Origin of the sequence: Bacillus cereus group sp. MYBK95-2 (genome assembly GCF_051915225.1) — a bacterium.
GTDB lineage: Bacteria > Bacillota > Bacilli > Bacillales > Bacillaceae_G > Bacillus_A > Bacillus_A cereus.
This window is the reverse complement of record NZ_JBQAEH010000008.1, coordinates 173015-230685: the sequence shown is the minus strand read 5'-3', so window position 1 is coordinate 230685 and position 57671 is coordinate 173015. Positions and strand designations below refer to the sequence as shown.

Genomic DNA, 57671 nt, shown 5'->3' with positions numbered 1-57671 from the left:
CAATTGTATATGGTGCGACGTCTCTAGTCACAACAGATTTAACTGCAATGATTGCACCATCTCCTATTTTTATTCCGGGCATAATAGTTGTGTCCATACCAATCCAAACGTCATTTCCTATAACTGTATCGCCTTTGTAAGGTAAATCAGACAAACTAGGTGTATACTTCTCCCACCCATTTCCAAAGATATTAAATGGATATGCCGAAAATCCATCCATCCGATGATTCGCTCCGTTCATAATAAAGTTAACTCCAGATGCAATACAACAAAACTTTCCAATAGTAAGGCGATCCCCAAGAAATTCATAATGATGTAATACTCGATTTTCAAATGTTTCTCCATCTTTCGCATCATAATAAGAATAGTCACCAACAAGTATATTAGGTTTTGTTATTATATTTTTTATAAATTGAACGTTTTGATTTCCTTCAATAGGGTATTTAACATTTGGATTAGGATTCATTTTGTACGGCACTTCCTTTACCACTTATTTCACTTTCTACCGCTATTACTGGCTTTAAATTGTATATAGGTAAAATAAACAATAATCCAATTATAAAAAGTAAAGCCGTCCCTTCATACATCATACTTAATGAAAACATCTCTTTTAATGAACCAGCTATACTCATCGTTACTACCATTGAACCGGTAAAAAGCGGACTTAAAATACCATTTACACGACCTATAAAATCGGTATCGCTATTTTGAATAATAAGCGTATTAATACCAATTTGGATACAAGGAAGAGCTAAACCACTAAAAAGCTGCGCCGTAAGTGTCACCCATAAATTTGTAGAATATCCTATAATGCCAATACCAATTGCTTGACCAAGCATACCGATAATTAACATCTTTTGCGGAGCAACATTTTTCGCAAATACCATTGCTAATGCTCCGCCAACAATCATTCCCGCACCATTTACTGTTAGTAGCCACTGTAAACTCTCTTTTGATAATCCTAACTGCTCAGTCACAATAAATATACCTAATGGCTGAATTAATCCTATACCTAGTCCTGCAGCCATAAAACAAAGCCCTAGCAAAGTTAATGTTTTTTTCTTTTTGACATACTTAATACCATCCTTCATCTCCTGCAGCAGAGTGATATCTTTCTTTTCTACGTCGTTTTCAAGATCTTTCGGAAGAAATAACAATACAACTGCCGCAAGTAAAAACGAGATACCTGTTATGATGATTGAAATATAAATTCCAAAACTATGAAAGATAAATGTCCCTAGAATTGGTCCTAATACCATAAATATTGCAAATATCGTTTGATATATAGACATCGCTAATTGAATTTGTTCCGTTGATAAATGTTGTTTAAACAACTTCATTCCAGATGGTTGTGAAAACTGTGAAAGGATTGCAGAGATGAGTGTCACAAAAAACACAATTTTCCACGTTCCAAACATAAGCGTAATTAATACAGCGAATACTGAAATGGAACTTAACGTTTCACACCATATCATTGTCTTCTTTGGCTTCCACCTATCAGCAAAGGTACCGCCAATAAATGAAAAAATAAAAATTGGAGCGAATTCAGCAACTGAAATCATAGAAATAGCAAAAGCATCACCTTTTGTCATTTCCATTACATATAGTAATACCGCAAAGTTTCGAACCCATATTCCTATTTGTAAAAATAATGCTGATGCTAAAATCCCTTGAACAAACCGATTTTTTAATACTTGTGATACCCCATTGTTTTGTTTCGTTACTACATTTGTCGACATAAAAAAGCCTCCTATTTCATGTTCTGAACAGGAGGCAGCACAAATCATATAAAAAGACAATATATTCGCAGAGCGAAATACATCCCTTTTCTATAAATGTACAGACTAACCCTATTCAGAAGAATATTTCGTTTTTTAACGAAGATCTCTTACAAATAGAATTAGTTGATCATTGGGATGTCTTCACCCTTCCGTTTCAAATTTAAATAACACATACATACTCTATGTAAATCATTTTCGATGTATGCATGTCTCCTTTTAACTATTCTAGAAAGTTAAAGGCAATTCCTCTAAAGAACGCATTAAATAGTTACCTTGCCATTTAATTTCTTCACGATTCCCTTTTATTTGTAGTTCAGGCATTCGATTAAACAAAGTAGTAATAGCAATCTTTGCTTCTAACCTCGCAAGTGGAGCTCCTAAGCAGAAATGACTACCATGACCAAAGGCAATGTGACGGTTGTTCTCCCGTGTAATATCAAATATTTCTGGATTTTCAAATACTGTTTCATCACGGTTCGCTGAAGCCAATGCAATAATAACCATATCTCCTTTCTGTATTGTTTGATGGTGAATTTGAAAAGGTTCCGCTGCCCATCTTGCAGTTGTAACCTCAACTGGAGAATAATAACGCAATCCTTCCTCAATAGCCGAATCAATTAGTTTTGGATTATCTTTTAATAACTGTAATTGATTTGGATTTTCAAGAAGTGCTAATACCGTATTTGTAATTAAATTCACTGTCGTCTCATGTCCTGCGACAATTAATAGCATTATCATTGAATATAGTTCCCGAGCGCTAAGTTTATGCCCTTCACTCTCTGCAAGTATTAAAGCACTCACCAAGTCTTCTTTTGGCTCTTTTCTTTTAATATCAACTAAATATTGAAGATATGTAATAAATTCAGATAGTTGTTTTTCAGTCTCTTTTATTTCTTCAGGTGTTTCTGGTGATGCAATAACAGCATGAGACCAAATCCTAAATTTCGCTTGATCTTCTTTTGGAATACCGAGCATCTCGCTTATCACAATAATTGGTAATGGAAATGAATAATCATCCACAAGATTTAATATACCTTTTCGCTCTATATCACTTATCAAATCATCTGCTATTCTCTGAATTCTTCCGTCTAATTGTGCAATCATCTTCGGTGTAAAAGCTTTTTGAACTAAAGATCGTAAACGACTGTGGTTAGGTGGATCTGAATTTAGCATATGTGTTGTTAAGTGGTCACTATTATCAACGGAAAGATACATGTTCTTTATATCTTGAGAAAACACATTTGTCCAATCTTTTTTTAAACGATTATCTTTTAAAAGTGGCAGAGCATCTTCATATCTAGTAATGAGCCATTCTTTACCGATTTCAACTTGGTTTACAAATAATATAGGTTGTTTTTTTCGCGATTCTTTATAAATTTCATACGCATCTTCTTTAAACTGAGCTGAAGCTAAATTAATGCCATCCTCTATGCTTAACCCAACTTTGTTTTTCATTGACATTGTATTCCCTCACTCTCATTTGTTTTTGAAAACCAACCAACATATGCATTATACTCTAATAAAAACGTGAAAATTGTAAATTTTTAATCAAAATCTTACTTCGTATATTGAAAAATAAAAAAGTGAGAGAGTACAATCGTTTTACTCTCCCACCTCTCTTTATGCGAAGCACATAAAATTACTAATTTGTTGATAGCGATAACTTACTTTACGACGACGACCACCTTGCCAAGTGTAACCTGATACTCCGTTTCTTCTCACTTCAGTCGGAAAGAACCATAAATCCCTTCCAAAAGGTCCAGGACGATGTAAACGTAAATAGCCCCATCTTCCTAAACAGTTACACATCCATGATTTCATATTGCCTGGTTGTGCCGGAGAAGCAAATGTAGCCGGTAACGATGGCGCTTGTGACGGTGGTGGTGACGTTGGAGCATCCTCCGCATCATCTGGTCTGTAATCTTCTTGTTCAATATCTCTCACTTCATTTGTAGGTTCATACCCGTAGTTTTGTGGATTATAATACATCGCTTGATCATATGGATAATTTTGTTGGTTATACATATTAACAAATCACCTTCTTTTCATTCATTACCTTTATCATTCATATGTGATATGCCCTCTCTAGGAAGCTTATGTATAGCCCAAATTCAACTTAAAAAGCTCGTATTATTAAAAATACGAGCCTTTCAAAAATAGAATGTGTTTATTATTTCCTTAACTTCACACTATAAAAACGCATTTCATCTAACGAACCTTCAAATTCAAATACTTCTTGTTTAATTAATTGTTTCAAGCGATATTCTAAGAAGGTATCTCCAACCAATTGTTCAACAAGACCAAGTGCTTCACCAATTACTCTAGGAGCTTTGAGGAACTCTCGATCAGCACCCACACTTTTCGCGCATTCAATTATAAATTGATCAAAATAATCTTCTTGTACAAAATGCACTTCATTTTCTTTCCACACTCTTAAACATTCTATGCTTTCCGATAATCTATCCCACTCATGTTCAAACTTCATGCGCTTCTCTTCAGTTAAATAAGGTAACTTTATAAAACTTTTTTGGAATAGAGCTAAACTTTCAGGTGGTAATTCTCCCGTTCCACGAATATCATACTCTTGTTTTAATATTTCTCTACTTGCTTCAGACGTATTAATAACTCGAATGTTTTTCTTATCCTTTAATTGTGCTATTACAAAACTTAGGCCTACATGTTCATGTGCATTATCAGCCTTCCAAATTGTAATAGGTGTTTCAACAGGAATAGTATGTAGTTCTTCTATAGTTGCTATAAATCTTGATAAATATTCTTCTTCAAAATAACTATCATAAGCAGTTAAGTTATTTATTAACCACTCCTGTCTTGCTAGTTGCCCCTCATTCGTATGCAACCTATATATCGGTCCAATTGAAAAAAATTCCGAAAAAGCAACAACACTCTCTTCAAATAATTCTTCTTGACTTAACATATATTTTAAGCAACCAGCCGTTGAATCATCAAAAGCAATATGTACGTGCGTACTGTCTTTTACATTCCTTTTATAAGTAGGATTACTTGTTAATTGTTTCGGAATATCCATCAAATTTTTAATTGTATCTTCACTATAGTTTTCTTCTAATAAGTTTAACTGTATGAGAATACTTTGAAGTAAATCTTTAGCCTCATCTTCGTACATATCCTCTACAGCATTTTTAATTTTATCTATCACACAAATCCCTCTATTCATTTCAAAAATAACGTAGATTATAGTGTATCATTTTAGTATAGTTCTTTAAAGTCAAATCCAGATTACTACAGCAATCTGGATTTTCAACAAAAGCTCTCCTTATATTTTTGAATTGCTAAATATTTTTACTTTGAAAATCCTTGTATCTAAATGTATAATTATATAAAAACAAAAATATAGGAGCTATATTTATGGATAAAGTACTTACAAATTATAAACATTACTTAAAAAATTGGAGATTTATATTTATTTGCATACTACCTGCTATTGCCTTATTCGTTACTTTCGATGTCATCTTTGAACTACTGTTTCATCAAAATTTCTACTTATCTAACTTAATTTCTGCTATCATATTATTTTTAATATTTATTAACGTTAAAGATAAATTTAAAATTAAAGGCTAAAAAACACTATTTCAAAATAGCCCTTTATTATTGCATCCTACTATAAAATAAGGCTCATAGTAGATTTTCATAAAAAATAAGAGCACCCTGCAATTAGCTGCTCTTATGTGATTAGAGGTTTTTTCTGAGTATTAAGTAGGACACGAAGATCTTGTCCTACTACATAATATATGCTTGTGCTTATTATTTCGTGCATGTATTAAGCAACATGTTCAGGTACTTAATATATGCACAGTCATTGCTAAAAAATCTACTCAAAATTTCACTGCACAATTTCATATTTATAAATTAAAAAACATCCTCAATGGATGTTTTTTATCTAAAGATTTTAAGCTTCCATAAACTTAGCCGGTACACCAATTTTTTCAACTACAGAAGATATATTAGTAGGATTAATCATTACATTTTCAATACATACTAATTTATTTTCTAATATCCCATTCTCTGTAGTAATAAGTTCTTCAAACCGATCTAAAGTCATTGAGAATTTATGTTCACTTCCACCATTCATACTAACTTTTACATACTTCATAGTGTCACCGCCTTTCATAATAATTTACATTTCGACAAGAAGGCGCTTACATCCTTTTTATTTACCTCTTAGATTTCTCACGTTTATATATATTTTGAGAACGGAAACTACTATTATTCACTCACAAAATTATTGCTAATAAGAAAGATAAAGATAAAAATGCACAAAGTGGAATATATAAACCGGTATCCATTCTTGCAAAGTGCGTATCTTTTTGTCGTTTAAAGATACCAAAATAGTTAAATTCACCAATTACTCTAATAGAAAAGACGATCATACAAATCCAGGAACCGACTTGAATAATAACATTAGGAACTGCAAAATGAACAATATTTGCTTGTTGCAACAAAATTATTGCTGCCATACTTAATAATAATGCAATGACCAATGTCATTCCGGCACGAGGTGTAAACGCCTTTTCCCCTGCTTTAGTTGGAATAACACTATTTGTCCCCCAATTACCTCCGAAAGCCCAATATACATGTAAAAAACTAACTAAGAATAATATACAAGCAGATATATATGTAATGATAAGCATTTTATCCTCCCCTTATTTCATTTTGGTTCCCACCTATAAAATATGCTGTTCCCCCCACATTAGCAACCTTCATTTCATTACATAAAAAAACCGTAATGATTTATCAATATTAAGATAAGTCATTACGGGGTTATTAAACCTCATTATGCATTATACCTATTTCTTCGGCGTTCCATCCTTGTTTGACCTTGAACTGCATTTTCTTTGTATGGATCTATTTGCTCTGTCATTTCATATGTTGCAACTGGTTCTTCGTACTTATACTCATGGATCTTTTCTGGCATTTTACTTTTAGATTCTTTCCCACCAAACTTAAATAGTTTCATCTTTAATTTCGGCAATCTTGGAAGTCGAATCTTAATTGATAATCTTTTGCGTTTCTTTTTTGGTCCAAGTAGATTTATATTTTCTTGATTATCTTTCTCTTTGCGGTGAATGAACATCGCAAGTAATCCTCCTAATACAAGTCCTCCAATTAATAGTAATATATATACATAATGGCTTGTCATTAAACTCGTTATGCGTTCAAGTATGACTAACGACTGTACTTCTTTTATATCCCATAGTAAAGCGGCCCATAATGAGAATAAGCCCAAAGTAAGTCCATATGTACGAAAACGGAATAAACATGGAATTAACGCGACACATGCAGCAATTTTCGCATTTGCTATGATTGAGCTTGTTGCAATATCTTGATGCCAAATAACTAACAGTAGTGTTATAAATGGCGCATACGCTATCCAACTGCATATACGTGAATACATCTTTTTAGCAAAATAACTACCGAAACTAGTAAAAAATAAAAGCCCTCCAATATATATAGATTGTTCTAGAGGGATTTGCTTTGTAAGTCCTGCAATTGGAAAGAGGCCGCTCAATAGCATTAAGAGCACATCTAATTTCTTCACAATTCCCCATTCCTTTCAAATTTTTTCAATTAATAAAAATCGTTTTTCCATATGAAATAGTTTTTGTATTTCTAAAAAACATATTAATCCTGTCTGCACATAAAGTAAATATGTAAACGAAAAGATACTTGACAAAGGATATCCTTATTTACATAAAAAAATGACAAATCCTGATCGATATAACGAGCAGGATTTGTTTACTAGTATTTAAAGTAGAATAATTGAATCTTTCTTTTCTACTTTTACTACATCTACATCCAATTCATCATCAAATTCTTTAAACTCTCTTGCATCTATGTCAGTAATATAACTCTTTATTACTTTTTCCATATGCATGGAATATGTAATGTGTACATTCTTTTTCGAAAGCATACTAGAATTACAGCACATGTAATGTATCATTTTAGCGATATAATCCCTTTCTACAGGTTTTACACCCAATGGTAAAATTTCAAGTATATATCGCTGAAAAATCCCACTACAATTAAGTGAATATTCACCAGTGCTATAATACATCCCTTTTTGATCTGTATATAAGCCAATGCTATCTAGAGCATCATCAGATTCTATTACACCGTAACTTGGTACATCAAAACCTGTATTTATTCTAATAATATTTAAATTTGGAACCTTTAACACCTCTGGAACAATATCAGGTAAAATATCTGTATTAATTTCTTTATTTTGTAACTCTTTTATCCAATACCTTCTCAAATTTGCATCTACAATGAAATAAACTTGTTCATTTTGTTCTTTTGCATATTGTACAATTTCCATTAATGTTTCGGAAACATATTGTTTAAAAAGAGCTCCCATATCATTTCTCTTTGATGGTTGTGGTAAAAATGCATTATGTTTATTTATATTTAATAATACGTAATCAATCGTTTGCCATTCTGTATTCCCATATAATTTATATAAAATTTCTTTTCCTTTTATTTTTGAAAGAATAGGTAAGAAATCAAATTTCGATATTCGTTCAATTGATAAATTAACATATATACAAGGTAAATTTATCTTATTCCAACTACGCTTCAAAAATCCTTTTTGCTCTAATAAACTAAAAACACTATTTACAATTGTTTTACGAGATACACTTTGGCCTATAAATAAATTAATAAATGTTGAAATACGGTTTGCTCGTGCAAATCCCTCTCTAATGATTTGTTTTGGATCAATTTTTTCTCGTCCATCACAATTTTTCAATGCGATTAATGCTAATGTCGCATCACTGCGCTCGCCCGCGGTAGCATAGACAGCTTTCGTAACATCATCTACAAGATTTGTTTTATATTTTTGGCAATATTGCATTTTATATGGATTTTGTAACACCTTTTCAATATTGTATCTCACAATCTTTAATAACACTGGAAAATCTGTATTCAATACATAAGAATTTTCACCAACTTTAGTCAAAACAATTTGACTCTCAAGTAATGTTTGTTCTATTTCCAGCACTATATCTTCAGACCAAACTTCTAATGTTAATGTCTCTAATCCTTTTGGGGCAAATAAAGGAAATAATTCATTTTTGTTATTTGTAGCTACCTTTTTACATTCTGGAAGTATTGTGAAATAAGAGAATTTACGCTGAAATTCTTTAAATAAATACTCTCTTTCCTTTACTGTTATACCCGGTTCTATTTTAGTACCTTGAACTTTATAAATTCTCTCATTGTATGGAAATAACACCCTTTTATTTTCTCCTACAATATAATCTTTCGGATATTGGAGAATATGGTCTAAATCCACCTCTCCCCCTATTTGAAAATCATCTTTTAAATTTCTAAATATCTTAATCCATTTCATGCCGGTTGTAGCTTGTTGTATTTTTAGTTTTACAAACCGTATTTTTTTATTATTTGACGCAAACTCTGAGGTAGAAATCAATATCATGCCTCGTTTCCGTCTTAAAAGTAAAGGAATATCTGGGTGATTATATTCTTGATATTACGAAGGATTTTATGAGTATTCAGTATTAGTGGTTTCTATATGATTAAGTCTATATTTGAAGGTAACATATCAGCGATATTTTTTATCTATTTCTTATAGGTGTTAGCAAGTTCGTTTGCAAACTTGTTAGCACTTTTTTATATTTCTACTATTCTGTATGCTTTCACAAATATATCAGCTCTTCAAGCTCTTTTTCCTTATAATAGATAATAAAAAAAGGCGGTGTGCGCCGCCTTTTTTTATTGTTTTATAGTTATTTTATATAAACGGATGTTAATTTGAAGAAAATATAATTAACCTTGCCTACTTTCAGATCCTCACATATTTTCTTTCAAGACTTTTAAAGTCAATCGCTGGGAGGTAGTTCTTAATATTATCAAGTAATTCTTTATGCCTATCAAACAACTCTACTTGATTTATAATATCCATAATCTCATCTATCTCTTTATAAGCAGAACCATTTATCTTTATAAAATTATTCTTAAAACATATAATAATCATCTTTATAGAAAGATCAATTTTTTTCTTGCGTAAAATAGAATTATTGTTAAAAATTTCTTTAATAAAATACTCAACAAAATTTAGTTCTATATTTTTATTAGAATTTAATTTACTATTTTCAATTTCAGTAAGTATCTTTTCAATCCTTTTCAATTCTTCATCATTACTCTCTTCACAAATGTTTAGTATAAGTTTTAGTAAAGTAGAGGATAGCTCTGTCGTTGTCAGTATCTCTAGTAGCCAATTATAAATATTTTCATTAAACGGAGTAACTTGAATATAGAATCGAAGCAAGTCAGGAAGCAGTTCATGTAAAATTTCCTGATTAATCTTTGATACATCAATATCACTATTTGGAACAATCTCATACATTATAATAGGAATAATATTACGATTTAAATATGAATCTTTTATTTCACCTAACAAAAGGTCGATAACTGTCTTTTTATAAAAAGACATATCATCTCTACCAATTTCATAATAATGACTCATACCTTGAAAAGAAGTGAAAGTAGATTTAATTACATCATTTGGTGCAAATTCATAAAACATTCCACATACATATTGCTTCAAACAAGAATTCTTTGTTTGATTAATGTACAAATTTAATCTTTCTTTTCCTATATCTTTATTCGGTATACATTCTCTCAACATTTCGTAAAATTTCCCAATATTGGAGTTCAAAAAATAATTTATATCGATAAACTGTTCATTTGGTATTCCCTCAATGAATTGCTGTTCAAGCACAGAATAATCTAGGTACGTAAGAAATTCATAAACTAATTCTGGATTTACTTTTGTTAAACTTTTAAATGTTTTAAATGTCTCATATTTGATATTGTCCTTTTCGACAACTTCAATAAACTTGTAAATCAATCCTTTCTTATCAGGGTGATTTTGTAGAAACACACTAATAGCTTGTGAATACAATTTATTTAGCTTTTCAACTTTTAATAATTCTTCCACTATTTTTTCTCCTTTTTTAGGTTCTATTTCAAAAAAGGATATTAATTCTTCATTCTGCCACTCTACACTGAATGCACATAAGGTTAGAGTGTTAACATTTTTTTGACTTTTACGGCTTACATTTAGTGTTTTAATTATGCTTTCAACCGAGAGCTCTTTTAACTCTTGATTGTTTATAAAAGGTTTCTTCAATACTTGACCTTTTTGAACAGGAGAGGTTCCATCTTTGTATTCATCAAGAGTTTTGTTTCCAATGCGTATATCAGGATGATTTTTCAAAAATAAATTTAGTTCATTCCCAAACGATACATCTGTATAGTCAATTTCCTTTATCACTTTCTCGATAATTCCTGGATACTTAATTTCCTTATTATCTAAATGAACAAATAATTTTTGCACAAATTTAACTTTATATAGCGAGTCATTTGTTAGAGATTCCAAATTTAACTTTCTTTCTTTTAAAAGTAAAAAAAGTAATTGTGCACCCATGTCGTATTTTAAACTATACTCAATTGAGCTAAAACAAGATATACTTTTAAGTAATTGTATTATTTTCGTTTCTAACTCAACATTATTAAAATTAATAATAGGCAATATACTTATGATTAGCTTTTCTCGATAAAGAGCTGGATTATTATTAAGAATAAAAAGTATCCAATATAGATATACTTCATTATCTTGAAATGCATTAATTATTTCCTCATACAAACCCGATGAAAATATAAGTTTTAAAACTGCTAATTTCTCATCGGTGCTACCTACATTTTTTTCTATGTAGTAATACTGATTCACTATGGTAATGAACGCTCTAGTGTTTTGGTTATCATATCTTGTCACTTTATTAATTAATTCTATAACAATCTTTTTTTCTCTACCCTTTAATTCCGAAAAGTTCATTGAAAGAAACGTCCAAAAATCTGAATATTTATGTGCATCCACTATTTCCCCGTTTTTGATCAGCTGTGAATTAAATGAAGCTGTTAAGATTTCTCTTGTTTTCTCTTTTTTATTATTTTCCATAACATGTTTATAGAAACGATTAAGAAAATAATAATTCTCCTTTGCAATATATTTATCAATTATACTATTATCTGCATTATTAAAGAGTTCATTCCAATCATTTTCAGTATCTCTTTTTGTTCCTTTATCTAATTTATCCACAAAATCCTTTATAAAGATTGGAAGTTTTTTGTAATCCTCACCATAACGTACTACATTGATATTTCTCTTTTTAAGGAAGAATTCTTCTTCTACATTTTGAAAAAATTCTCGGTTATTAGGTGGTACATCGCTACGATCCGAAAGCAAAGCGTAATAATTCGCTTTACTGTTTTTCGTCCTATCTAAGAGAGTCAAAACTTCCTCCTCATCCATACTACAACCAATAAAGATAATTGATATATTTTTCTTCTTCCTGAGTAAAGATGTTATACTCTGTAATTTTGATTGATTATCTAGATATAAATGAGAGTAGGAAGAACTTGAATTAATAAAATATATTGGCTCATCAATATCTGGAGTACCGTGGAGATGAATTACAGAAAACACCTTTGGAAATTCTGGTACTTCATCAACTTTTTTATAGATGCTTATATCTTTCCCTTTAAATTCAGAATGTTTTTCAATTTGATTGTCATAATTTGTAGTAATAAATAGGCATTCTAATTTAACTAACTCTTGTAAGACTGGATTAATTCTAATATTCGGCTCCCAATCCATGAATTTATATTTCTCATATTTCAGTACATTGTCTTTAAACCTATCTTTTGATTTCCCCTCAATATCTTCAGGATTAGATCCCTTTTGTCTACAATACTTTTCAATAACTTGATGTACTATATCAATCTTTCTTTTTTTCTCAATTTTTTCATTCATTTTTAAATTTTTCAAAATGTTAATATCTTGTGATTCTACTTTAGAGTAGTATGAATTCCCATCAATTACCTGCCCTAAATTTAACACCCAATAAGAGATTAATTCATCGATATATTCATCCCAACTAGGATAGCCTTGTATCCTTGAGCATCCTGCACCTATAAAGAAAATTAAAGATTCTTCATTGTGAGATTTAATCAAATCAGGTAAAACAGTTTCTAAATTTTTTTCATATTTATTAATACTTAATTCAGCTGTCATTGTTGTCTCCTTTAATGTATTTAATTAATAATATAGAGTTAGTAGCATAACTCATCGTTTTCCTAGGATATAGCACTACTATATGAAAAGAACAAAACCTATTATCCTCTTCTATATAATATTCTTGTGAAATTATACCATATAATTCCACTGCATTAATAATAGAACTACTCTAGCATAAACCGAGTATACTCATACTAAGGCAAACTAAATAATTGAGACATTTTAATACACTAAAAAAGTACACCTCCAATTGTCTTTCGTGTCTAACAATTGGGAGGCACATCAAACAGGACGACTCTTATTTTTGTTCATAAAACTATTCTTTTGTTTTATTTTTTAATGTACTCGTACCACCAGTTTCTTTCATCCATCCAAGCTGTAATCTTATCAAGCTCGCCATTAGGTAGTACTTCAGTTTGTAAGTAAGCTAAACCAGTTAATGGATCAGAGACAACCTTCCCTTTTGTTCCACGCTCATTCATAGCATTTACGACTTCCTGAACCAGTGAAATACCAAATCCACCAGATTTAACGTATTGATAGCCACCATTAGCAACAAATTGTTCTGTTTGTTCCTCTCCTGTAAACCAAGATAATGATTTACTACCAATCAATTGGTTCAAATCACACTTACCGATACCAGGTACATTACCTGTCTCTGTGTATTGCCAAATATCGCATGGATAAGCTGGTTTATTACCTCCATAACGAGGAATCCAAACAAAGTCAGCTTTTACATTTGCCATACCAAACGGAGCATACATATGATGACCAACGTATAAACCAACTTTCTGAGCACCTAATCGGCGTAGTTCATCAATAAATGCTTGTGTGCCCGCTCTCATATCATTCATTGTTTTTACTTCAACATCTGCAACCCAGACTGTCGCGCTCTTGTCTCCACGTTCCCAGAAGTCACGAGCTTCTATTCTTGCATCATTTTCAGAAACGAAACGACAGAATGCATAGTTACCAAAAGGAATACCATGTTGCTTCATGGCTTGTACATATCCTTTATACAATGGATCTACATAATTTGAACCATCTTGTACACGAGCGATGATGAAATCAATGTATTGCTTTGCTATAGGCCAGTTAATGTCACCATTCCATTTTGAAATATCAATAATTTGTCCCATTACTTAACATCTCCTCTTCTATCTTCTTGTTTTTGTTTACCGCCTAAAATCTCAACTGCATTTGTTAAAGCTTGCGGAAGCGGAATACCCATTCGTCCAGCATTTTCTAAAAGTGAAAGTAACTCATTACCCATGAAGAAGAAAATTGTTGCTTCACGAATAGCACTGTTACTTCCTAACGCTGCATCTAATTGAGCTGCCGCTCCAACTAAAAGAAAAAGCACCACCTTTTTGGCGATGCCTTTGAAACCAACTTTACTTTTTAATTCTCCGTTATACCCTGCTGCAATCATGCCAGTTAAATAATCAATAACTGCCATCGTTACTAAGATTTTCAATGTTGCATCCCATCCTCCCAAGAAATACCCACAAAAGCCACCAAATGTAGCAATAAATGCTTTCATTAATACATCAATACGATCCATCTTTCCATCTCCTTATTTATAATAAAAAAAGAGAGACGCTTGTCCCTCTTTTCTCAAAAAACATTCAATTGTATTAATCCAAGTAAGTTTATTTGTCTGTTTTATCAAGATCATCCGATAATTTCTTTAAAATATCACGTGATTCTTTCTTCTCTTCATCTGTTAATTTAGCATTCTTACTCTTTGCTTCCAACGATTTAAGTACTTCCATGTATGTACTATCTTTAGTACATACAGTGTCTGTATAAGAGTCGCCAATAGCTACTAATGAATAATACGTTTCTTTATTCTCCTTAGGCACATGCCCTAGAATATACAAAACTCCATCTTTACCAATGCTTATAGAGTTATTTGAAGTACCACCATGGAAAATAGGAGATGACCACTCGGTCTTCCATTTCAGTGTCCCATCTGGGTTTAATGCATATAATTGTTGAGATGAATGAACATAAATCACACCATTTTTATCGATTACTGGTGAGTTAATAATAACCTGAGTACCTGTTTCATATTTCCATTTCAGTGTATAGTCTGGATTATATGCATATACACCACCGCTTTTAGCTATATAAATGGTTCCATCTTTTGAATATATTGTAGGAGCAGATTTCGAACTAATCTCATCCTGTTCCCATTGTTTCATTATATTTCCATCTTTATCTAAAACGTATATAATAGACCCACCATTTATATATAATTCGCTATTTAAACCTAAAGAAAAACCAGGATTACCTCCATTCCCCTTAATCTTTTTATTCCATAATTCTTTACCGTCTTTGTCATGAGCATATAGATAATAATTTTCACCACTTGAAGATACAGTATAAATAATTCCATCCTTTGACATAAGCATAGAATTAGTTCCCGTTGTCGTTCCTTTAAACAGTTCACTTGATACCCATTTTTTTGATCCATTTGGATTATATGCGTGTATTGTTCTCTTATCATAAGCAGCATAGCGTACATAAAGTGTACCTTCACTATCTAGAACAGGAGTATCAACATAACCATTATCTTTAGTTTGCCATTTTATTGAACCATCTGGATTTAAAGCTGTTAATTTTCCTCCTACAACATAAATAGTTCCGTCTGCCGCTATAACAGGTGAAGTGTAAATATTCGCTATACCATCTTTAACCCATTTAACTGAACCATCTTTATTAAATGCATACAGTTTTTGGTTTGCATTTCCTATATAAATCGTCCCATCACTTCCAATTGCTGGTTGACTGTAAAATGTTTGAATACCACCTTCTTTGTAAAAAACCTTATACTCCCATTTCACTTTAGGTGTTTCTGGTCCAACGTAAGGTGAATTTTTATTCCAATTCTGACCAAAAGAAAACTCAGCTTGTAAATCATACTTCCCTTGTTCAAATTGTTCACCTTGTGCGCTTGATGTTTCTGCTTTTGTCATTGAATTAGGATGCAACCCTACCATCAAAACAAACAACAACATCATTAGCATAAACTTTTTTTTCATAATATACCTCCTAAATGCGATATTAAATTGTATGACAACAAAATCATATTTATTATATATTATAATTAATTATTTAAATACTAAAAAATTGATATAAACAGAAATATAAAAAAAGACCAGCTATTGCTGCTCCTGCATTGATTGCTTTGTATTTTCATTAGTTGGTGGTTGCTGTGATGGATAATTCCCGGTAAGCGATGTATAACATTCTATACAAATATGCTTTTTTGCAAATCCCATATCTAATTCATATAGACGTGCTCCACGTTTACATATTTCGCATCTTGTTGCAATACGGAAATATATCGTTCCATCCGTTTCCCCCCACACCTCTACTTTATTAGCACCATATAAACCGGCATTGTTTAGCATATCAAAAGGAATTCGCACAAATACTCCGTTTTCGTTTCTTTCTGAATCTACTAACCTACCAGCAAACGGAGCACCTTGCCCTGCTTGTAAGGGATAACCTTGTAAATCTTTGTAATCATCCATATATTTTCCTCCTAAACGTTAGGTAGTTTGTACCACTGTCCTCCCATTCCCATAAAATAAAACCCATAGCCTTGACCGCCATCAAAGAAACGAATGGACCCAGCTTGGCCCATTTTATTACGCCCTAAATTTATTCCCTGCGTTAGAATAGGTTGATTTATGAATACATCCTTTTCTGTACTTATATCAAAGGTCTGCCCATGAGCAGCTGGACCTATGTTGTTATTTACGCTGCCTATAGCAATTCTATTAAACGGTTGAAGACCATCGGCCCTTTCTGCTGCTGCACGATCCCAGTTATACATGCAAGCATAGTTACCACTAACCAATGTTATCCCTGAAACACAAACAGCTCTACCCGCAGAAACTTGCGCATTTGCAGCTGTAACTTTAATTACAATCATATGTTCTTGTGGATTGTAATTGTTAGGAACGGTAAATGTGAAATTATACCTTCTAATTTCACCATAAAATGTAGATGGCTCTGGAAAATCTTTATATATTTCGTGCCAAATTTTATAACTCACTTCATCCAATGGCGTAACAAAACATACCTGCAATCGTGGTTTTGCAGTTGTACGCACACCGTTAATCTGTGCGGTTCGATAATGTGCTGACAATGTATAAGAGTTTCCTGGATGAATCCCGTTTTGAACCTTTGTTTCTGGATAATTATACGTGTCGACACGGACTGCATTTACCATTTGTTCATAGTTAAATATAAAAGTGTTATTTTCTATCACTACACCGTTTCCTTGTACTTTCCAAGGTAGACCATATCCAGCACCAAACCCCTGATAATTTGAGTTACCTATGTTCAATTTTGGAACACTAGAAAAATCATGATCGGCTATTAAATTTCGTTTTGGCATAACAGTTGTTTTCGTTCCCCATTCATCTTCAAAAAGGAAGTCTAACATTTTAATAGTAACGCCGTTTTTATCGATGGTAATCTTATCGCCATTAATTTTGATAAGATTCGTATCAATACCCTTTGCGGTTAACCATCGCACCATTGTATCGGCATTAATATCCAGTTTTGCAGCATTGATTGTAATTTTCCCAGGGGACATATTGATCGCAGTGACAATGCCGTCCTTTAAAATCTGCGCTAAAATCCCTTCATCTAACACTTCTAACTTAGATTCCGTTTTCTTTACATAGGCATTATAAGTCTCATTTATAAACGTTTCTTGTTTTCCAGAGATAATTGAAACGCCTTTTTCAGTAGCACTAATACTTCTTTCTAACTCTGTAACTTTCTGATTGTATTTCTCAGTAGCTACTCTATTAGCTATATCTTCTAGCATTTTATCAACATCGGTTTGATCCTTCGGATGTAACCAAAATTCTGTAGCTATAGTGCCGCGTTGTAACATAGGTGCAGCACACCATAAACGCCCATTTCTCGTAACGTAATAACGCCATCTCACAAACGCTGCATTAGCTGGCGCTTTATCTGTACATATAGCACGAACCCATGTATGATTTACAAACTTGATATTAGTTCTAGCTGTTTTAACACGAGTTTTTTTGTCAGCCGTCCACCATTCAATTTCTATAAATGCACCGCCACTATCAATAAGTGTTTTCCCATCCGTATTGAAATAACCTGATGCAACAAAGTCCTCGTTAACCTGACACTCAATGAATTGACTTGTAAGTCCCCACCAACGATCTTGAGTCTGGCCAGTACCGGTAATTACAAATGTATTCATACCTTTGTATTTTAAATTCGTATCAACAGATCCAGTTGCTCCATTACCACTATTCCAAAACCAATATTTCTGCCCTAACTTAAAATCCGCATCACGCAATTCGTTGACAGTACCTAAACCGCCTACATAATCCTCAACGTCTTTCTTTTTCATTGTTAATTTCAATGCTTCAGAATGTTGACCTATTGTTGTAGTAGCCTCACTAAGCGTTTTTCCTTGCTCAGTTTGTGTTTCCTGTAATTTCTTAACACTTGCAGTTGTTCCTTCTGCATTCTTTTCTACAGTGTTAACACGTTCATTAAAAGAGGTTTGTGTTTTTTCTACCGTTTTAATACTTTCTTTAATACCATCCACACTTTTTTCAATCTCGGTTGTTTTCTTAGTGAATTCATCATTCGTTACTTGATTTTCTGGAGCTGGTGTCCAATCCTGTGGCCTATTACCTTTATATAAAGCGACCCATTCTACAACGGATTTTGTAGTGTTACTTGGAAAGTTATATAGACTCAACTTTCTTTCATTTCCACTACTTGCTGCTACAGCTTTAAAAGTGACATAGGTAATTCCATTCGCATAAACACTTGTTGCATATCCAACATTATTTGAACCACCATTCTGCCAAATTCCAAATTTCTGGCCTTGCGGGACACTTCCTTTAATTACAAAAGTATATTCCTCACCTGCAACAAAATTTTCAGTTAGAGAATATGGATTGATTAGATAATCTGTTTTTTCATATTTGACATTTGAATCTAATAACAGATTACGACCTCCAGCTTTATCGTTATTAACTTTCTTTTCTACACTCTCCAACTTCTCACTAATCTGGCCAGCTTTTTCTGTAATTTCAGTTGTTGTTTTCTTTAGATCATTTGTTGTTTGCTGCACCTCAGAGAGGGTCTTTTTCGTAACTTCAGCAGTCTCTACCACTGTATTTAATTTTTCAGTGATTTCACCATCTTTTTTTGCTAACGATTCAATAGATTTAGTAAAACCCTCGTTAGTTTGTTTCATTTCAGAAACAGTTTTATTAATTTCACCTTGGGAGTTCTGTACATTTTTAATAGTTTGCGAAACTTCTTGGAGACTATTTTTAACTTCCTTGAATTGTCCATTGGTTTCACTTTGCGCTTCTTCCACTTTCTTATTTAATTCTTCTTTTGTGAGCTGAATATCTTTATTAACTTGTTTCAGGGTTTCTTCCTTTACTGACTCTACATCAGGAATAAGGAGTTCCCAACCTTTACCGTTCCACACTTTTAAAATACCTGGTTTACCTTTACTAATGTCTCGCCATAATGTCTTACCTACTATAAGATTATCGATTGGTGGATTTTTAGCTTCAATAATATTTACCGTATTATTTTTTAGGTTTTCCTGGACTTTTTCAGCATTCTCTTTAACCAACTTATCTAGCTGATTTAAAATTTCTTGTTTACTACCTAATGAAGCCAGGACTTTATTATAGAGCTTACGTAATTCTTCATTAGCATCCACAATTTCTCGGTAATCACCAAATGCGTATTTATCTTGCGAAGGATCAGTATGTGATTCATCACCAACGATTGCCCTTGCTTCTAAATAAAGCTTTGGTGTAAATCCTGTATCTTTTATTCGGATTGTATCCCCCTCATTAATCAGCTCATGAACTAGTCCAAATACACGACCTATACTTTGTGCTTGAACTTCATATATATAAGATGTATTTATTCGTTTGGCTAGTTCTGTTTTCATAAGAGTTAAAAGACGTTGTGGTGTTATATCTTCTTCTGTTTCTGGTGTATAAAAGCCAAATTTATGTTGGCCTCGCTCATTCCATCGCTGAAACGCATCACTGTCTACAAGATAAGGAACTCCATTATTAATACTAGAGATGGTTATAAAATCTCCACCTTCTTTTTTTACAAACCCTAATAGGGCTGTACAGATGTTTTGGGAATTCTCAATTCGTTTGATACCCATCAAATCTTTACCAAGAGTTACTTCTTTGCCTGTATTACGTCCTCGCTTTCTCACCATATCTACATAACGACCAACAATTTGAGACCCTACAACTTCTGCGCGATATTGAATTTCTAAATCGAACAAGGAAGCAATGTCTTTTAAAAATTTCAGTGGATCTATGAATTCATCAATCGTCATAGTGTGGAAGCCCGCGTATTCTGTTTTTCCTCTTTTCCACTTCGTACCCACAAGAGCTATATCGATAAACTCATTGACTGTTTTACCTACAATCTTCTGTGGATTGATAATGCCAGCTTTCGCGAGTTGAATCCATTCACCAGATGCATAAGCAATGACCGATCTATCATCTGAATCTTTTTCAACTTCAGTAATTACATATGGAACAATGCGACCATCACGAACTTCTTTTAGAACTAAATTTTGCTGCATGAGTGTAGCTGCATGTTCCGTATTATCAAACACTTTAAATTCTAATGTATCTATATTGTTCTTAATTTCCCAATGTCGTTTATCATCCCAATAATCTTTTGTTTGTATATTAGAAACGATTTGACTTGTTTTAAAATCAACAACATGTAATGTTCCGCTTGGTGTTCTCATCTAAATCGCTCCCTATACGTTATTTTGACTATCCCTACATCAGGAGGCATAATCTCAAGTTTGTTCGTTCCTTTTTGAATAATGGGATAATCGCTGAATATATCTTTTAAGTTTATAGCTTTTTTACCATTGATTGATACAAGGCTTCGCTCGGTATCAATAACTACTTTATCTCCAACATCAAAAATATAAGGCGGATTATCTTGGGTATTCATATTGACTTTCCAAATTTTCAAGTCATCGATGCTCATGTCTGTACAGAACATGTTATCCGAAAATTGACTGATGCTTATTTGAACTTGTGCCACTTTGTCCATATTCATATTGTTTTCATCTTCCCACACGACAAAGCGTTCCGAATCATCCTTTTCGGTATTCCATAAAAACTTAGAAATATAAGCTTCCCATCTATTTCCCGTACGTGCTAACCATAATCGACCACGATATTGATTCCATGTAATAGGATGATCTCCAGGTTCATTTATAAGTATTCGCTCGCTGTTTGGTTTCTTTTTGTTACCAAGCTTAGCGAACCCTGTATTCTGTTCTGCTTGCCAATGAACATCATTCATAGAAATACGAGCTACATAGTCGCTATTTTCATCCAATAAACCTATCTCAACACGCCCCATTTGATCGGGGTGAGAGCTTCTTATCCCAACATACGCCTGCATAATAAAATCTTGTAGCGGGCCTTGTGGGATGTTCTTTTTAGCTATGCAACCATGCCATCCTTTTATATTTGTTTCACCTAAATAAACCGGAATTAGGCGTGAGCCTGCATCTACTTTAAAAGCCCCTCCCCCAACCATATCTTCTGCATTCGGAACATCCGTCCAACCTACAGTTGTAGACATCTCATCCCACATTACCCGCTGATTTCTTTCGACAGGTATCTGATTTACGCTAAGCGGCCATCCGATACGAAAATAATTGTCTCCATTCCATACATCAAGAAATGTGGAAGGTTTCGTTACTTCAATTTCAATAATCGGGTTAGATTCGACGCTTCCTTTATTTTGAACATTTGCTATTAACCCACGCCCATCCATTTCAAATTCTACTGTTTTAGTAGGTCCTAACTTATATGGCATCGGACAAACAAAATTCAAAGTACCTTTACCTAAAGTAACAAAATCCTCAGAATCAAAATCTTCATCAATAACCGCCAGGTATGTCCTATCAGGTGTTACATCAAAGACTAATTCAACAGGTTTTTCTGTAATTAACCACTCTGCTATTTCTTCTTTTAATGTTTCTAGATCAGATCCATCAGGAACAATAATTCCGACCGGAACAGGCAAAACTCGCATTTCAGTTTCTGTCGTTAATAATCTTGCACCTGGATAACCTGGCACACTTAGAAATTTCCGTTTTAACGGCGCCCACGCTGGGTTTTTCCATCCTTTTTCGATTTGAATAAAATCCTTACGTATATTGTTAAATGTAAAAGAGCTCATACTGTCACCCCGTTTCTTTATAAAATAAAAGAAACCCAAACTTAAAAGTCTGAGTTTCTTTTTGCTTCTCTTTCTTGATACTCGGTTGTATAGCGATAAGTACCGCGTGCCACGTCTCTTCCTTCTAAATTAACAGGTACTTCAATAACTAAATCTCCACCAGGCATTGAAATGACTCCACCGCCAGATGATCCTGAAGAATAATTAATTACTTGATTTGATACACTATTTGTCATGGCTTGTCTACTGTTTGACATACTTCCATACACACCACTCATGACAGACTTTAATCCGGATAGCTGATTCATAGAACTAGCCATCATACGGCTCATATCACCCATTAATTGATTTATTTCTCCTGATATAGCAAAGTGTTGTCGTGGCATGGCTGCTACGATTCCTGCGCCAATATCTCCGAGTGTCTTTTTATTCAATGGTAAAACCGCTTCTTTTCCTGCTTCTCCTGCACCTTGCAAGTTTCCGCCATTCATTCCGAAGATAGTTGGTTTAGTGAAGATACCACCTTTTGCACGCCAATCTATATTAAGTCCAGAAGGGAATGTAATATCCTTCCCTAAAATATTTTTCGTACTAGTTTGCAAGCTAAAATGTGGAAGAGGTGGCATTTCAGGTTTGGGAATTTTTAACTTCAAGTCACTAAAGAATCCTTTTATTTTCCCAATGAATTCTTCTACTTTCCCAACCGCAGCTTTTATTGGATCAATAATAAATCGTTTAGCTTCTTCAAATTTTTCTTGTGCTGCACTCTTTACGGAATCGAATTTTTCTTTCGCTGAATTATATAAATCAGTAAATTTTTGTTTAGCTGAATTGTAAACTTCAGTTACTGGATCAATCACGTATTTCTTCACTAAATTCCAAGCTGAAAGTGTATAGGATTTTATAGATTCCCAGTTGCTTAATATCCAATTTGCTAATTCACCAAGTTTTTGCTTGGTTGTATTCCACAAGTCTTGAACAGGCTGACTTACATACTGTTTAACCAAATTCCAAGCCATAAGAGTATACGATTTAGCGAGTTCCCACTGTGAGCTTAACCAAGAAATCAAATCACTGAATTTTTCTTTCGTTGTACTCCAAGCTTCCTGAACTGGTTGAATAATATATTGCTTAAGTAATCCCCATGCAACTTGGGCCACAGCTTTTGCAATTTCCCATTGTGTACCAAGCCATGTAACCAATTCACCAATTTGTTTACTCACCCAATTGTAAGCTTCTTGGATTGGTTGAATAATATACTGGCTTATAGCTGCCCATGCAATTTGCACTCCTGCTTGAATAAGTAGCCATCCTGCTTCTAAAACAGTTGCTATGAATGAAATGATTGGATCTAAAACGGTAACAATGGTATTCCAAGTGTCTTGCCAAGCTTGTACGAGTGTTCCCCACAGTTCAGAAGCTGTTGTAACTAAAGAAGTCCACCAAGAAGACGCCGTTTCCACAATACCTGACCACAAACTACTAAAGAATTCACCTATTGGATCAAAGAAACTATGCATCATTTCAGTGAATGAGGCCCAAGCTCCTGAAAAGAATTCAACAATAGAATTCCATGTACTACTACATATCTCACCTATACCTGTCCATAAATCGCCGAAAAATTGACCTATCGGATCAAAAAATGCATGCATTGTTTCTAAAAATGATTTCCATGCTTCACTAGAGGATTGAACAACGCTATCCCAAAGTTCTATTAAATATTCTTTAATAGAATTCCACATATCTATAGTCCACTGTTTTATAGAATCCCAATTTTGATAAACGGCAATTCCTAGAGCCACTATAGCTGCGATAATAATAGGGACAATAGCAACAAGTCCGGCTGCTGCTAAAGCTCCAATTTCAAAGAAGCTCATGACTGTCATGACTATAGGAGCAAGCGCTAAAATTGCACCAGAAATAACCCCAATAGCTACTGCAACAGCAGCTATTGTTGCTGCTAATTTAGGATTATTAGAAATCCATTCTGCTAATTTAGAAATAACATCCGCTATAACTCCAAGAACTGGTTTTAGAGCCATTTGTAAATCACCCATGGCTTTTTGGAACTTTACAGCTGGGTTTGCATCTAATTTTTTAACAGATTCATTTAAGTTATCTTGATTCTTCTGTAAGTCTACAGTTTTTTCTGAAGCCCTTATTAAAGTGTTAGTTAGATTTTGTCCTTGGTCTTCAAACATAGTGGCTAGAACTTTAACCCCAACTTGATTTTTCTTAACCGGGTCTTCTATTCCGTCAATAGCTTTAGCTACTTCTACCATCGCTGCGGCGCCATCTCTTCCGCCTTTAGCGACAGATGCTCCCCATTTTTCTATTTGTTCAGTTGCAATACCAGAACCGTCAAGCGCTTCTTTTAAAGCTTTATCAGCTCCTTGTGCGAATTCGGTTAACTGAATCCTACCTTCTTTAAGCCCATCCAAGAGATTATCAATATTCCAACTACCTGTTTCAACGCCTGCTTCCATAATTGCTTGGACTTCCTCAGCTTTAAAGCCTGCACGGGTTAGTTGACTACCATATTCAGCAATGATGTCTAGCTGTTCTGGTGGAAAGCCCATTTTTAACAACGCATCAACCATACCAAGAGCACTATCTTGCGTTATTCCTAATTCATTTCCTATTTCATATGTTTCTTGAATTAATTCTGTAAAATCTATCCCTTCATAAGAAGCTGAAATGGCGGCCGCTCCCTTAACAATTGCTGCATTGGCTTCATCACTTATATCTTTATTTAAAGCCCATTGCCTACGGACTCCTTCTAAAGACGCTTCTGCATCAACACCATAAGCGGTAACACCTCTAATAGCTTCCTCTACTGATTTTTTAGAGGACTCCGGAACATCAAATGTGATATCGATCTTTGTTTTTAATTTTGACATATCCATCGCTTTTTCAATAGCTGTTGCAATTCCACCACCAGCTGCTAATCCACCAATAACGTTTTCTAATCCTACTTGTAGTCCTTCAAACTTCTTCTCGGTTCTACCAGCTTCTTGTTGTAATTCTCTTAACTCATTTTGTACTTGCCGTATGGAATTTCCAGCATCCACAGATCGAAGGGCTCTTTGTAATTTTTCAATATCAGCTTCTGTACCTAATGCCTCACGACCAATAATTCCAATCGCTTGCTCTAATTGACGACTTGTAGCTGTTCCATTTCGAATTGCATTCACAAGACGATTCCCTAATGCTCCTGCAAAATCATCAACGCTTTTTCCTGTAGCTCTAAACAATGTTTCTAATTGCCTTGTGGAACTTGCTACATTCTCTTGCTCAGCTTTCATGTTTCCTAGTTTATTTTTAAGACCATTAAGTGACCCTTCTGTAAATTCAATCTCACGCCTGAATGCACGATACTGTTCTTCAGAAATTTTACCGTTTTGGAATTGAGCTTGTACTTGTTGCTCCGCTGCTTTCAATTTATCTAGCTTTTGCGTGGTATTTTCAATCTGTTGCGTAAGTAGCTGTTGTTTTTGCGCTAATACTTCCACATTACCAGGGTCAAACTTTAACAAACGCTCGACATCTTTTAGTTCTTTAGCCAAAGCATCACTTTGTTTATTTATATCTTTTAAAGCATTTTGTAACGGCTGAGTATTACCACCAATTTCTATCGTAATCCCTTTAATTCTCCCTGCCATTTTCTCACCCCTTTCTTAGAATGAATCGAAGTCTTTTTGATTTGCTTTTCTAACTTTTTCTTTATCTGGATTCTCTAGCTCAGCAAATTCAGCAATGTAATCAAAGCAATCACCGATTGTCATATCTTCTAAATCCCAGCGTGTTAATTTCGCTTTATAACAAAGAGCAAGGAATAATTCAGTGGTAATTTCTTCATCACTGAATGTCCCTTGCTCTCCATTGTTTTTCTTTATTTTTTTTTTGCTCCCATAGTGACCTGAACTAATTCCATGACTTCTGGCATAATTTCTTCAATTGGGAATTCCTCAAATTCATCTAGCCACGTCATAGGATCAGGAATACTTGAATCAGCTGTTTTAGCGTATAACCAAGTTAAGTCATAAATAAGCTCAAAATCCACATTGCTTAAATCAACATTAGACATATCAAGAGGTTGTTGTGAGCCATCTGGTGAAGTTAACGTACTAATTGCCCCTAAACCCATCAAATCCGCAAATAAATTACGTCTAAATTGAGCCTTATAACGTTTGACTGTTGCTGCTGTAGCTTTTAATCTGACTTGTTTTCCATCTATTGTAATTGTCTTTTCCATTCACTTACGCCCCTTTTGGTAATGCAGGTACTTTTGTATAAACTTTTTTGTACCAATTATCATAGATTTCTTGTTTTGATTTAGTGGTAGTTTTCGTTTTAACCATACGTTTTCCATTAATATCAATAGGGCTTGATACAAATTTAAGCTCGTTTGTATTTGGCTCCGCTGAATTTGTTTTCGTTTTAGATGCAAGTGTTGGACGACTTGCTGAACAGTTAAACATAACGTGTCGAGTCGCTCTTACATCACCATCGAATTCAAACAATAATGCAAATGATTTTCCTTTTGCGTCGGCTAATTCATTTAACACACCATCTTCTTCGTCTAATTCCTCACCTAATGCATCAATTGCAAATTGCTCCGGAATATGAGCGATTGATAAAGTGCCATCATACCCTTGATTATTACTTGCTGCGTAGTAAAGCATGTCATCTGCATAGAACTCAATTAAATCCCCTCGTGGATCAAATGTTAATTCAACCGCACCTGGTAATCGGATCGGTGTACTGAATGTAACTACACCATCTTTAAAGTCATAGAGTGCATAATGGACATTTTTCAGACCAAACGCTACTTTGTTTTCATTCATTTATATCAACCTCGTTTCATATATTTTTTGATACATTTTTTCAGATTCAATAAAAGTCTCATACGAGTCATAAGGAATTTCATGATTGTCTAGGACTTTTTCAAGTTTGGCCTCTGCAACTAAGTCTTTTTTAGTTGTATAAAGCTCAATATTTGCATCGCCTATCTTGTGATACACCTTGTTATCAGCCATTAAATTTGCTGATCCATCCACAAGGAAACATATATAAGGTGGCGCTGGAACTGGCTTGGTCGGCGTTGCTGTGAAATGCGAATAAGCCACAGGATAACCTGTAGCTTCAAGAATTTTTGTTAATTCACCTAATGTCATTGTTGAATCACCCTTTCAATACGTCTTGGCAACTCATCAATGACATACTGTTCAACTGGAAGGATATGAACTTGTGCTGGTACACGGCCACCACTCACTTTTGCATGTCCCTTTTCTAAAAGATGTGTTAATTGACCTTTTGTATTGTGAACGACAAAACCATTACCTTCTTTTTTCTTACGCCACCCTTTACGGTAAGCACCTGTTTTTTTAGGGCTGCCTTGCCTTAATTTTTCTACAGCGACATCAGCTACTTCTTCTTCTGCTATCATTAACTCTTCTTCCACAACATTTGCATATCTTTGCAATTCTCTAGCAAGCTCGCTCGCAAAATCATTCATATTAAACATGCTCCTTTGCGATAATAGTCAATGTTTGATACATTTCATCATCATTCATTGGCGGTTCGATAATGTCAAAGATACGACCTTTCATATTGATTCGCATTAATTCTGTAATACCGGTTGTATAAGGCATCACAAACCGATAAATTCGTGTAGATTGTGATGCTGAAGCTTCAATGTACTCCGAACCTTTTACCGTTTTTATCATTGCCCATGCTTTTTTTACTTCTAGCCAATTACCTGTTTCAACTTCTTGATTTAATTCATCTTTTATTACTTCAGGTTGTTCAATGATAATTCGATTTCTACAATCGCCTGTATTCAGTGGTTTCTTGTACTGAAAAGGACACATATTAATCACCGTCCAATTTAATTTCTTCTAATGCTTTATCGATACCTAAACTATTAATTTGACTTAAAAAATTCTTGTCAAAATACTCTAATGCATCGTTATAAACATAACGAGAACGTTCAAAGACTAATTCTTTGAACTCCTCATCTTTATTTAAATCATAATTCCCACAAACCCTAAGTAATGCCTTGCTAGACGTAGAAAGGATGCGCTTTAGGTTATCATCTTCCTCATCACCTAAATGCATCCTCTCTTTAAACTCCTGTATAGTTACATCTGAAATTACTGTATCCATTCACATCATCCTTGTGTCGGTGGCTTTACTTCTTCAAGTTTCAATGTATAAACTTGTGAAGTGTATTTATCCTTCGGCTTACCTGTAGCGTGTTGTTTGGCAATATAAAGTGTTGCATCTTCTAAAGCGAGTGTTTCATTATACTTTTGGATTGGCTCCGTTCCACCCATCGCTGCAATGTACTCCCCTTTAACAAAGAACACCACTTGTCCTTGAGGTACAAATACAGATTCTGTTGGGATTGGATTAAAAGGTAAGCTCGTTACATATACACCTGCCGCATTTTGAGTTGTAGCATTTGCTTGAATATCAAAAGTATCGAATGGATTTGTTACCATAACTACTTTACCAGCTATATTTTTAGGTCTATCTGCATCTGTTTTACCATCAGGATTTAATTTTTTAGCCAATAATTTAACCACGCCTTTTAATTCATTAATTGTTTTACGACCTGGTTCAAACGTTAAAGTTCCTGCTGGCTTTTTATCTGGATATACTCCATTCACTACACTTCCGCTAGGATCTTTTAATAACCCAATTGGTTCTTCTTTACCTGTCCCTACTACAAAACCACGTTCTAAACCTACTGACATCGCTTCTGTAATCATAGTACGAACATATCGTTCCACCCATACTGGACCAAGCTTCAACATATCATTCGCTAATGGAATAAATGCTGTTAATTTCAGTTGAGTAATTGACTCTTTTCGGAATGTAGCATTTAATTGTCCTTTAATATCACCAAATAACGGTCCCCATACAGCTGCACCCTCTGGATCTCCATAAATAAATTCTGTCACGGCTCCTAAATTCTCTAAGCCGATATGCTCTAGCAACGGATGACCTTGAACTAAATCATCAAAAATTCTCTCTTGTGTTGTTTTAGGTAAAGTCTCAGTAGATTTAAATCCACCCTCTTCAACAACGGCATTAAAGAACTTCATTTCTTCACTTGTTAGTACATTAGCACCACGAGATTGCATAATAGAACGATCTACCATTGATTCATTCACTTGATTTAAAATATCTGAACGAACATCTGTAGCAAGTGCTTCAATCATGGAATTTAACGCTGCTGATTGTTCTTCCGCTGTACCTTCTTGTGTTGCTTTCGCGAAAGCTAGTTTCTTCTCTTCAAAATTATTAAACTTAATAACCATATTTTATTTTCCTCCTAAAGTTAAAAAGAGCGTACTCAAATTCTGTTTTGTATTAACAGGCTTTTGAATAGGCTCTTTTGGATTTGTATTCGTTTGTAAATCATTCAAAATTTCATTTTTCAAACCTGATAATGCTGCATTTAAATCTTCTTTTGTAATCCCTGGGCTTTTGTTCATGGTTCCATTTCTAAAGTCATCGATTACCTTCTGCGGAAGCATGGCAGCAGTAGAAGCTGAAGCTGTCATTTTTACCTGATTATCCATAAACATAATTTCATCCACAAAATTACTTTCTAACGCTTGTTGTGGACCCATCCACGTTTCTTCAGCCATCATATTAAGTAGTTCTTCTTCTGATTTACCGCTTTTAATGACATAGGCGTTTACAATTGCTCGATCTGTTGTTTTTAGCATTTCGGCAGCCTTTGACATATCGCGATGATCTCCACCATTCCACATTGAAGCGTTATGAATCATGATTTGTGCAGTTGGAGAAATTCGGACTTTGTCAGCAGCCATTGCAATAACAGAAGCCGCACTTGCAGCCAAACCAACAATTTGAACTTCCACATGACCAGGATAATTTTTCAACGCTGTGTAAATCTCTGAGCCTTCGTGTACATAACCACCAGGACTATTAATTGATACAACTAAGTCATCGCCATTTGCATCTTCAAGCGCTTTTGAAATCTTACCTGGGCTTGCAGCATCGATTTCAAACCAATCATAAATCCAAACTTCATCATTTGAAACAATCGGTCCTTTAACGTCAATTTTCACCGTCATTTTCTTTCTCACCTCCTTCAGATTCATCTAATTTTGTATAGTTTTTCGTAATATGATGGATATTTAGATTCGGATCATTTGACTCCTCATAATCTACTTCTGAACGAATTTCATTTCCTGTAAATGCACTTGAAGAAATGAGTTTATCAATACTTGTCGCAAGTTCAAATATACTTTGATAGGAAACAGCCTTAACCTCAATTTTTCGTCCTAAAAGATATTCACTCATTTCAAAGAATTTAACGTTCGCTTCATCAGATAGCTTTTTTAATAATGGTCGTACTGTGAAAAGCATATAATTTTTCGTTTGCTTTTCTACATCAGCCATTTCTCCATATATCAGAGCTACAGGAATACCAATTGCCATAGCTACTTGATTCAAGAAACCATTTGTTACTTTATTGATTTCTTCCACACTTGGACCATTTGCAACTCCATTGTATATCTCGTTGTAATTAATACCCTTTTGTTGCGGAACAATAGCAATATCCTTATTACCAAACGCTTGATACATATCATCAATAAACTTTTGTAATTTCGCTAGGTTCTCTTCGGTTTTAGAACCTGTCATTTCCATATCAACTGTTCCACGAACTTGATTTTTCCGTTTTTGAGAGTTTAATATCCTACCAAATAAATCACCATAATCTGCAAATAACCCATCAATAAGTGGAGATAATTTATCATTCCGATACTTTAAATGAATAACTTCGCTTTGTTTAAAACTTCTCTTAAACGTATAATCTTTTACCCTTACATCAGTAAAAGTATCTTCAAATACCGCATACTCATTATGTTGAAATCCTTCTGCGATAAGTAAATCACCATCATCTGCTTGTATGACTAAACACTCATTATCATAAATAAGTTTGCGAACAAACCTTTCCCAAAAGGTACTTGCGGTCATATTCTTGTTCGGTCTTACGTTTAATCGATAATAAAGCTCATCCTTCTTAAATGCTTTACCATTTCTTACTCTAAATTCAGATTGACTAATCGTTCTTCCTAAAAATGAGACACATGTATCAATCGCCAAACGTTTCATATGAAGTCTGTTTGCTGTATCAGTAATTATGTCCAGGTCCAACATGAATTCTAGTTCTTTATTTCTTTTAAATACTGAACCTAACCATCCAATGATTATCACCCCCTTTAAAATTTGATACTATCGAGAATAAACTCAACTTCTTCTTCAAGAATGTTATCCGCTTGCCATAATGCATGGATAAAAGCTTGAAATCCATCTGTTTTTCGTCTGAATTCATCTTTTTTCAAATATTCTTTATTGCCATCTTTTTTAATATGAACATAGACGTTATTTGTGTACCAACGCATTAACGGATTATCGCCAAAGATAATACGGTTGTTCGCAAATAATGTTTCGACCCTTGGCGCTAATAATGAATGAATAGCTTTTGGATTACGAATATACAACAATGTAAATCCTTCTGCTTCAAGTGCTGTTTTAACAAGATCTAAACGGAATGTATCTGCAACAATCGTATTCACACCATACAATTCACGTATTCTTACGAACCAATCCACAATGTGAGAGATATTAATTACAGGTTCATCCACAATTGTTAATAATCCATTTTCAGCCCACTCAAAAATAGGTGCTTTTAATTTCACCTTGTCCAAGAAACCTTTACGTACAAATGAATGACCTTTCCAAATATAATCTTCACCATGTTTAAATAGTAAACCAACAGCCGCGAAGTCCTTAATACTGGCGAAATCGAGTCCTCCCACAGCTAATTTATGTTTTAAATCAGGAATCTTTCTGAGAGTTTCTCCATCTTCTTCAAAACCAGTACGCATTATTTCTTCCCAAGTAGCAACAGACTTTGTTAAATCTACTTCTGGTAAATTCATTCTTTTAGTCATGAAGTTTTCTCTGTTAGATGGATCATTTTCAAGGTTTTTATATTGTCGCATAACCTTTTTGAACAACCCTCTAGCATATTGACTCATAGGCTTACTAAACATTGGATTTGCTTTTTCCCACATCTCTGGATCGTCTACTTCTTCAGCGTTATCAAGCTTACAAATAAAAGGGAACAACCTATCTTCTTTTTCTTTACCTTTCAAGATGTTCATTGCTCGTTCTTTCATCTTGTCAAGGTAACCTTCACGAACAAAACCATCTGTGGTAATAAAAAATTCCCTAGAGTTAGGAACTTTACCTAAACCACTAGAGAATACTTCTACAACATCGCTATTTTCATATCTGTGTATCTCATCATAAATGACACATCCATCTCTTAATGAGTCTTTACTTCCTGCATTTGATGTATGAAATTCAAACGTCGAACGAGTCGCTTTATTCGTTATCAATTGTTTAGTTGATACAAATAGCTCGTCTAATATTTCATGCTTTTTATTCTTTTCATAAACATCTATAAAAGAAGTTTTAGCCTGCCTTTCTGTATTAGCAACTACTGATACATTATAATGCTCAATGCCATGTAATTCGCTAATAAAGAAGTGTGTCAATGCACTAATCAAACCGTTTTTACCAGCACCCCTTGCCATCATCCAAAAATGCTGATCAAAATAAACATCCTCATATTCATCAAACAAAAACACAAATGCTATTAAAAATTTTTGAAAGGAATTTAATTTAAAATGCCACTTTTCTATGAAAGTTACACATGTATGAATTAAATCCACATCAAAATGCAAATCATTACGGGTTAATATATCTTGCTTTAAGTAATTAATAAGCATGATGCGTTCCTTATTTAATATTACTGTTCCCGTTTCATATAATTCTATATATTCACTTACACACTTATGTGAAATCATATTAAATCACTTGCCGAATACTTCTTAATTTCTTTTTTATTACTTCCTTCTGGCAATAAATCTGTTAGTTGTTTAATGACTCTTTGATATGATTGATCGCGGGTATTATATAATCGGGCAACAGGTCGCTCTCTTTCATACGGCTCTGTTTTATCAGATTGTGAGAACATTTCATAGTCACCATTCTCAGATATATCTATCCACATCTCATTTAATAAAACTCGTAGTCTTGCTGCCTGAATAATTAACCCCTCAACCACTTTCAACTTACTAGGTGGGATGTCTTTAAATAATCTTTTTAAACGATTTTTTTCTTTGTTAACTAGCACCTCACGTTCATCTATGTCCGCCATAATATCACCTCGATTCAATCATATTTTTATGTTGGGTAGGGGTCCTATGCGATACTGCTCAAAAATCTGGAAAAACGACCCCCTCCTCCGGTGCCCCTTAGAGCAATTTTTATTGAAATTATTTAAGGGGGGGATTATTTTTAATTTCTCAGCAATCATTTTAGTTGTTTCATATAAACCATCCGTTTTATTACCCATCATCATCCAAGAAGCATATAACTCATTCGAATACTTTGACCAAATATCTTCAGCCTGTTCATTTGTAATGACATAACCTTCAAGTCTATAAGCTTTAACTAATAGAGCTACATCTTGTTCATAAGTATCCAACGTTACCACCTCTCATCGTCTTGCCATTTGTTTACCTTCTTAAAGAACACTCTTCCGTGTTCTTTATTATGGCAATCCACACAGACTGTTTCTAAGTTATCTATTTCTAATGCAAGTTCTGGATGATGTTCTAGTTCTTTTATATGATGGACAACGAGCTGAATCTTCTTACGCTTTGCACTCTCACTGTATTCATTGGTGTCGACACGAACACTACCATTGCGCTTACACTCTTGGCATTCATAATTGTCTCGCTTCTTTACTTGCTCACGTATACTCTTCCACTCACCACTGTCATAGAACTTACGCTTCTGTTGTTTGGTTTTATATTCGTTCATTGTTTCTCATCTTCATTACTCCATTTACACGCAAAAGGATATCGCTCAATTGATACCGCACCAACGTCTCCTTCTTCTGTTAACGCTAGTTCTAACTTCCTTATACCTTCTCTTCTTTGCCACTCTTTATCTATTTGTATATCATCAATACTATTGAACTTAATCATCTATCCTCACCTCTCAACCCTGATCTATCAATCACCCATGTATTACCGATCTTCTTTGATACAATCTTCCCTTTAGCGCATAAGTTCTTAATATGTCCTGGTGATACATTAAGAATAGATGCAGCTTCATTTACTCCAATTACATTGCGTAAGTTGCTATCCATCCTCTTACTCCTTGTCTTTCTTTTTAAGTACTCTTTCCACATCACACGAGCAGATGTCCATGTCCTTCTTGTAATAGTTATAGATCATGAATTCCAATATGCCTATTTGTTCTTTCGTTAATGGCTTACCGTTACATTGCGTTCTTCCGCTAAGTTGCATGTACTTTCCTAACTTAAACACATCTACAAACGCACCATTACATTTCGGACAAACAGTTACTTCTTGATATTCATCTTCTGGTGCTTGATATGTTTTAATTTGATAGTCACAAGCTAAACAGCATCTAGAAACATTACCCATCTATCCTCACTCCTTATCACAAACCATATTTTCAGTTGTACTCACAATTACTTGATTGTTTATTATTTGAGTTGTTGTCGTATATTCTCCTGTGCCGACCATCTTACCACCCTTATCATGACATTCCTTCACAGTTATAAAGAAACCGACACACGCAAGAATAATTAATATAAAGCATATAACTATAAGCGAGTTAAGTAATCTTTCCATCTACTCACCCCTTACACTTAAATCCTTTCTCCATTTATCTTTTTCCAATAATTCTTTTATTGATGTTTGTTCTAGGTATTCCACAGAATAAAACATAGGCTTCTCGCCATATAGCTTATAATACTTAACATCTATTCCGGATTTTTTGTGCGCTTTTTCAAGTGGTTTAAGGTATTTGATATATGCTTTCTTATTGATAAGCATAAGACCAAGTGCAGCAATCTTACCGTTTAAAACGCTATCCAATTATCCTCACCTCTTTTACAATAATATTCCAATTATATATTTACCAAATAAATACAAGTTGTTATAATAAAGTTAACATTGCCATCAGGAAAAGTGATTCGCACCCCAAAGCGAGTTGCTTTTCCTTTTTTATGTTTATTGTTTTAAAAATTCATCTATCGCCTTATCCAGTACACTAATAAGCGATTCTCTTGTTTGTTTTGGTGTCATATTATCATTGATCTCATTATGTAAAGCCACAGCCTTTTCTAACTTCCGTGGATCAATGTGTTGCTTGACTAATTCCAACCCAATAACATTGTTAATTAAATGACCGACAACTACTGTTTGTTCTGGTTTAGTTAATTTCATTTATTTCACTCCTTTTAATTACACGACCTTGTATTGAATCAGCTGTATGTTCAGCTATAGATTTCACTAATATTTTTCTATCTACTACAATGCTAACCTTCACATCTTTTAGTTCACCCTTATTAGTAAACCTACCCATAACCTTTTCTAACTTCTCGAACGCAGCCACACATTCGTTAGCAGCTTCAGTTACTTCTTTAATTCTTTCTAATGCTTCATTTTTTTCAACATTACTTTTCTGTTTGTACATTATGTTCGCCTTAAGACCTTCCTCGTAACCAAACCTGTAACCTTTCGTGCAGCCATTATTGTATCCTCTTTCTTCAGCTTTCCACACAAGAGATTCAAATTGCTTATCATTAATATTTTCAATCTTCATTCCTCCAAAATAAAAAGCACCCAAATGGATGCTTTTTATTAATTTCGTAAACAACTATTTTTATGCATAATAATCTATAATATTACTTAATTCATTAGCTAATTGTTCAACTTGACTTGCATGCTTTATAAAACTAGGCCCATCTCTTTTTAGTACAATACTTTCTAGAAGTGATATGTACTCTCGAGCAGCTTTAATATATTTATCATAAGTAGCTATTTCAAATATTACTTTTAACTGTTTTTCAATTTTATGTAAATTAATTTGAAAAATAGGCTCTTCTTTATCGACAATTTTTCTCAATCTTTGCATTTCATTCTTCATCTCTGCTGCTAGAGCTTCATTTTTTTCTCCATCTTCATTGTAAATATTACCAATAAAATCGGTTTCTCCTGTGTTACTTTCAAAACCATTTCTTAATTGTTCCAATAATTTTTGTTCCAATAATTTTTTCGACTTTGTTATACCTTCTTTAATCTCCTGATTTAAATCATCTTTGATTTCTTGTTCCACAACTCTATTAGAAAATAAAGTTATAAATTGTAGAGGAGTTAAAATTTTAAAAGTATACCCCTTATAGTTTTCCCTTGAATAAAACTCTTCAACTAGTTCTCTACGGGCTCCCATAACTTCATCATTGGCAGTATGTACCCAATCACCTTTAACATCGGTTGTTACAAAAATAACATCATTACTTATTTGACGTATATGATCCCAAACAATTAAATCGCCATATTGATTTTCTTTTTTTGCTTTATCCATATATCCAGGAGGAATCTTATTTTCCACTCTATGCTGCCATTCTTCTTTTAATCTTTCTTTATCCATTAATCCTTCAGGAGCAAAATAACTCTTTTCTATAATCTCTTTATAACTCGATAAAATTAAATCATGATCTATATAATCACTTAATTTTTGCTGTAATTGTTTTAAACCATTTATATATTCTTTTCTTGCCGCATTCAACTCTTGAATACGTTTATTATAGTTTTCTTCTAAAATAATGATGTCATTATGATACCCTTCAACAATTGATAATGCAGGTATTACTTCTTCTAAAGATTTCCCAACATTTGATCCTTTCTCTAAAGTGCTCATGACTGTATGTATTTGCTTAGACATTTCTGTAATTTTTCCAGGTCTATTTTTAGCAAATTCTCTAATAACATGCGCTGGGATTTTTAAACGTTCCTCATTTGATAATTGTTTTAAAACTTCCAACACGCTTTCGAAAGTAATATTTTTCCATTGATAACCCAACAATAATACATTAGTATCTATTATCACTGTTGCATTTTTTTTGATTTGTTCCAAAGTTTTAACATTGATAAATAAATTAGAATATAAATCTCCCATTCGCTCACCCTCTGTAAATTAATAAATTAAGTGTATTCATTTTAAAAATTATTTTCAATAAAATATCTAAATAAATCCCCATCACTTTTTCACCATACAAAAAGGATTTAAAGTAAAAAAGCAGAATCGATGCTCTGTTATCAATTATTTTTTATAATTCTGGTAAATGAAGTTTTATCCTTCTTCTAATAACCTTATGATTTTACATTCTTCTTTACTGACATTAATAAGTAACTAGAAGAAGAGCAAAAACTCTTCTTAATAACGGCATCATTCAATTAGTACCATCTGCTGGTTTCGGATTTTATGTGCCGTCATAATAAAGCCGTTTAGAAAAAATATTGTACAAAGGAATTTTATGAGTTGTGTTTTCCGCCACTACTCACAATACAAATATATCATGTTAATTCCAAAACAACCGGCAAATTTACTGCCAAAAAGCGGTCTCGAATCTGCCACATAAATAACACTGTACTATTAATACAAAATATCACAAAAATACATTCATATTTTTATCGTATAACAATAATCTTTCGTCATTACCTGCTGAAATAGTTTTAGCATAATATTTATGAATTTTTGATTGCATTTTGTTACTTAATTTATTCCATCTTATTGGTGAAACAGCCCAGTTCTCAAAGTATGCTACTATTAAGTTCGAGATTATAACCTTTTGCATTTTAATACTTTGACTAAGAATTTGCTCCCTTATAAATTTATATTTTCTTTTATTTCTTTCAAAATAACTTAATAAAATATAGGTTTTTCCACCCTGTGGAAATATTGTAACGAACAACGGCACCAATTGTGCATTAAGATCCTTTAACTCATTTACCACTTTATCATTCAAATCTCTTTCAATATAAGCAATAGAAGAGACCGCTATATGATATTCTTCATCCAGTTCTATTACATCTGTAACAATCTTACTAAAGTTAGAATTATCTACAGCTTTATTCATCCTTTCCCTAAAAATTTGCAATCTAGCTTCTGACTCCTCATGTCCTATCAAAGTTCCAGTAATATATTCAGCTATTAATTTAATCTTTTCTATATCCGGCTTGTTATTTTCATCGAATGTATTACTTAATTGATGATACTCTCCAGCTTTGGTGTACTGCTTCATTTTTCTAGTCATATCTCCTGTAGTCATCTTAGTATGGTACTCTTTTGCCAAAGCTCTATATGCAAACAGAAATTCTTGTTCCTTATTCCCTATTTGATAATCTTTATCCTCGATAGGTGCAAACAAATTCTTATCATGCCCACCACAAAAACCTGTAAAAGTTGTTGCTATTTTTCTTCCTTTTCGTTGCATTGATGTCTTAAAAAATATGGAATTATCATTTCCATCGTCAATCATTAGCACTTCTCCATTTTCGGATATTTTGTTTAAAATTTTATTATTTTGTATAGAGTGTGCTTTTATTATTCTATCACTACAATTTTCATCTTGATGGAAGCATTCCTTTAAAAAGCATTCTTTCTTAAGTCTATCAAAATCCGCAAAATTATTATCCTTTTTCTTCATCCTTATCCCTCCATAACTATATTTAATTATAACATTGTATAAACTACTTACCCATATCTTATATTGTGTGTAACTGACTGGAATACCGAATCCCTTGTTGCGCTTAATTTTATTAATTCTTTTATTTCAAGTTACACAACACATAAAAAACGGTTAATTGTAAAATAAAAAAGGGTATTTATAAATACCCTTTTTTATTCAGTAAAATATTTTATTATGAAATTCATTTCCCAGATAGAAAGTACTTTATATTTGTAATTTTACTTACATAATTAATTCCGATAAATTTCAACTCTATTTTATTTACTTACATTCAGGATCCAAAGGATCCCACTCACACCACTCCGGCTTTACAGGCGGTGGATTATATCCATATTTTTTTAATCCAACCATATCAGTATAATGTACTTGTATTGTATCAAATTTACCACCAGGCTTTAATATATTTAATGTTACCATACCACTTGGAGCATCTACATACAACAACTGTGCGATGACTTCTTTTCCATTTATCGTTGTTCCAATATATTGGGGACCTCCATCATCTAAAATTTTTTGCAAAACTTGACTCGGTAACGTATGTGGATGATGTGCCCTAAAAAATATAGGATTATAATAATAATAATAATACATCTACGTTCTTACCTCCTTCTATTTTTAAAGTTATAGAATTATATATGCAAAATCCTGTGCAATTTCTTAGGCTACATAAAACATTTCAATCCGTTTTTAATTACAGGCTTATCTCCCCGATTCATAATCAAGCCTTCCCCCATATAATTTAGGAGAAAAGGAAAAATTAGGAGGAGATGAGAATATGTATTATAATCCTTATGCTAAAGCAAAACATTTAAATTACACTTTACAACCTGTAGGACCAGCTGAAGTAGACAGATTTCGTGAACAATGGGTAGATTTAATTTTTGCAGATGCCAGCGGAACTTATAATCTAACAGCTTTTATAATACGATTTACAGATTCTAACAACGTACTTGTTCTACTATGTCCAAATCTATCCGTTACCAATATAGACATCAGTAAGGTATTCGGTATTGGACCTACACAAACGCAACCTAAATGCTAACTATAAAAAATATATAATAAATACTCGAATATTTTCAGTAAGTATATTAATGAGTTAGGTACTGTAAAACAATTAATTTTCCAGCACCTAACTCATAAAACTAATATAGCATTGATTATATCTTAAACTTAGTCATTGCTTTATCCATCACATCTTGATTTATACCTATATATCTTAACGTTACCCTTTCAGATGAATGATTGAATATCTCCATTAGCAAAGCTATATTCTTTGTCTGCAGGTACATATGATATCCGAAGGTCTTACGTAATGTATGCGTACCAATCTCGTCTAGTCCAAACTTTGCTGCTGAGCTACTAAGTATTTTATACGCCATGCTTCTTCCAATTGGTCAATTCTTTCCTTGCCTGCTCTTGATTAGATACTCATAATCTTCCATTTCTTCGATGTACCATTTCAACTCTCTCCTTAATGCTGCAGTAATCTGAATACGTTTCTGTTTACCGGTCTTCATTTCACGCATTGAGATATGACTTCCCTTTAAATCTCCAACTTTTAGCTTTAGAATGTCACTAATACGTAAACCTGTATTGATTCCCATTACAAACAAGATATAATTACGATCACTCTTTTCTTTTAAATACTCTTTAATTTGTTGTATTTGCTCCGGATCACGTATAGGTTGAACAAAATTCATTATCCGTTACCTCCCGTTCCTTCTGTCTCGTAAACTTCTAATCCAAGTGCAAAAGCAAGTTTATAAAACGCTTTAGACTTCCAACGTCGATAAGTACGCTCCGACATCCCTATTTCGTTATAAACCATGTAATCACATACGTCCTCTTCTTCTAAATAACGTTTATAAATAATATCTCTTTGAATACTTCCTGCACGTCCGTTCCCTAATCGATTTAGAAACTGATCAATACGTAATGACATTTTCTCAAGCCACTCTTCTCGTTCACTCTGTAGAATATTTGCTATGGCAACATCTTCTAATGGTTTTCCAACTGCATGTGTGGGACCATGCTCACGTATTTCATAAGAAGGAGTGACTTTCATTTCTTTACGCATCATCCCAAATTGTCTATGTATACGTACGCTTTCCAACACACCTTCTAATTCTTCTTGCGTTGCTGCTCTGTCAATTTTTGGTAAGAAAGATAATTGTTTAGTCATGTAAGACCACTCCTTTTTATTTTCAAATTACTTTTGTCTTATTGTTCCACGTCTTCGTTCGTAACAAGGTCTATGCACCCCCATTAAATCCTCAATTTCACGAGTACTTAATTTCTCTTTTGGTTTTGTCTTATTTTTCTTCTTTCCTTGCTTGGATTGATTTTTCCATTCATGTAACTGATTCTTTAACATCCTCATTTCCCCATCTCCCTTTTCAAAATAAAAAGGACACCTATTCCTAAAGCAGCTTTAATTGCTACTTTAAAGAATTGGTGTCCTCTAGTTTTCTAGCCGGACGATATTTATAAAAACTCCTAAAAGACCCTTATATGAATATAATAATTATATAAAATTAATATATATTATTTTAGTTAAAAGCAAATAAAAAGATAAGATTAAAAATTTAATTTTATAGTATATTTTTATTTTATATGGTAATAAATACCATTGTGTACACAAAATACAACTATGGTTAGGAGCGTTTATTTATGGAACAAGATAAATTTAAACCCGTCATGTTTGCAAAAAGAATTAAAGTTCCAAAAGACAAATTTGGCTCAGATTTTCTAGAATTAGGTGGATTAAAAATTATAAGTGTTGCTTTTAAAGTAGACGAAGGAAATGAAAAAAAGTTTTTTGTACTAGAGCCTATCCAAACAGTGATTTAACAAGTTGGGATATGGAATTCTATAATGCAGATGCGAGTGACCTCAATGTAACTGTGGAAGGTGTAACAGTTAGATAAGAAAAAACAAATTCTTCCTTCTACCCCCAAACCAGGTTTGACTTTGGGAAGAGTTCAATTACCAATACCCTTAGGAAGATTATTATGAAAGACACAAAACAAAACCAAGAAGATGTAATGACAATCCCCGTAGTAACAGATCATTCATTAGTGCAAAAATATCAAGCTGTTTGTAATGGTCATGCATCGGAAGGAGAATATATTTATGAGCAAAGAATCTCAAGAGAACTTAAGATCGAATTCGGGCTTCAAACCTGTTCACATTTCATTTGACGAGGGAATTGAACGAATAAAAAAAGCATTAGCTGAGACTGATATCGAATTAGGCTCACGTATTTTAACATCTCGTGACGCTGACGTGGTAAAAGCATGTAATCTACTCGCTGTTGACCAAGCACCAAAAGGTTTCATCAAATGGCAGTTACCCTTTTTTCTTGAGGGTGGTCAATTTTTCATAACGTCTGCTAATCCTGGTGCTAATATCGGGGAACATACACACCCTGATGAAGGAGTACGTTTTATCATATCAGGATCAATTGAATATGACGGCATTGAACTCAATGCTGGTGATTGGATGTTCATTCCCAAAGATAAAAGCTACAGTTTCAAAGTTGGCCCTCATGGAGCATCTATGTTTTATTGTTATCCTTGTTGTTGCGCAAGTTTTGACTTGAGTAGGCAAGAGGTCATTAATCCAGCTACTTATACACGTAATAGACACTCGATTTAGTTAGGTTGTCATTAATCTAATTATACTAGTAGCAACAAACTAAAAATATTTAACTAGCTGCTTATCCACAATTGGACGTTCTTTTTATGGGAACGTCCTTTTTATTATATTTATATAAGTTTTTAAATTTAATATTCTTACTAGGCCTAAAATTTATCAATAGGCGTGTCATTTTCTATAATTTTTTAATAAAATTCAAATTTTATACCATTTAATTGACTAACATTGAATTTTTTGGGATTATATGATAATATTTATATATAAAATCATTACCCTTATAAAAAGAGCTATGAGCCTTTCCACTCATGGCTCTTTTTTATTACAATTTTCATTTCATATCTACACGATTTTGACTAGCTTCTCGGCTAAATCCGTCTGGGTATCTTGTTGCCAATTTAGATATATTCATTTGAGCAATATCTTCTAGGGTATATCCCATTTCATGAGACATGATTGAAATGTAGTACAAGATGTCCCCTAGCTCTAAAGCGATTTTATGTGTATTTCCTTCTTCTTCTCCTGGACAATGAGCTGGATCAAATCCATGAACATGAAAAATTGCTTTTTTTACAACATCAGCAACCTCACCAGCTTCTCCCGTAAGACCTAATGCTTCATTTAAAACACGTCCACCGAAATCGTTATTTGTATTCCATGTACGTAATGCCGCTTCTTGATATTGATCTAATTCACAAATATGATTGATATTCATTACAGCTTGTCCTTCCTTTAATTCACTAACTAATTTAGTTATTTCATATACACCGTTTTCCATAACGTTCATTTTATTTTCCCCTTCCTATTTAGCAAATTCCTAATCCTAACGGACGATTTTCAATTAAATACTTATCAGCCTGATCTATTACAAGGAGTGCAACTTCCGCTTGATGCCTTCTTAACGTTTTTGCCATCTTTGGCAAGCTCATGCCCTGACTCCACATTTCACGAAAACGAATTACATCTCTTTCATCCCAAATGAAGTTAGCTTCTTCTAAAGCGATGTATACCTTCAACCGTGATTCCTTCATCGCTTCATGATTTCTTGCTACACTCATAAGCGAACCTACTTTCTAAAAATAATTATTTTATCTTTTCAGTAAACTTAGTATCCACACGATCAACTTTACCGTTTACCCAAACCGCAACTTGCTCACCAAATCCGCTCATTGGTGGATTTACCGCTGTGACATTTCCGTCCTTCACTATTAAAAGTTTGTTACTACTAACATCAATTTCTATTTTTTTCATACGTCCCTCTCCCTTTTACTACCGCATGTACTCGACAACATCAGGTTTAAAGCCACTTCCTAAATAAACCCGTACCGGAATTATTTCTTTTTTATCCCTTGCTACCTTACACAATTCTTCAGCTGTATCCCAATTGAAAAACTTATCTACAGCTCTTTGAAATCTCCAGATTGCCATTACATATTGTTCAAAGATGTCATAGCGATCATCTTGTTTAGTGGTGCGTGGTAATTCATCCGTACACTTTGCATTCGCTGGAACTTGGACGCGTACGTCAGCGTATGTAGTGCGTCCAGTACCTCTTTTCACATTTGCCTTCATTACATCGAACTCACAAATTGCTGGCTCTACATCGAAAATGTTTAGTTGCTTAGGCATATGCCATCCCACTCTTCTGAATAAGATCCAGTAATTCAATTGCCCCTTCCTTGCTTAAAAACATTCGGCCACCTAGCAACTCTATGTTGGTTTCAGAAACTTCACCCGTTACAAAGCATGACTTTTCATTTTTTCTTAAAACAATGTTTTCACCATCGATATGAAAATCTAGTGCCGTTCCTTCGGCAATCCCTAAAGTTCTGCGTAACTCTATCGGAATTATTACGCGACCTAGCTCATCGACTTTTCTTGCAACACCTGTGTTTTTCATACCTTATTCCCCTTTAGTATTTTTATATTTATTTAGAATCTCATCCAAACGTTTCTTATTATCCTCGAGATCCTCGTTTGAAGCTTGCTGTGGCTGCTGTATTGGCTCTTGTTCTTCTTGTTCTTCTTGTTTGCGTAACCAATCCGGTACAACTTCCGTTCGTTTGGAATAACCTTTACCAGTACGTTTGTTGTTTTTCTTACTCATTTCAAATCGAGTATCTAAAGCAGCAACATCATTTAATGTTTTTACTTTTTCCTTTTCCCAACTACTTAAAATACTGCGAATATATCTCCACTTTGGTACATTTTCATCAATTGCTTTATTAACAGCGTGAATAACTAATTCATTACCAAATCTATCGCAAAACTCACCTAATTCTTGAATTGCAATTTCACTCAACGGAATCCCCTTTTCAAGTAAAAAGTTGTAACTAGTTTTAAATTCTTGATCAATTAATTTCTGAGATGAAGTAGCATCATCATTTATATTTGTAGTAATCTCTGTAGTACTATTTGTAGTAATCTCTGTATTTGTCTTACGTTCTAGTGTAAGAGACTCTTTCGTTTTATCGTAGGAGGGTATTGCTTTAGAATGTAAGACCCTCTTGCTTTCTAAAGTAATAGGGCTATTACTTTTCAGTGTAGGAGGGTTACCATTTCCCCAATACATAATAGATATTTTCTGAATCATTTCAGGTACAGGTTCAACATACATAACGTTATTACACCTAGTTCCGTTAACAAGAATCGTCCTAAATTCAATTTTTATAAGTCCACGTTCTTTCAGAAAGTCACATGCTTCTTTTACTTGTCTTTTTGTAAATCCAAATGAATCCGCTAATTGTTGATAACTCTTTTGAAGCGTGTCTGCCTTAAACTTTTGTTTATATTGAACTTGACTAGATTCTTCACTTCTTACTTCAGTAGGTTTATACCAATAAACAATTTCTCCTAAGATAGTAATTGCAACAATATTAGGTTTACCATTATCTAATGTAAGTGTTTTAAACCATCCATGATCTATAACATTGCCACGAAAATTTATTTGCCCTATTTGTAATACCTTGTTGTTCATAGCTTTCACTCCTTTTCATACAACCAATGTGCTATTTCCCTACTTTCCGTGGTATACTTATAACAACTTATTTTTTGAAAAGGACCCACTGCCATGGGTCTTTTTACTTTGCTTCACATCACTCCAAGCCCATTGCTTTATCGGCTCATAAGTTATGTAAAACAAACATGAACCACATGCAATTAATATCGCTAATATAGCTAATGATGTTGTATCTTCCACTAAATCACCCCCTTTTGTGCTTCAAGCCAAGCCTCTAAATCCTTTTGCAAGAAAAGTAATTTACGTCCTTCTCTAATCACTGGAAAATGTGGGTGATTTGCTAATTCATACATTCTACAAACTGCTATATTGAGGTATGCAGCTGCTTCTTTCACCCTCATTACCTTGTTTGGTTGTGATTGTTGTTGGAATGAAGCTAAAGCTGCTTGAATTTCTTCACGAACAACTTCGCGGATTGACTCTTTAATGATTTGATCTAATCCCATTTTGTTTTGCTCCTTTCTAATTTACTTAACTAAACATAACTTAACTTAAGGTTAAGTCACGGACAAAAAATTTTAATTGCATCTAACTTCACTTTAAAAAACTCAGCAATTTTCACAATTAAATCATAATAAGGTCGACGCTTCCCGTTTTCTATATACCAATAATAAACTTCAGTAATACCTACGGCTTCAGCTACTTCCCTACATGTATATCCCTGTTCTACACGTAGCTGCTTTAGAGTTTTCATAAACAACTCCTCTCTTCCGTTTTTGTTGTTAATTACATAATAACTTAACCTAAAGTTAAGTTCAAGTGTTTCCCAAAACTTTTTTCAAAAAAATTACCTTTCCACTTAACTGATAGTTAATATATAATGACAGTGTGACACCATAATAGTAATTAAGAAAAAATAATTTCATATAAAATAAACTTGGGGTGTTTTTTATTATGTTTAGTCATGAAAGATTGAAATCATTAATTGAAAAGAAGAGCATCACCCAACAACAGTTAGCTGATGCAATCGGTGTTAGTCATGTTTCTGTTTATAATTATGTCGAGGGAAAAAAAGCACCCGGTACACGTACACTTCAGAAGATAGCAAATTATTTAAAAGTAACAACAGATTATTTGTTAGGTTTATCTGATTCACCAGATTTAACAGCGGGCGAAGACTTACAGTTAACAAAAGAAGCACACGAAATTCTTCAGATCATTAATGAATTACCTGAAGAACAACGAAAAAAAGCATTAGAGCAATTAGAGATGTTTGTGAACTACGAAAAATCTAAAGGAAATATGTAGTGTAAAAAGACTATCCAAAAAGTTAGATAGTCTTTTTTACATAACTTTTTCTTTTTTGGATTCACTCAAACAGATAGAAAATAATTTCTCTTTCGGATCATCCTCTTCTTGTAAAAGTAATAAAGCTTGTTTAATTAGATTAACTTCCCCTTCTTTACTCTTCATCTTCTACTATCTCCCTCTTTGTATTTTTTTTACAAAAGTTTCTTTTTTCTTCTTTCAGCAAAAAAAGAAACTTCTCCTAAAACCACAAATGACACCGTCAATTAAGACGATGTCATTTGTAATATATATAAACCTTTATTATGTATTTTACCAACCGCCACCAGGGTCAACCATCATGTGTTGAACCGTAGGTTTTGAATCATTTGTACTAGGTTTTTCTTTCATAGAATCAGTGTTAATGAATAATGTAGCAGCTATTAATAGTGCAGGAATGATTGTAATTATTTTTTTCATTATTTCACCTCTTTCCAAAGACAATTATACCAATTATTCAAATTAAACCCAAGTGAATTTTTGGTAAATTCGAATAAAATATATTCCCTGATTTTTGACACATCAAAAGAGAACGTTTCATTAACTCTTCTTTTTTAGTACCTTCATATGTTAAACCTAAATATGCAGTCTGTATGTCTGTTAATCTTCCATTCTTCTCTTTTAATTGATTCAATAGTTTTCTCGCTTCTATCCTGTTACCTTGTTTAATCCTTAAATATGCTAGTTCACCTGAATGAACTACATCTAAGCTACTAATTTCTTTATCATGATGAATCTTTAGAAATGATAATGTATGTTGCACCATTTTTCTTTTTCTCTCAATTCCATTAGTTTTACTATCTCCTATTACTTCTAGAGTCTTTTCCAAATAAGATTTTGCCCTTTCATATTCATTCGCTGAAAAAATATACGATTCACCTAATTTTAAATATGCATTTACTTTTGGAAAAGAAAAAAAGTTATCCCATTCAAGATCATCTAAAAGTTCCTTACTAACATTTCTTGCTTCAATGACCTCACCACCCTGCAACGAAGTAACGGCAATGGCTTCTTTATATCGTAATTTATAACATTCTCGAATGTACCTATTACTTATTGTATTTATTTTTATTTCAAGAGATCTTAATCGCTCATTTAAAGAAGTAAAGTTACCCGATTGATATTGCGCTTGGCATAATAAGATTTCAATTAACACTTCCATCTCTGATGTTCTTATTGATTTACTTACCAAGCTTAATGCCTTATAGTACTGTGCAGCATCAATTTCACCTATATATCGTCTATATATAATTCGATACACATTAGCGAATTCTCTATTTTCTGCTACCTTTGATTGTGATTCACTATTTATAATATTAATTAATAGCTTAAACTTTCCTCTTAAAGCTAAATCCTCCATTGCCTCACGTAAGTTTTCTGATTTTGGTTTCGTTATATATATATAATCTGTTAATAAATTTTCTTGAACCTGTATGCCCTTGTTTAATAGGATGACCGTCTTGGAAAGAAAGCCAAAACTCATGTCTGTGTTACCTTTAAAAATTTTTGTAACAGTACTAGGCTTAACTCCCCAATAATCTGCTAGTTTATTTTTCCTTATTCCAGCTGCACATAACTCTTTTTCAATTTGATTTAGAGCTTTCCACATGTTTTGTCCCCCTTATTGGAACAAGACACACTTCCCTATCATGAAAACGCACCTTATGATGAATTACATCCAAAAGCTGTGTTATACTAGCCATATATGTTACATCTGATTGTAACGTATACGACTCATGGCAAATGTTTTCCCTACTCCTATTAGGGTTAAACAGTGTAAAAGTGTTACCAGCACAATTACACACGCTATGGGTCTTTTTTGTTCCGTTTGATTTATTAAAATCAGTTTATCACAAGATTTGGAATTTTAAGTGAAACGATTGAATAACAAGGTTGAGAAATATTTTCTCAACCTCCTGGTATAAATTATATCAAAAATAATAAAAATGGTATTTTTCCTAACATATATAGTTAAATAAATTGAATGCAAATAAAATTTATACATTGATACTTTAGTTATTTTCTCAAACACGCTGAAAAGATTACGTGGGGAACGAGGATTGCACCAACAAGATGTTGCTGATGATCTTGTAATGACGCGTGAACGGTTAAGTAGTTATGAAAATAACCATTCTTCACCAAATCAGCATGCTCTTGCACAGTTTGCTAAATATTACGAAGTTTTTTCTGATTACTTACACCGCTCGCTACTTGATATCTTATCAGTAATGAAATGCTAAAAAGTTTAATGCGTTATACCGGTTTCCTCAAAAACGATGTAAAAGACTTTAAATAAGATGAGGTCTTTTTACTTTCCTATATTTCAATATAAATAGGTATATTAGTTCTTGTCGTTTTCAAAAATTTATTAGAAGTTATATCTAAAATAAAGTACAAAAAAGCGCACCAAATGGTGCGCCTTTTTGTGTATTCTTAATAATAAATTCTTTCACAAAATCAGCCTACATCTTTCTTCAATTTTAAATTGGCAACTCCGCAAAACTTTTTATAATCAACCGAATCCGCTAGCAAAAATCTACTTGGGTGTTCATAAGAACCTATTTCAACCGTATTACTTATAAACTTATTTTCATTACAATTAAAATGTTCTATTTCAATTGTAGCCCGTGGAAATTCCCCCTCTAAATAAATTAAAGGTATACAATAATTTTCTTTGGGTGGTAAGTAATTAATTTTTATTTCCTTTTCATGTGACACAAAAACTTCTGGATAATCTTCTTTAATATCAGCAGAATCTATCCCATAAATAATTTTAGTATAATAAATATTAATTCTAAATTTTAGTTTTACATTAGTCGCTGGAACATCACCTGTATTTTTTATATAAATATTCCATTTTTCTTTATTATGATGAAAATCTTCATGTGGAAACCCTTCTCCTTCAAAATTTAAACCGCGAAATGATTCATAATTATTTAAATAATATCTACTATCATATACTTGCTCTTCTTCGCTCTCAATCTTTGAAATAACATAGAGTCTCGTATCTAGTGTTTTTTTATAAACTTTATATGTAAGATAAACAAATACAGCAGAAACAATAGTTCCTAACGCTGAAATAAGAGCAATTAATTGTTCTGTATTCATAATTACAAATCTCCTCTTCCCCATTATACAAATAAATGTTTCTATTTAATTCCTTTATTATAATATAATTCCACCAAATGTACTACAATATTATAATCTGAATTTGCTCATATATGATAAAATATATCCATCGCTGATATGTCCAACTATGTAATTTTCATAGCAGCAAAATTACAACTAGACTTATACAACATGATTCAAAACAAATGAAGGAGTGTTTTAAGTGAAAGGACATATTCGAAAAAGAGGAAATAAGTATTGTATTGTTATTGATATCGGACCTGATCCAGAGACAGGAAAAAGAAGACAAAAGTGGTTTTCTGGGTATAAGACAAAAAAAGAAGCACAGGCCGATGTAGCAAAAAAGATTACAGAGTTGAATGAAGGAACTTTTATAGAACCATCTAAAGTTACGTTAAAGAATTATCTAAATCATTGGCTAGAAATTAAAAGTATGAGCATTGAAAAGAGTACCTTTGCTGTCTATAAGGCAGTTATCAACCAACATGTTATACCTAGTATAGGAATGGTTGCGCTCCATAAATTAAATGTTATACACATTCAAAAATGTTATAAGACTGCGATAGATAAAGGGATTGCAAACAATTCTATTCTGCTTATGCATAGAATTTTAAAGAGCGCTTTAAACCTAGCCGTAAAACAAAATATTATTTCTCGAAATCCAGCAGAGTTTGCTGAGATACCTAAAAAAGAAAAAACCCCTATCCAAACTTGGACAGAGGAAGAAGTAAAAAAGTTTTTAGCTCATTCACAAGAATCACGATATCACATTGGGTATCTACTTGCAATAACTACAGGTATGCGTCTGGGAGAAGTTCTAGGTTTACGATGGCAGGACATTGATTTTGAAAAACATACTGTTACAATAAATCAAACATCTGGTCATGATAATAAAATCAAAAAAACTGCAAAAACAAATTCATCAAAACGCACAATTCCTGTACCTAATGAAACAATAGCAGCCTTAAAAAAACATAAAATTTTAATCAATAAAGAGAAATTAAGGTTTGGTTCTGCTTATCTAGATCAAGATTTAATAAATTGTAATGAGTTTGGAAGAATCATAAAAAGAGCACATTTCAGAAAAAGTTTCATTAGGATGACACACAAAGTAGGTATAAAAGAAATTAAATTCCATGATTTAAGACATACACACGCAACTCTACTATTGAAACAAGGAGTTAACCCTAAAATCATCAGTGAGCGATTAGGTCATACAGATATTTCAATGACATTAAGTGTCTATTCTCATGTTTTACCGAATATGCAGGAAGAAGCAGTTAAAAACTTCGGTAAAAGTATCTTTGGATAACCTATGTTTGCAAAATGTTTGCATTTCATCAAAAAAAGTCAAACAAACGTTGTCATATCAAGGTTTGTTTGACCTATCATCTTATATTCTTGATAAAATCTCCGAATCCCTATTGAAATATTTAATAATGGAGCGTTCTCACCACCGCGGGTTATGCATTCGAATCGATATACATAGGAGAAAAAATCTTGTGTTTTTTCATCTTTTATCGGCCCTGACATCGCCTCACAAATATTTTGTGATCTAAGAGGGGAAAAATAGATTTCTTCTTCATTTGTATTTTTTAAATATATAGGACGCTCACAAAAAATATGTGAGATTAAAGCGGGCACCCACTTAGAATACGTTTCATTATCATGTAGTACTGGCAAATTAGAAATCAAATCGGATTGCCATTCATATTTTGGTGGTTCTACTAATCTATTTGGTTTCCAATCATGAATAATCTCATACCAACTTTGAAAAATATAATCGAGCTGCTCTTGTCTAATAGGTTCTTTCGATACAATCCATGGTGTATTTTCATTTAATACGTATGGGTTATGCTGAATAAACAATATATCCGAAAACATATCATACAATTTTTCATTCAAACGTTTCAACTTACTCGTTAATAAAAATGTCTTATAATGTATCTCTACCATGTCCAGCCATTCAATAGGAAAGTATATAAATGATACCTTTTCATTTAAAAGGGGTTCTACTATATTTTCAAATGTTAGCAGCCTTAATTTTTTCATAAAATGATTCCTTCCTTTCTTCAGTTGTCTTGATTATCAAAAAGCTAGAACAATAGTTACTTAATCTAATCCATTTAAACCAAGTATTTAAAAGAAACGTAAAAACTGTTTATCTATATAAATTATTATCAAACCAACTCTTTTAAAAATTCAAAGTAATTATCATGTATAACACCTCTACTATATTTGAATTTTGATACATTCGAATTATACATTACACTTAATGCATTGTACTTATCATTTACAATATCTTTACAAAAAAACCAAAAAAGAACACCTTAATTCGGTGCCCTTTTTACAAATATCAACCTTTATGTAATTGAACATATAGATAACAGTAATCCCCAAAATGAAATTGCTCCTAGTAAACCTACTACAACTCCTGTTAAACAAATACAATCAGCAAGACAAATAGAAGACTGCGATAATGGAACAAATGACCTACTTGTACTCGAACCATATTGTTTTATTTTCTCATAATTCACATCTAACATTAGATGTAAACATGTTACACCATCCTCAATAGTATGTAGAGGTTCTTTTTCTAATCGCTCCAATAATTTACTATCAAAAGCAACTGCTAGAGGGTACTGCTTATCCGATTTCATATTTTGATAAATTAGTTGCAAACGAGATAATATATTATTTTTCTTCTTTTCAGATGTTACTGTACATTTCATTTTATTAAATTCATTTAATAACAGTGTCAATTCATCTCTTTTTCCGTATAAATCTTTAGCTATTTTTCTCTTTAGTTTATACGAATGGATAATAGATTTTAGTTCAATCATATTCATACACTTCCTAATTACATAGTATTTACCCGATTATTTTATAGATAAACAGTACTTTTTAATCTTATTTAAATTACACTCAAGCATCTTCATTTACTATCGATTAACATTACATTAACCTTACAAATTTGTAATAAATTCGTTAGCTAGAAGGAAGCAATGCCTAAACTAGACAGATATTTAATGACAAAACCATAAGAAAAAAACAATGATTAGATTTTAAATCTAGTCATTGCTTTATCCATCACATCTTGATTACATCTATATATCTTATTGTTACTCTTTCACTTGAATGATTGAATATATCCATTAAAAATGGCTATATTCTTTGTCGGCACGTACATATAACTAATGTTTTTTTATTGATAAAGTGAAACTTTAATCAGCTCTCACCAATCGGGCTTTTATGGGCAGTCCGCCACCTAACTTCTCTTTGCTCTCGCTGAATTTTTTGGGGGATGTTACTGCCCGCAACTAGCAAGATAGATGTTATCAATATTCATACGTTACAATAGTACCGGTAGTATCAGTAAAACCATCAAAACAGTTAGAGCAACCACCACAGCCGCCACAACCGCCACAGCCTCCGCAACCAAAACAACCGAAGCAACCAATACAACGGAAGCCGCCACAACGACCTCCACCACAACCGCCACAACGACCACAACCGCCACAGCGACGAGCAGCATCTTCAATATAGTAATATGGATATTGGTTTTGCTGGTCCCAATAGACAATATTTCCAGACCGGTAATCATTAAGGCTTAACGCTTGTAGTTCTTGTTGAAACTGATTCATTTTCATAACCTCCGTTTATAAAATACAACCTCATCGATACTTCCCTATATTCCTGTTCGTTACATCTAAGTAGAAATAGCGCTATAAACTAAGTTCAATACGTACACCAACAAAGTATGACTTATCACTAGATGATGCACCTTGTTCATATACCTATTTTTACTATGGGCTCATTTTTATAAAGTGAAACTTTAATCAGTGGGGTTTTGTTCATCCCCTACCTAACTTCTTTGCTTCCGCTGAATTTTGAGGTGGGGGGCTTACTGCCCGGCAAATAGCGGGATAAATAAAAATTAAAAAATATGAATTCTAGCGTCATATCTTCATACTTACTAAGTTCAATTAATTTCTCAATAATTATGATGCCATGTCCTATATATTTCCGTCTGCTGCTTAGATTTTTCTGTACTGTAAATGGCTTTCGCTATAACACCTCCAAGTGACCGGTTTCTATGACAGATAAGAAATTCCTACAAAGAAAAAAGCCCTTATTAGGGCTTTTCATTCTATTTCTCCAGCAAAACTCTCTATGAAATTCCTAATAGAAAAAAGACACACTTAGATTGATGCGTCTTTTTGTGATGCCTCTTTTGTGAAATCATATAAAGCAATTGCGCCTAAAAGAACAAGTATACCTTGAGGAACATCTAGCAAAATAGTTTTCCAAATTTCTGGAATTACCCATTTAATATCTGCTGCTGTTTCAAGATATGTTTGGAAATAGCTGATTGTAAAATTAATTATCCCTAAAAATACAAACAACGATAAACCAAATCGAATTAATTTCTTATTTGTAAACATATAACACCTCTCAAAATTCATTGGATATTCCTGCTTTTGCTTCTTTATATTTCCATATCTTTATATCTAATTTTAACACATAAAGAACTCAAAAAAATACGATATGCATATTTGCATATCGTATTAACAACACTCCATGATAATTTAGGAATTCCTGCGAAGAAAAAACAACTCCGTTACAGCTAATAGCTCGGGTTTCTTTTCTTATTTAACTTCATACCACCAACATTTACGTTCTTTAATTGTAAAATAAATGTGACAGAAGTTTATCCAGTTAATGCGTAGACAAGTAAATGAGCTAAATTATCGATATTCTATTTCGCCATATCCGTAGCACTAATGACTTTACGCAAATTTGACAAGAAAAAATATATAGATAGGTATGATCCAGACCTATCTATAACATTACTTCTATTCTTTATCCAATTACGTCTTTTACGTCTGTATCCACTGGCCACTTTTCTAATGTATAAGCCATTTCCCAAAATGAATATTCATATTGACTGCTAATAATAAAATGCTGTTTCATACGTTTGCGGTCTGCCTCTGTTACTTTTTCAGCGATAGTATCTAAACGTGTAATTTGTTCTTCAACTAGCGTACGGAACCAATCAGATCCATAAGCAGAAATCCATTCGTTATAAATTGGCTCTTCCGGCTGGCACTCTTTTAAGCGTTCGCCAATTTCATAATACAACCAATAGCAAGGTAAAATTGCTGCAATGGTATCTCCTAAATGCCCTTCATACGCAGCACGATACATATGTGAAGTATACGCATATGCAGTTGGCGCAGGAATAAAATTATCTTTTTCTTCTTTCGTTATCCCTAGTTTTTTAGCAAAATTCTCATGTAAAGATAACTCGGCCTCATATGTATTTTGAGCATGATGTGCCATACGAGCTGTCGTCTCTAATTCAAGAGCTTTTGCAGCTCCTAAAGTTTGTACTCTAGCAAAATGACTCAAATAATATGAATCTTGAAGCACATAATAGCGAAAACTAGCTAAATCTAATGTTCCTTCACCAAGTTTTTTTACAAAAGGATGGTTAAAACTCGCTTCCCAAATTGAATCTACTTCTTTACGTAATGATTGTGAAAAAGTCATTTAAATCCCTCCAATAATGTATAAAATATAAGTATTTATCCACAATTATTAAAGCTGTAAAATAAAAAAACTTTCTTTACAGGCGTAAAGAAAGTGAAATCGACAGTATTTATTTACTCATTAAATAGCAACGTCTTTCCCACTTCCCTACGCTGGCATTAACCAGATCAGGTACTAAGAGTCTCAAAATCACATTTGATCTCAGCCTATAAAAGGCCCCCCTAGTGGATAAATATTTTGTTTTTATAATGTATTCATCATAGCATACTTCGTGAAACTGTCAAAAGAATTAGTTATATAATCTCCTTAAAACCCTTCTTCATTTCTAACTTTTAATGATGTTTCAATAATCATATCTAATAGTTTGCTATAACTAATCCCCGCTGCTTCTGCACTTTTTGGCAATAAACTTGATTGTGTCATCCCTGGTAATGTATTAATTTCCATTACATATGGAATTCCGTCCTTCACCATCATATCAACTCTTGCATAAACACTACATTTTAATGCTTTATAACAAGCAAGTGACGCTTTATTTACACGTTCCTTAATTTCTGCTGGAAGTTCGATAACTTCCTCAACTGTACTAGTATCATCATATTTTGCATTGTAGTCAAAGAACTCGGCTGCATGTCGAATTGAAACTATAGGTAACTGTTTTCCATCCAGAATTGAACATGTAATTTCATCACCTTTTATATACTTCTCAATTACTACTTCAGAATCCCATTCGAATACAGTTTCTAGCATTGAGATCAATTCATTTTTATTATAAACGATTTTCACTCCGACACTCGATCCGCCAGAGTTTGGCTTTACTACTAATGGAAATCCTAACTTATCTAACTCATCAAGATTTAGATCCTCCATTTTTGTAAGTTCAATCCAATCTGGTGTTTCTACACCTTCATAACGTAAAATCTTTTTCGAAATATTTTTATCCATACATATACTGCTAGATAACATATTACTTCCGCTATAAGGAATCCCTAAACTCTCCAGTGTTCCTTGAACTGTCCCATCTTCTCCGTATTTTCCGTGTAATGCGAGCAACGCAAAGTCAATGTCTTTCGCTTTTTCAACTAAATCTATTTTTTCATTTAATGTAATTGGAACTATTTCATACTTATTTTTATCTAAATGAGCAATCATTTCATTCCCCGTCATAATTGAAACTTGTTTTTCAGACGATACCCCGCCCATAATAACACCGATTTTCATTTTCTCAACTCCAAATTTCATTTTTTAATGTATCACCAATTATTTTAATTCCCCGAACTATTTCTTCTTCTTTCAAGCGCGAAAAACCTAATCGGAAAGTGTTCGCTCCTTCTCCATCAGAGTAAAAAACATCTCCAGGTGAAAACGTAACGCCTTTCTCATAACACTTTTGTAAAAGTGTGCGGGCATTCATATGCTCTTCTAGCTCTATAAATAAATGCAGCCCACCATCTCCAGTCATTCTTTTAAAAGGAATGTACTGGTTACATGCCCCGACAGCTAACTCATATTTTTTCTTATAAACAGATCTTGCCTTTTTTAAATATTTTTCAAAATATCCCTCATGTAAATATTGAAACAGAACAGCTTGATCTAGCGTAGATGTGTGAATCGTTCTTGCTCTTTTTACGCTTTCTAAATAATGAATCAGCTCTTTATCTGCAATAATCCAGCCTACACGTAAACCAGGGAAAAGCACCTTTGAAAAGCTACTAATATAAATCACATTATTGCCAGCTCCCGCAAAAGTTAATAATGGAGCTAAATGTGAACCTGAATAACGTAATTCTTCATTAAATCCGTCCTCTATAATAGGAACGTTGTATTTTGAAAATAACCTCATCAATTCCGTTCTTTTCTCTGAACTCGTAACAATACCGGTTGGATTATGATAAGAAGGAATTAAATAAGCAAAATCAAAATCTTTTTCACGCAAACTTTTTTCAACTTCATTCGTATCAATACCATCCTCATGCATATCAATCCCATGAACTTCAAGTCCATGTAAACGGAAAAGCTTAAGTGCAGCATGGTGAGTTGGATTCTCACAAATGACACGACCGGATTTTTTTGATAAAGAAGAGAGTACAATATCCAATCCTTCTGTAAATCCATTTGTAATTAGAATATCTTTATTCG

At 33.2% G+C, this 57671-nt stretch carries 69 protein-coding genes, 2 pseudogenes and 1 riboswitch (2 of these 72 running past the window's edge); of the genes and pseudogenes, 7 read left to right on the top strand and 64 right to left on the bottom strand.

The genetic code is table 11. The features are described from left to right. The 5 genes from ACTFN4_RS23775 to ACTFN4_RS23755 form a co-directional block, all read right to left on the bottom strand. Positions 1-466, bottom strand: partial view of a Vat family streptogramin A O-acetyltransferase gene (locus ACTFN4_RS23775; protein ID WP_439962913.1) — the 5' portion only. It extends 167 nt beyond the left edge of the window; 466 of the gene's 633 nt are visible here — the first part of the coding sequence; its start codon is at positions 464-466; its stop codon lies off the left edge, out of view. Further along, positions 456-1739: an MFS transporter gene (locus ACTFN4_RS23770; RefSeq protein ID WP_000106401.1), complete on the bottom strand. Its 1284-nt coding sequence runs from the start codon at positions 1737-1739 to the stop codon at positions 456-458. Before ACTFN4_RS23770 ends, ACTFN4_RS23775 begins: the two co-directional genes overlap by 11 nt. A gap of 267 nt (positions 1740-2006) precedes the next feature. Continuing rightward, positions 2007-3242 carry a cytochrome P450 family protein gene (locus tag ACTFN4_RS23765; RefSeq protein ID WP_086404447.1) on the bottom strand — a complete coding sequence of 412 codons (1236 nt, stop codon included), beginning with the start codon at positions 3240-3242 and terminating at the stop codon, positions 2007-2009. A 159-nt stretch (positions 3243-3401) separates the two neighbouring features. Next, positions 3402-3806 (bottom strand): hypothetical protein, encoded by a 405-nt coding sequence (locus ACTFN4_RS23760; protein WP_439962908.1) that lies wholly within the window; start codon positions 3804-3806, stop codon positions 3402-3404. 145 nt (positions 3807-3951) lie between these two features. Then, positions 3952-4956: a DUF1835 domain-containing protein gene (locus ACTFN4_RS23755; protein WP_000565681.1), complete on the bottom strand. Its 1005-nt coding sequence runs from the start codon at positions 4954-4956 to the stop codon at positions 3952-3954. A 209-nt stretch (positions 4957-5165) separates the two neighbouring features. On the opposite strand from ACTFN4_RS23755, the gene ACTFN4_RS23750 reads away from it, so the two are divergent. Further along, positions 5166-5378, top strand: coding sequence for a hypothetical protein (locus ACTFN4_RS23750; protein WP_000362067.1), 213 nt, complete (start codon positions 5166-5168; stop codon positions 5376-5378). A 328-nt stretch (positions 5379-5706) separates the two neighbouring features. Here the strand turns inward: ACTFN4_RS23750 and ACTFN4_RS23745 are convergent, their stop codons facing one another. The 35 genes from ACTFN4_RS23745 to ACTFN4_RS23575 all read right to left on the bottom strand — a co-directional run bounded on the left by ACTFN4_RS23745 (position 5707) and on the right by ACTFN4_RS23575 (position 39481). Further along, entirely contained in the window at positions 5707-5910 is a 204-nt protein-coding gene (locus ACTFN4_RS23745) for a hypothetical protein (RefSeq protein WP_000878369.1), read from the bottom strand. 121 nt (positions 5911-6031) lie between these two features. Continuing rightward, positions 6032-6448 (bottom strand): DUF3995 domain-containing protein, encoded by a 417-nt coding sequence (locus ACTFN4_RS23740; protein ID WP_000905568.1) that lies wholly within the window; start codon positions 6446-6448, stop codon positions 6032-6034. Between the two features lie 143 nt (positions 6449-6591). After that, entirely contained in the window at positions 6592-7356 is a 765-nt protein-coding gene (locus ACTFN4_RS23735) for a DUF3959 family protein (RefSeq protein ID WP_000732180.1), read from the bottom strand. 207 nt (positions 7357-7563) lie between these two features. After that, entirely contained in the window at positions 7564-9246 is a 1683-nt protein-coding gene (locus ACTFN4_RS23730) for an RNaseH domain-containing protein (RefSeq protein ID WP_140158321.1), read from the bottom strand. 372 nt (positions 9247-9618) lie between these two features. Next, positions 9619-12912, bottom strand: a complete 3294-nt coding sequence (locus tag ACTFN4_RS23725) for an SIR2 family protein (RefSeq protein WP_439962907.1) — start codon at positions 12910-12912, stop codon at positions 9619-9621. A gap of 332 nt (positions 12913-13244) precedes the next feature. Beyond that, on the bottom strand, positions 13245-14054 hold the full coding sequence (locus ACTFN4_RS23720) for a GH25 family lysozyme (RefSeq protein WP_439962905.1): 810 nt from the start codon (positions 14052-14054) through the stop codon (positions 13245-13247). Continuing rightward, positions 14054-14479 (bottom strand): phage holin family protein, encoded by a 426-nt coding sequence (locus ACTFN4_RS23715; protein WP_070179436.1) that lies wholly within the window; start codon positions 14477-14479, stop codon positions 14054-14056. The genes ACTFN4_RS23720 and ACTFN4_RS23715 overlap by 1 nt, the downstream gene beginning before the upstream one ends. 88 nt (positions 14480-14567) lie before the next feature. Further along, positions 14568-15962: an outer membrane protein assembly factor BamB family protein gene (locus ACTFN4_RS23710; RefSeq protein WP_439962904.1), complete on the bottom strand. Its 1395-nt coding sequence runs from the start codon at positions 15960-15962 to the stop codon at positions 14568-14570. A gap of 120 nt (positions 15963-16082) precedes the next feature. Beyond that, on the bottom strand, positions 16083-16457 hold the full coding sequence (locus tag ACTFN4_RS23705) for a hypothetical protein (protein WP_439962903.1): 375 nt from the start codon (positions 16455-16457) through the stop codon (positions 16083-16085). 11 nt (positions 16458-16468) lie between these two features. Further along, positions 16469-20740 (bottom strand): phage tail spike protein, encoded by a 4272-nt coding sequence (locus ACTFN4_RS23700; protein ID WP_439962902.1) that lies wholly within the window; start codon positions 20738-20740, stop codon positions 16469-16471. Further along, positions 20737-22200 carry a distal tail protein Dit gene (locus ACTFN4_RS23695; protein WP_439962900.1) on the bottom strand — a complete coding sequence of 488 codons (1464 nt, stop codon included), beginning with the start codon at positions 22198-22200 and terminating at the stop codon, positions 20737-20739. The genes ACTFN4_RS23700 and ACTFN4_RS23695 overlap by 4 nt, the downstream gene beginning before the upstream one ends. Positions 22201-22241: 41 nt before the next feature. Further along, positions 22242-25862, bottom strand: a complete 3621-nt coding sequence (locus ACTFN4_RS23690) for a DUF2207 domain-containing protein (RefSeq protein WP_439962899.1) — start codon at positions 25860-25862, stop codon at positions 22242-22244. Positions 25863-26092: 230 nt separating this feature from the next. Then, positions 26093-26455, bottom strand: coding sequence for a hypothetical protein (locus ACTFN4_RS23685; protein WP_025710292.1), 363 nt, complete (start codon positions 26453-26455; stop codon positions 26093-26095). A gap of 4 nt (positions 26456-26459) precedes the next feature. Next, the gene (locus ACTFN4_RS23680; protein WP_439962898.1) at positions 26460-27047 is read right to left on the bottom strand and encodes a major tail protein; all 588 of its coding nucleotides are present in this window, start codon (positions 27045-27047) and stop codon (positions 26460-26462) included. Continuing rightward, a complete protein-coding gene (locus ACTFN4_RS23675; protein WP_439962897.1) occupies positions 27048-27377 on the bottom strand; it encodes a hypothetical protein in 330 nt (109 codons plus the stop codon). It abuts the gene before it with no gap. Then, positions 27374-27718 carry an HK97 gp10 family phage protein gene (locus tag ACTFN4_RS23670; RefSeq protein ID WP_439962896.1) on the bottom strand — a complete coding sequence of 115 codons (345 nt, stop codon included), beginning with the start codon at positions 27716-27718 and terminating at the stop codon, positions 27374-27376. Before ACTFN4_RS23670 ends, ACTFN4_RS23675 begins: the two co-directional genes overlap by 4 nt. 1 nt (position 27719) lies before the next feature. After that, on the bottom strand, positions 27720-28073 hold the full coding sequence (locus tag ACTFN4_RS23665; RefSeq protein ID WP_439962895.1) for a phage head closure protein: 354 nt from the start codon (positions 28071-28073) through the stop codon (positions 27720-27722). A 1-nt stretch (position 28074) separates the two neighbouring features. Further along, entirely contained in the window at positions 28075-28368 is a 294-nt protein-coding gene (locus ACTFN4_RS23660) for a hypothetical protein (protein WP_439962894.1), read from the bottom strand. 5 nt (positions 28369-28373) lie between these two features. Further along, a complete protein-coding gene (locus tag ACTFN4_RS23655; RefSeq protein WP_377826339.1) occupies positions 28374-29528 on the bottom strand; it encodes a phage major capsid protein in 1155 nt (384 codons plus the stop codon). Between the two features lie 3 nt (positions 29529-29531). Beyond that, on the bottom strand, positions 29532-30314 hold the full coding sequence (locus ACTFN4_RS23650) for a head maturation protease, ClpP-related (protein ID WP_439962892.1): 783 nt from the start codon (positions 30312-30314) through the stop codon (positions 29532-29534). After that, positions 30298-31461: a phage portal protein gene (locus ACTFN4_RS23645; RefSeq protein WP_439962891.1), complete on the bottom strand. Its 1164-nt coding sequence runs from the start codon at positions 31459-31461 to the stop codon at positions 30298-30300. Before ACTFN4_RS23645 ends, ACTFN4_RS23650 begins: the two co-directional genes overlap by 17 nt. 5 nt (positions 31462-31466) lie before the next feature. Further along, positions 31467-33122, bottom strand: coding sequence for a terminase TerL endonuclease subunit (locus tag ACTFN4_RS23640; protein WP_439962890.1), 1656 nt, complete (start codon positions 33120-33122; stop codon positions 31467-31469). Further along, positions 33119-33475: a hypothetical protein gene (locus ACTFN4_RS23635; protein WP_000763335.1), complete on the bottom strand. Its 357-nt coding sequence runs from the start codon at positions 33473-33475 to the stop codon at positions 33119-33121. Before ACTFN4_RS23635 ends, ACTFN4_RS23640 begins: the two co-directional genes overlap by 4 nt. Before the next feature lie 18 nt (positions 33476-33493). Further along, a complete protein-coding gene (locus tag ACTFN4_RS23630) occupies positions 33494-33805 on the bottom strand; it encodes a hypothetical protein (protein ID WP_439962889.1) in 312 nt (103 codons plus the stop codon). 2 nt (positions 33806-33807) lie between these two features. Beyond that, the gene (locus ACTFN4_RS23625) at positions 33808-34143 is read right to left on the bottom strand and encodes an HNH endonuclease (RefSeq protein ID WP_439962888.1); all 336 of its coding nucleotides are present in this window, start codon (positions 34141-34143) and stop codon (positions 33808-33810) included. Further along, positions 34140-34310, bottom strand: coding sequence for a hypothetical protein (locus tag ACTFN4_RS23620; RefSeq protein WP_439962887.1), 171 nt, complete (start codon positions 34308-34310; stop codon positions 34140-34142). Before ACTFN4_RS23620 ends, ACTFN4_RS23625 begins: the two co-directional genes overlap by 4 nt. After that, on the bottom strand, positions 34307-34474 hold the full coding sequence (locus ACTFN4_RS23615) for a helix-turn-helix domain-containing protein (protein ID WP_439962886.1): 168 nt from the start codon (positions 34472-34474) through the stop codon (positions 34307-34309). Before ACTFN4_RS23615 ends, ACTFN4_RS23620 begins: the two co-directional genes overlap by 4 nt. Positions 34475-34478: 4 nt before the next feature. Then, positions 34479-34775, bottom strand: a complete 297-nt coding sequence (locus ACTFN4_RS23610) for a hypothetical protein (RefSeq protein WP_439962915.1) — start codon at positions 34773-34775, stop codon at positions 34479-34481. 6 nt (positions 34776-34781) lie between these two features. Beyond that, on the bottom strand, positions 34782-34985 hold the full coding sequence (locus ACTFN4_RS23605; protein WP_439962885.1) for a hypothetical protein: 204 nt from the start codon (positions 34983-34985) through the stop codon (positions 34782-34784). Next, a complete protein-coding gene (locus ACTFN4_RS23600; protein ID WP_439962884.1) occupies positions 34986-35231 on the bottom strand; it encodes a hydrolase in 246 nt (81 codons plus the stop codon). A gap of 135 nt (positions 35232-35366) precedes the next feature. Beyond that, entirely contained in the window at positions 35367-35582 is a 216-nt protein-coding gene (locus tag ACTFN4_RS23595) for a hypothetical protein (protein WP_439962883.1), read from the bottom strand. Beyond that, positions 35569-35832, bottom strand: a complete 264-nt coding sequence (locus tag ACTFN4_RS23590; protein WP_098505446.1) for a hypothetical protein — start codon at positions 35830-35832, stop codon at positions 35569-35571. Before ACTFN4_RS23590 ends, ACTFN4_RS23595 begins: the two co-directional genes overlap by 14 nt. Positions 35833-36021: 189 nt before the next feature. Next, positions 36022-37317: a PIN-like domain-containing protein gene (locus tag ACTFN4_RS23585; RefSeq protein ID WP_439962882.1), complete on the bottom strand. Its 1296-nt coding sequence runs from the start codon at positions 37315-37317 to the stop codon at positions 36022-36024. A gap of 490 nt (positions 37318-37807) precedes the next feature. Further along, positions 37808-38848: a hypothetical protein gene (locus tag ACTFN4_RS23580; RefSeq protein WP_439962881.1), complete on the bottom strand. Its 1041-nt coding sequence runs from the start codon at positions 38846-38848 to the stop codon at positions 37808-37810. Positions 38849-39151: 303 nt separating this feature from the next. Next, positions 39152-39481, bottom strand: a complete 330-nt coding sequence (locus tag ACTFN4_RS23575) for a hypothetical protein (protein ID WP_439962880.1) — start codon at positions 39479-39481, stop codon at positions 39152-39154. 184 nt (positions 39482-39665) lie between these two features. Here ACTFN4_RS23575 and ACTFN4_RS23570 point away from each other — a divergent pair, with 184 nt between their 5' ends. Beyond that, a complete protein-coding gene (locus ACTFN4_RS23570; RefSeq protein ID WP_439962879.1) occupies positions 39666-39932 on the top strand; it encodes a hypothetical protein in 267 nt (88 codons plus the stop codon). Between the two features lie 115 nt (positions 39933-40047). On the opposite strand, the pseudogene ACTFN4_RS23565 reads toward ACTFN4_RS23570, so the two are convergent. The 3 genes and pseudogenes from ACTFN4_RS23565 to ACTFN4_RS23555 all read right to left on the bottom strand — a co-directional run bounded on the left by ACTFN4_RS23565 (position 40048) and on the right by ACTFN4_RS23555 (position 41270). Further along, positions 40048-40590, bottom strand: a pseudogene (locus ACTFN4_RS23565) (site-specific integrase). Next, on the bottom strand, positions 40590-41072 hold the full coding sequence (locus ACTFN4_RS23560; RefSeq protein ID WP_439962878.1) for an ArpU family phage packaging/lysis transcriptional regulator: 483 nt from the start codon (positions 41070-41072) through the stop codon (positions 40590-40592). Before ACTFN4_RS23560 ends, ACTFN4_RS23565 begins: the two are co-directional and overlap by 1 nt. 27 nt (positions 41073-41099) lie before the next feature. Further along, positions 41100-41270 carry a hypothetical protein gene (locus ACTFN4_RS23555; protein WP_439962876.1) on the bottom strand — a complete coding sequence of 57 codons (171 nt, stop codon included), beginning with the start codon at positions 41268-41270 and terminating at the stop codon, positions 41100-41102. 290 nt (positions 41271-41560) lie between these two features. On the opposite strand from ACTFN4_RS23555, the gene ACTFN4_RS23550 reads away from it, so the two are divergent. Beyond that, entirely contained in the window at positions 41561-41740 is a 180-nt protein-coding gene (locus ACTFN4_RS23550; protein WP_439962875.1) for a hypothetical protein, read from the top strand. A 282-nt stretch (positions 41741-42022) separates the two neighbouring features. Next, positions 42023-42547, top strand: coding sequence for a cupin domain-containing protein (locus tag ACTFN4_RS23545; RefSeq protein WP_439962873.1), 525 nt, complete (start codon positions 42023-42025; stop codon positions 42545-42547). Positions 42548-42875: 328 nt separating this feature from the next. On the opposite strand, the gene ACTFN4_RS23540 is transcribed toward ACTFN4_RS23545, so the two are convergent. The 9 genes from ACTFN4_RS23540 to ACTFN4_RS23500 are packed head-to-tail and all read right to left on the bottom strand — an operon-like array spanning position 42876 to position 46257. Continuing rightward, the gene (locus ACTFN4_RS23540; protein WP_439962872.1) at positions 42876-43331 is read right to left on the bottom strand and encodes a nucleoside triphosphate pyrophosphohydrolase family protein; all 456 of its coding nucleotides are present in this window, start codon (positions 43329-43331) and stop codon (positions 42876-42878) included. Positions 43332-43350: 19 nt separating this feature from the next. After that, the gene (locus ACTFN4_RS23535; protein WP_375827046.1) at positions 43351-43602 is read right to left on the bottom strand and encodes a helix-turn-helix domain containing protein; all 252 of its coding nucleotides are present in this window, start codon (positions 43600-43602) and stop codon (positions 43351-43353) included. Positions 43603-43627: 25 nt separating this feature from the next. Then, positions 43628-43795, bottom strand: a complete 168-nt coding sequence (locus ACTFN4_RS23530; RefSeq protein WP_000717826.1) for a DUF3954 domain-containing protein — start codon at positions 43793-43795, stop codon at positions 43628-43630. A gap of 18 nt (positions 43796-43813) precedes the next feature. Beyond that, the gene (locus tag ACTFN4_RS23525) at positions 43814-44173 is read right to left on the bottom strand and encodes a cell division protein SepF (protein WP_439962871.1); all 360 of its coding nucleotides are present in this window, start codon (positions 44171-44173) and stop codon (positions 43814-43816) included. Beyond that, on the bottom strand, positions 44166-44444 hold the full coding sequence (locus ACTFN4_RS23520) for an AbrB/MazE/SpoVT family DNA-binding domain-containing protein (protein WP_439962869.1): 279 nt from the start codon (positions 44442-44444) through the stop codon (positions 44166-44168). The genes ACTFN4_RS23525 and ACTFN4_RS23520 overlap by 8 nt, the downstream gene beginning before the upstream one ends. A gap of 3 nt (positions 44445-44447) precedes the next feature. After that, a complete protein-coding gene (locus ACTFN4_RS23515) occupies positions 44448-45521 on the bottom strand; it encodes a DnaD domain-containing protein (protein ID WP_439962868.1) in 1074 nt (357 codons plus the stop codon). Positions 45522-45578: 57 nt separating this feature from the next. Continuing rightward, a complete protein-coding gene (locus ACTFN4_RS23510) occupies positions 45579-45743 on the bottom strand; it encodes a hypothetical protein (RefSeq protein ID WP_086398373.1) in 165 nt (54 codons plus the stop codon). Beyond that, on the bottom strand, positions 45743-46009 hold the full coding sequence (locus tag ACTFN4_RS23505; protein WP_097961631.1) for a helix-turn-helix domain-containing protein: 267 nt from the start codon (positions 46007-46009) through the stop codon (positions 45743-45745). The genes ACTFN4_RS23510 and ACTFN4_RS23505 overlap by 1 nt, the downstream gene beginning before the upstream one ends. A 56-nt stretch (positions 46010-46065) precedes the next feature. Continuing rightward, positions 46066-46257: a helix-turn-helix domain-containing protein gene (locus ACTFN4_RS23500; RefSeq protein WP_000854271.1), complete on the bottom strand. Its 192-nt coding sequence runs from the start codon at positions 46255-46257 to the stop codon at positions 46066-46068. 200 nt (positions 46258-46457) lie between these two features. Here ACTFN4_RS23500 and ACTFN4_RS23495 point away from each other — a divergent pair, with 200 nt between their 5' ends. Continuing rightward, complete coding sequence (locus ACTFN4_RS23495) at positions 46458-46811, top strand: helix-turn-helix domain-containing protein (protein WP_097961632.1); 354 nt, start codon at positions 46458-46460, stop codon at positions 46809-46811. A gap of 36 nt (positions 46812-46847) precedes the next feature. Here ACTFN4_RS23495 and ACTFN4_RS23490 read toward each other — a convergent pair whose 3' ends face one another. From ACTFN4_RS23490 to ACTFN4_RS23480, 3 genes are all read right to left on the bottom strand, one after another. Further along, positions 46848-46976 (bottom strand): hypothetical protein, encoded by a 129-nt coding sequence (locus tag ACTFN4_RS23490; RefSeq protein WP_255287712.1) that lies wholly within the window; start codon positions 46974-46976, stop codon positions 46848-46850. 147 nt (positions 46977-47123) lie between these two features. Next, positions 47124-47270 carry a complement C1q protein gene (locus tag ACTFN4_RS23485; RefSeq protein ID WP_097961633.1) on the bottom strand — a complete coding sequence of 49 codons (147 nt, stop codon included), beginning with the start codon at positions 47268-47270 and terminating at the stop codon, positions 47124-47126. 37 nt (positions 47271-47307) lie between these two features. After that, positions 47308-48459, bottom strand: a complete 1152-nt coding sequence (locus ACTFN4_RS23480; RefSeq protein WP_439962867.1) for an AimR family lysis-lysogeny pheromone receptor — start codon at positions 48457-48459, stop codon at positions 47308-47310. A gap of 394 nt (positions 48460-48853) precedes the next feature. Here ACTFN4_RS23480 and ACTFN4_RS23475 point away from each other — a divergent pair, with 394 nt between their 5' ends. After that, complete coding sequence (locus ACTFN4_RS23475; protein WP_439962912.1) at positions 48854-49090, top strand: helix-turn-helix domain-containing protein; 237 nt, start codon at positions 48854-48856, stop codon at positions 49088-49090. A gap of 217 nt (positions 49091-49307) precedes the next feature. Here the strand turns inward: ACTFN4_RS23475 and ACTFN4_RS23470 are convergent, their stop codons facing one another. Beyond that, positions 49308-49958, bottom strand: coding sequence for a hypothetical protein (locus tag ACTFN4_RS23470; protein ID WP_439962866.1), 651 nt, complete (start codon positions 49956-49958; stop codon positions 49308-49310). A gap of 223 nt (positions 49959-50181) precedes the next feature. On the opposite strand from ACTFN4_RS23470, the gene ACTFN4_RS23465 reads away from it, so the two are divergent. Beyond that, positions 50182-51291, top strand: a complete 1110-nt coding sequence (locus tag ACTFN4_RS23465) for a tyrosine-type recombinase/integrase (RefSeq protein WP_439962865.1) — start codon at positions 50182-50184, stop codon at positions 51289-51291. 38 nt (positions 51292-51329) lie between these two features. Here ACTFN4_RS23465 and ACTFN4_RS23460 read toward each other — a convergent pair whose 3' ends face one another. From ACTFN4_RS23460 to pdxR, 8 genes and pseudogenes are all read right to left on the bottom strand, one after another. After that, complete coding sequence (locus ACTFN4_RS23460) at positions 51330-52031, bottom strand: pPIWI_RE module domain-containing protein (RefSeq protein WP_439962864.1); 702 nt, start codon at positions 52029-52031, stop codon at positions 51330-51332. A gap of 311 nt (positions 52032-52342) precedes the next feature. Beyond that, positions 52343-52828, bottom strand: coding sequence for a homoserine dehydrogenase (locus ACTFN4_RS23455; RefSeq protein ID WP_439962863.1), 486 nt, complete (start codon positions 52826-52828; stop codon positions 52343-52345). Between the two features lie 209 nt (positions 52829-53037). After that, positions 53038-53172 (bottom strand): annotated as a pseudogene (locus tag ACTFN4_RS23450) (site-specific integrase); the annotation flags it as partial. 145 nt (positions 53173-53317) lie between these two features. Beyond that, a complete protein-coding gene (locus ACTFN4_RS23445; RefSeq protein WP_033698545.1) occupies positions 53318-53623 on the bottom strand; it encodes a heterocycloanthracin/sonorensin family bacteriocin in 306 nt (101 codons plus the stop codon). 558 nt (positions 53624-54181) lie between these two features. Next, on the bottom strand, positions 54182-54445 hold the full coding sequence (locus tag ACTFN4_RS23440) for a DUF3937 domain-containing protein (protein ID WP_002082716.1): 264 nt from the start codon (positions 54443-54445) through the stop codon (positions 54182-54184). Between the two features lie 397 nt (positions 54446-54842). Beyond that, complete coding sequence (tenA, locus tag ACTFN4_RS23435; RefSeq protein WP_000144518.1) at positions 54843-55532, bottom strand: thiaminase II; 690 nt, start codon at positions 55530-55532, stop codon at positions 54843-54845. A gap of 127 nt (positions 55533-55659) precedes the next feature. Next, positions 55660-55765, bottom strand: a riboswitch (TPP riboswitch). A gap of 73 nt (positions 55766-55838) precedes the next feature. Continuing rightward, a complete protein-coding gene (locus ACTFN4_RS23430) occupies positions 55839-56753 on the bottom strand; it encodes a D-alanine--D-alanine ligase (protein ID WP_071740577.1) in 915 nt (304 codons plus the stop codon). Between the two features lie 4 nt (positions 56754-56757). After that, positions 56758-57671, bottom strand: partial view of a MocR-like pyridoxine biosynthesis transcription factor PdxR gene (gene pdxR / locus ACTFN4_RS23425; protein WP_000471644.1) — the 3' portion only. 535 nt of this gene lie beyond the right edge of the window; 914 of the gene's 1449 nt are visible here — the last part of the coding sequence; its start codon lies off the right edge, out of view; its stop codon occupies positions 56758-56760.

Excerpts from the sequence above, each read along its gene's own strand:
- ACTFN4_RS23770 (WP_000106401.1), bottom strand. The coding sequence starts at position 1,739 with ATGTCGACAAATGTAGTAACGAAACAAAACAATGGGGTATCACAAGTA.
- ACTFN4_RS23765 (WP_086404447.1), bottom strand. The coding sequence starts at position 3,242 with ATGTCAATGAAAAACAAAGTTGGGTTAAGCATAGAGGATGGCATTAAT.
- ACTFN4_RS23760 (WP_439962908.1), bottom strand. The coding sequence starts at position 3,806 with ATGTATAACCAACAAAATTATCCATATGATCAAGCGATGTATTATAAT.
- ACTFN4_RS23750 (WP_000362067.1), top strand. The coding sequence starts at position 5,166 with ATGGATAAAGTACTTACAAATTATAAACATTACTTAAAAAATTGGAGA.
- ACTFN4_RS23745 (WP_000878369.1), bottom strand. The coding sequence starts at position 5,910 with ATGAAGTATGTAAAAGTTAGTATGAATGGTGGAAGTGAACATAAATTC.
- ACTFN4_RS23740 (WP_000905568.1), bottom strand. The coding sequence starts at position 6,448 with ATGCTTATCATTACATATATATCTGCTTGTATATTATTCTTAGTTAGT.
- ACTFN4_RS23725 (WP_439962907.1), bottom strand. The coding sequence starts at position 12,912 with ATGACAGCTGAATTAAGTATTAATAAATATGAAAAAAATTTAGAAACT.
- ACTFN4_RS23720 (WP_439962905.1), bottom strand. The coding sequence starts at position 14,054 with ATGGGACAAATTATTGATATTTCAAAATGGAATGGTGACATTAACTGG.
- ACTFN4_RS23715 (WP_070179436.1), bottom strand. The coding sequence starts at position 14,479 with ATGGATCGTATTGATGTATTAATGAAAGCATTTATTGCTACATTTGGT.
- ACTFN4_RS23710 (WP_439962904.1), bottom strand. The coding sequence starts at position 15,962 with ATGAAAAAAAAGTTTATGCTAATGATGTTGTTGTTTGTTTTGATGGTA.
- ACTFN4_RS23705 (WP_439962903.1), bottom strand. The coding sequence starts at position 16,457 with ATGGATGATTACAAAGATTTACAAGGTTATCCCTTACAAGCAGGGCAA.
- ACTFN4_RS23700 (WP_439962902.1), bottom strand. The coding sequence starts at position 20,740 with ATGAGAACACCAAGCGGAACATTACATGTTGTTGATTTTAAAACAAGT.
- ACTFN4_RS23695 (WP_439962900.1), bottom strand. The coding sequence starts at position 22,200 with ATGAGCTCTTTTACATTTAACAATATACGTAAGGATTTTATTCAAATC.
- ACTFN4_RS23690 (WP_439962899.1), bottom strand. The coding sequence starts at position 25,862 with ATGGCAGGGAGAATTAAAGGGATTACGATAGAAATTGGTGGTAATACT.
- ACTFN4_RS23685 (WP_025710292.1), bottom strand. The coding sequence starts at position 26,455 with ATGGAAAAGACAATTACAATAGATGGAAAACAAGTCAGATTAAAAGCT.
- ACTFN4_RS23680 (WP_439962898.1), bottom strand. The coding sequence starts at position 27,047 with ATGAATGAAAACAAAGTAGCGTTTGGTCTGAAAAATGTCCATTATGCA.
- ACTFN4_RS23675 (WP_439962897.1), bottom strand. The coding sequence starts at position 27,377 with ATGACATTAGGTGAATTAACAAAAATTCTTGAAGCTACAGGTTATCCT.
- ACTFN4_RS23670 (WP_439962896.1), bottom strand. The coding sequence starts at position 27,718 with ATGAATGATTTTGCGAGCGAGCTTGCTAGAGAATTGCAAAGATATGCA.
- ACTFN4_RS23665 (WP_439962895.1), bottom strand. The coding sequence starts at position 28,073 with ATGTGTCCTTTTCAGTACAAGAAACCACTGAATACAGGCGATTGTAGA.
- ACTFN4_RS23660 (WP_439962894.1), bottom strand. The coding sequence starts at position 28,368 with ATGGATACAGTAATTTCAGATGTAACTATACAGGAGTTTAAAGAGAGG.
- ACTFN4_RS23655 (WP_377826339.1), bottom strand. The coding sequence starts at position 29,528 with ATGGTTATTAAGTTTAATAATTTTGAAGAGAAGAAACTAGCTTTCGCG.
- ACTFN4_RS23650 (WP_439962892.1), bottom strand. The coding sequence starts at position 30,314 with ATGACGGTGAAAATTGACGTTAAAGGACCGATTGTTTCAAATGATGAA.
- ACTFN4_RS23640 (WP_439962890.1), bottom strand. The coding sequence starts at position 33,122 with ATGATTTCACATAAGTGTGTAAGTGAATATATAGAATTATATGAAACG.
- ACTFN4_RS23635 (WP_000763335.1), bottom strand. The coding sequence starts at position 33,475 with ATGGCGGACATAGATGAACGTGAGGTGCTAGTTAACAAAGAAAAAAAT.
- ACTFN4_RS23625 (WP_439962888.1), bottom strand. The coding sequence starts at position 34,143 with ATGAACGAATATAAAACCAAACAACAGAAGCGTAAGTTCTATGACAGT.
- ACTFN4_RS23620 (WP_439962887.1), bottom strand. The coding sequence starts at position 34,310 with ATGATTAAGTTCAATAGTATTGATGATATACAAATAGATAAAGAGTGG.
- ACTFN4_RS23615 (WP_439962886.1), bottom strand. The coding sequence starts at position 34,474 with ATGGATAGCAACTTACGCAATGTAATTGGAGTAAATGAAGCTGCATCT.
- ACTFN4_RS23610 (WP_439962915.1), bottom strand. The coding sequence starts at position 34,775 with ATGGGTAATGTTTCTAGATGCTGTTTAGCTTGTGACTATCAAATTAAA.
- ACTFN4_RS23605 (WP_439962885.1), bottom strand. The coding sequence starts at position 34,985 with ATGGAAAGATTACTTAACTCGCTTATAGTTATATGCTTTATATTAATT.
- ACTFN4_RS23595 (WP_439962883.1), bottom strand. The coding sequence starts at position 35,582 with ATGAAATTAACTAAACCAGAACAAACAGTAGTTGTCGGTCATTTAATT.
- ACTFN4_RS23590 (WP_098505446.1), bottom strand. The coding sequence starts at position 35,832 with ATGTACAAACAGAAAAGTAATGTTGAAAAAAATGAAGCATTAGAAAGA.
- ACTFN4_RS23585 (WP_439962882.1), bottom strand. The coding sequence starts at position 37,317 with ATGGGAGATTTATATTCTAATTTATTTATCAATGTTAAAACTTTGGAA.
- ACTFN4_RS23580 (WP_439962881.1), bottom strand. The coding sequence starts at position 38,848 with ATGAAGAAAAAGGATAATAATTTTGCGGATTTTGATAGACTTAAGAAA.
- ACTFN4_RS23575 (WP_439962880.1), bottom strand. The coding sequence starts at position 39,481 with ATGTATTATTATTATTATTATAATCCTATATTTTTTAGGGCACATCAT.
- ACTFN4_RS23570 (WP_439962879.1), top strand. The coding sequence starts at position 39,666 with ATGTATTATAATCCTTATGCTAAAGCAAAACATTTAAATTACACTTTA.
- ACTFN4_RS23560 (WP_439962878.1), bottom strand. The coding sequence starts at position 41,072 with ATGACTAAACAATTATCTTTCTTACCAAAAATTGACAGAGCAGCAACG.
- ACTFN4_RS23555 (WP_439962876.1), bottom strand. The coding sequence starts at position 41,270 with ATGAGGATGTTAAAGAATCAGTTACATGAATGGAAAAATCAATCCAAG.
- ACTFN4_RS23550 (WP_439962875.1), top strand. The coding sequence starts at position 41,561 with ATGGAACAAGATAAATTTAAACCCGTCATGTTTGCAAAAAGAATTAAA.
- ACTFN4_RS23545 (WP_439962873.1), top strand. The coding sequence starts at position 42,023 with ATGAGCAAAGAATCTCAAGAGAACTTAAGATCGAATTCGGGCTTCAAA.
- ACTFN4_RS23540 (WP_439962872.1), bottom strand. The coding sequence starts at position 43,331 with ATGAACGTTATGGAAAACGGTGTATATGAAATAACTAAATTAGTTAGT.
- ACTFN4_RS23535 (WP_375827046.1), bottom strand. The coding sequence starts at position 43,602 with ATGAGTGTAGCAAGAAATCATGAAGCGATGAAGGAATCACGGTTGAAG.
- ACTFN4_RS23530 (WP_000717826.1), bottom strand. The coding sequence starts at position 43,795 with ATGAAAAAAATAGAAATTGATGTTAGTAGTAACAAACTTTTAATAGTG.
- ACTFN4_RS23525 (WP_439962871.1), bottom strand. The coding sequence starts at position 44,173 with ATGCCTAAGCAACTAAACATTTTCGATGTAGAGCCAGCAATTTGTGAG.
- ACTFN4_RS23520 (WP_439962869.1), bottom strand. The coding sequence starts at position 44,444 with ATGAAAAACACAGGTGTTGCAAGAAAAGTCGATGAGCTAGGTCGCGTA.
- ACTFN4_RS23515 (WP_439962868.1), bottom strand. The coding sequence starts at position 45,521 with ATGAACAACAAGGTATTACAAATAGGGCAAATAAATTTTCGTGGCAAT.
- ACTFN4_RS23505 (WP_097961631.1), bottom strand. The coding sequence starts at position 46,009 with ATGGGATTAGATCAAATCATTAAAGAGTCAATCCGCGAAGTTGTTCGT.
- ACTFN4_RS23500 (WP_000854271.1), bottom strand. The coding sequence starts at position 46,257 with ATGAAAACTCTAAAGCAGCTACGTGTAGAACAGGGATATACATGTAGG.
- ACTFN4_RS23495 (WP_097961632.1), top strand. The coding sequence starts at position 46,458 with ATGTTTAGTCATGAAAGATTGAAATCATTAATTGAAAAGAAGAGCATC.
- ACTFN4_RS23490 (WP_255287712.1), bottom strand. The coding sequence starts at position 46,976 with ATGAAGAGTAAAGAAGGGGAAGTTAATCTAATTAAACAAGCTTTATTA.
- ACTFN4_RS23485 (WP_097961633.1), bottom strand. The coding sequence starts at position 47,270 with ATGAAAAAAATAATTACAATCATTCCTGCACTATTAATAGCTGCTACA.
- ACTFN4_RS23480 (WP_439962867.1), bottom strand. The coding sequence starts at position 48,459 with ATGTGGAAAGCTCTAAATCAAATTGAAAAAGAGTTATGTGCAGCTGGA.
- ACTFN4_RS23470 (WP_439962866.1), bottom strand. The coding sequence starts at position 49,958 with ATGAATACAGAACAATTAATTGCTCTTATTTCAGCGTTAGGAACTATT.
- ACTFN4_RS23460 (WP_439962864.1), bottom strand. The coding sequence starts at position 52,031 with ATGAAAAAATTAAGGCTGCTAACATTTGAAAATATAGTAGAACCCCTT.
- ACTFN4_RS23455 (WP_439962863.1), bottom strand. The coding sequence starts at position 52,828 with ATGAATATGATTGAACTAAAATCTATTATCCATTCGTATAAACTAAAG.
- ACTFN4_RS23445 (WP_033698545.1), bottom strand. The coding sequence starts at position 53,623 with ATGAATCAGTTTCAACAAGAACTACAAGCGTTAAGCCTTAATGATTAC.
- ACTFN4_RS23440 (WP_002082716.1), bottom strand. The coding sequence starts at position 54,445 with ATGAATTTTGAGAGGTGTTATATGTTTACAAATAAGAAATTAATTCGA.
- tenA (WP_000144518.1), bottom strand. The coding sequence starts at position 55,532 with ATGACTTTTTCACAATCATTACGTAAAGAAGTAGATTCAATTTGGGAA.
- ACTFN4_RS23430 (WP_071740577.1), bottom strand. The coding sequence starts at position 56,753 with ATGAAAATCGGTGTTATTATGGGCGGGGTATCGTCTGAAAAACAAGTT.